Source organism: Streptosporangium sp. NPDC048886, from assembly GCF_055586905.1.
In genome coordinates this window covers 106,698-157,678 of record NZ_JBVJHH010000022.1, presented here as the reverse complement: position 1 = coordinate 157,678, position 50,981 = coordinate 106,698, and the positions used below count along the sequence as shown (strand labels likewise).

Sequence of the window (50,981 nt, the reverse complement as noted above, 5' to 3'; positions counted from 1 at the left end):
GGTCAGCAGCCATGCCAGGGTGGCGGCGTAGAGGGCGAAGGCGAAGCCGAACTTGAGCGGTTTGACCCACACCGACTCATCGAGCAGGGTCCGGGTGTCCACTGCGAGCCCGACGCCGGAGACGAGCACGAGGCCCAGCATGAGGAGCGCGCAGGTCATCAGCGGACGGTGCCAGGCACGCCAGGCAGTGAGGAAGGAAGTCATGAGGGCTCCGATCACGGCGACGAGCAGCCCTCGTTCGGGCGGCTCCGATGACGTCGCTTGTTTGCGAATGACTAAAAGCTAGTTTGCTTTCATTCATTCGTCAATCTAGAAATCAACGAAAGTCGCAAATATGCAGGTCAACGCCATAAAGTCTTGCAATGATAATGAAAGTGAATGCAAATTCAATCTCGATCTACTTGCAATGAGATGTCTGCGAACGCAATACCGACCACAGCCGCGGTCGACGCGCACGGGCGCGGCCCCCGCCGGCGGCGCGACCGGTATGTCATCGACGCCGACGCCTGGTTCCGCGGCTGGACGGCCGGCGCCCGCCAGAACGCGATGCCGGCCGACTCCGCCTGTCAAGGCGCCCAGACCCTCGGCGCGACCACCCCCGCCGGTAGCCGGATGCAAGGCATCGGCCACTTCTCCGAGCACGTCGGTCAGACCATGATCCAGGCGGCGGAGGAGTGGCGGCAGGCCTGTGCCGCCAAGCGCACCGCACACGGCCGGCCCGGCGCAGCGATACGCCGGAAGTCGCTCTCCTCGGAAACCGCCGCTGGTGACGGCCGTCGGAAGTGGTCACCTCTTCGACATTCGCTCAGGTCGCCTCTCGCGAAAGTCCCCTCAGAACCGGGGGCGGAGTGCGGCGGAACGAAAACGTACGCCAAGCCCGTTCCAGCAGGTCGAGCCTTTGTCCGGCGAGGCAGTAGGACTGGGTGCCGGCTTCGATGATGTTGCCGCCGAAGGCGAGCCGGTCGACGACGGCGGCGTAGGGGCGAGGTCGGTGAAGGTCTCGGTCCAGCCGCTGGCCTCGGGCGTTGCCGGGCGTCAGCGAGGGGTGGCCGCCGTCGGGGCGAAGGGTGCGCCGTGGCCGGGGACGATGAGGTCGGCGACGGCGAGCACGCGCTCTCGGCTGGCGCGCAGGATCTGGCGGTCGATGGTGACCGGGTCGTCGGCCGGGCCGTCGGCCCGCCACCACAGGTCGCCCGCGCAGGCCACGACGCCCTCGGCGGTGCCGGCCAGGAGGGTGATGTCCTCGGCGCTGTGGCCGGGGGTGGTGATCAGCTTGATCGACGGGGAGAACTCATAGCCCTCGGCGTCCTGGTCCGTCCACTCATGGCCCCGGTAGATCGCCTTGTGGTCGTGGACCCGCGCCTGGCCGAACAGGCCGACGTTGAGGATGTTGTCGGGGTGGTGGTGGCTGAGCACCACGTCGGTGATGTCGTCCGTCGTGAGGCCGAGGCCGGCGAGCGCGTCGGTGATCACTGACTGGCTCGCGACCATGCCGGGATCCACCACGATCCTGAGGTCGCCCTCGGTGACGTAGGACACGGTCGCGGCCACGCCGGGTCCCGTGGAGGTGGTGTAGCCGGTGGCGAGGATATGGACGGCGGCCGTGCGGCCGCGGGGTGCGTCGGTCATGGAAAGCAGTCTGACGGCGGCGCGTCCCTGGAAACAGTGGCCGGAAATCCTATTATCGTGGGTTTCGTGCCAATGTTTCGATCGGTCGCCGCCTATGCCCCACAGGGGGTCGCGGACGCCCCGCGGACCAGCGCTCCACGCCGAGCATGTGGCACCCGGTCGGCGTCACGTAGCCGAGGAGCGCGTACGGACAGTAGGAGTCACCTCACGGCCGCATGCCTTGGGGGAACCCGGTCCAGCGCAGATCGGCCGGGAGGTGGCTCATGTCGTTGAACATCACGACTGTGGGCGGCAGGCCGTTGCGGTACTCGATGACCGTCAGCGCGGTGTTGGCGCTGTTCAGTCCCAGCCACCGGGACGGCGGCGCGTCCAGGGCGTGCCGCACCAGCCACGCGATCTGGTAGGCGTGCGTCACCAGGACCTCGTGTGTGTCGGACTGGGTCCCTTCCGTGGTCGTGTCGGGCACCTTCGCGAACCGGGCAACCAGGGCCTCGGCGAGCCTCTGGCCCGAGGCCGCCTCGGCGTCGTCGTAACCGTCGAAGAAGCCGGCCCAGGACGGAGGCGTTTCGGCCGCGCTGGGAACGTAGGGCACGTGGTCGACGAGTTCGGCGGCCTCGATCACGGGCACGTCCGGCAGATGCCGGGCGAGTCCGTGCGCGCTTGCTACGGCGCGTGGTAGCGGAGAGTGCCACACGGCGTCGACCGGTACGCCGGCGAGCCGGTCGCCCAGCAGGCCCGCCTGCCGGTGCCCGATACCGGTGAGTTCCCCGAACGCGTCGGCCGCGCCGTGGCGTGCTAGGTAGAGGTGTCGCGTTGCCATTGGTGGTTGGGGGCGCGGTGTCCGTGCGGGCCCGCCCCCCATCTCCTTTCGATCCGTAGATGCGGGTTCGGCGGCGGGATGCTTGGGTGGGATCTGCTCTTGGCCCGACAGGGACCGAGGAGGCCGTGCGTGGCCGGGCGGCGCGATCATCGTCGGCGGACGGGGCCGGGTCCGTACCGTTGCGGCTGCCGGCGCTCTTGCTGCGTCGGCGGCGTGCGAGTCCGGGCAACGACTCCCGGCCAGGGACGGAAGTGATCGGTCACGCGTCTGTCGCCGTGACGGTGCCGGTGGTGCCGTCGACGGTGATGACGGTGTCGTCGTGGAGCCTGCTCGTCGCGTTCGGGACGCCGAGGACGGCGGGGATGGCGTGCTCGCGGGCGACGATCGCGGCGTGGGAGAGCACGCCTCCGGTTTCGGTGATGACGCCGGCGGCGATGCGCAGCAGCGGCGTCCAGGCGGGGTCGGTGAAGGGGCAGACGAGGATGTCGCCCGGGTGCACGCGCGCGAAGTCGCCGGGACCGCGGACGATTCTCGCGGTGCCGGTCACGGTCCCGTGGCTGCCTGGTGTCCCGGTGAGTGTGGCGGCCGGGGTGTCCGAGGCGCTGGAAGGCGCTGCCGGCGGTGGGGGTGCGGCGGTGACCGGCCGTGCTTGCAGAACCCAGGTGCGGCCGTCGGCGATCGCCCACTCGATGTCCTGCGCTCCACCGAGTGCGGCAGCAATCTCCTTGCCCAGCTCGGCGAGTTGCGTGGCGGTCGCGTCGTCGATCGCCGGTTGCTCCCGGGCACGGGCGGGCACGTCGCCGATGACGAGCCGCGTGCCGCGCCGGTCAAGGCGGGTCCGTTTGTCTGCGACGGTGCGGGTGACCGACCCGTCCTCGGCGACGCGGTAGGCGTCAGGGGTGACCATGCCCCCGACGACGCTGGGGCCGAGGCCCCAGGACGCCTCGATCTCGGTCGTGCCGTCCGGGTCCGCGGGTGTGAACATGACCCCGGACACCTCGGCGTCCAGATGGCGTTGGACGAGGACGGCCATCACAAGATCGTCGGAAGGCTGGTCGTCGCGGCCGTGGGCCCCCCGGTAGTCGATGGCACGTGGAGAGAACAGCGAGGCCCAGCAGGCGCGTACGGCATCGGCGACCTCGCTGACCCCGTGCACGGCGAGAAAGCTCTCGTGCTGACCGGCCGCCGATGTCTGAGCGGTGTCTTCGTTCGCTGCCGAGGACCTTACCGCCACGGGCGGATCGCCGAGCTCGTCGAGCGCGCGTCCCAGCGCGTCGATCACGGTGGCGTGGACCGGACGGGCCCCGATCACCTGCCGAGCCGCGTCGAGATCGTCCGACTCGCCGGCGAACCGCCCGGGGTCCAGGTCACGGACAGCCGCGAGGTAAGCGGCGAACGAGACGACGAAGCCGTCAGGGACCGGCAGACCCGCGCGGAGCAGCGTGCCGAGTGCGCCGGCCTTGCCCCCGCAGGTATCGGCGACGGCCTCCATGAGGGGTACGATCATCCATCCCTACCTTTCAACAGAATGTTGACGACGCTCCGTCGATTGTGGATCATGAGTTGCATGCCACGCAAGCAGGACATCGCTCACGCCATGCACGCCGACCACGCCCAGGCCCACCGTGAGCAGGACGCGCGTGAGCGTCTTCTGCGCCTGGGCGCGGACGCGCTCGACGCCCGTCCGTGGCGGCCCCCGCCCGTCCCGCCGTCGGCGGTCGACCTCGCGCAGTTCGCCGTCTGGCGCTGCGCCGACCTGGACCGGGAGGACATCCTGAGCGCGCTCGCTCTCCTGCCCGCCGCGCGCGCCGAGGTCGAAGGGCTCGAAACCGCCCTGCTGTTCACGGCCCGGAGCGCAGGACTGACCTGGGCGCAGATGGCGCACGCGATGGGATTCAACTCCCCGCAGGCGTGCCAGCAGCACTACACCCGCCTGGCGGCACGACAGGACGCCGACTCGTGACGCGGGACTCCTCGCCCGGCCTCCTGGTCCTGCACGCCGTGCGTGTCACCGGCTTCGCGGACACCCCGGTGATCGCTCGTCGCTACGGGCTCGACGCGGCCGAGACGGAAGAGGTGCTGCGCGACGCCGAGGCACGGGGATGGGTTGAGCACACCGCTTTCGCCGGCACCGGAGGCTGGTCGTTGACAGGATCGGGCCGAGCCGAGAACGAGCGCCGGCTCGCGGCCGAGCTCGCACGCGTCGGCGGTGCCGACGAGGTCCGTGACGTCTACCGCGAGTTCCTCCCGCTGAACGCTCTCCTGCTACGAGCCTGCACCGACTGGCAACTCCGGCCCACCGCCGGCGACCGGCTCGCCCTCAACGACCACTCCGATCCCGCCTGGGACGCCAGAGTCCTCTACGAGCTCGCCGGCATCGGCCGCGCACTCCCGCCACTCGCGGACCGGCTCGGGGACGTTCTCGCGCGGTTCCGCGGATACGACACGCGATTCACCACAGCCCTGGCGCGCGCCCAGGCCGGGGAGGGCGCCTGGGTCGACCGCACCGACGTCGACTCCTGCCATCGTGTCTGGTTCGAGCTCCACGAAGACCTCATCGCCACGCTCGGCCTCGACCGGCACGCCGAACCCTGACCCCACGCTCCGCCGTCCCGCATCCACGATGGCCCTCTGGTGCGCCCGCCAGGTGCACCACCGGCCACCTGCCGGGTGCACCACCGGCCACCTCACTCCGTAGGCGGGTCACCGAGCCGGCCCCGGTCGGCCCGCCGGCCCTCCTCCCACGCCCCGGGCGGTCTCGGGCGGGCCTGCACGGCACCGCGCACCGCCTTGGACCCCTTCGCCGTACGGGCGCCGGGTGGCATCCCGGGGCACGGCGAAGGTATCCGGTCACCACGCCGGCTGGCTAGAATCCCGCTGTGGATGGTTCGTCCGCGCCCGGCCGGGTGCGGACGTCGTAAGAGGGAACCCGGTGGAAATCCGGGGCTGCCCCGCAGCGGTGAGTGGGAACGACCGCCGTCATACGCACTGGGCCTGTGGTCTGGGAAGCGACGGCCAGTAGGTCACGCCTGATCCAGGTGTGGTGCCCGCGAGTCCGAAGACCTGCCTCCGCCCGTGCGCCGACCGGTGCACGGTGGTCCGCGGCCCCGTGGGAGGGCCTGGGACGCGCCCGCGGGACCTTCCTGCCGTGCGCCTCTTCCTCCTGCCCGGCCGCATCCTGGCAATAGCGAGGGAAGCTGCCATGACAACGACGATCCTCGGGTATCCGCGCGTCGGCGCGCACCGAGAGCTCAAATTCGTCACCGAGGAATACTGGGCCGGCCGGGTCGGCGCAGCGGAACTGCAGTCCACGGCCTCGACGCTGCGACGGGCGGTGTGGACCGAGCTGCGGGACGCCGGCCTGGGGACGATCCCGTCGAACACCTTCTCCCTCTACGACCACGTGCTGGACACCAGCGTCATGGTCGACGCGGTCCCTGACCGGTACCGGACGCTGTCCGGTCTGGAGCGGTACTTCGCGATGGCGCGCGGCGCCGCGGACATCCCGGCGTTGGAGATGACCAAGTGGTTCGACACCAACTACCACTACATCGTCCCCGAACTCGCGCTGGACGCCCGTTTCCGGCTCGCCGACGGCGCGCGAGCGAAGCCCGTGGCCGAGTACCTCGAAGCCAGGGCCCTGGGGATCGAGACCCGGCCGGTGCTGGTCGGCCCACTGACCTACCTTCTGCTGGCCAAGGCCGCGCCGGGCTCGCCTGAGGGGTTCGTGCCGCTGGATCTTCTGGACGCCCTGGTGGAGGTCTACGCCGAGCTGCTGGAACGGCTCGCGGGAGCCGGCGCGCAGTGGGTGCAGCTGGATGAGCCCGTACTGGCCGGGGATCTCGGCGCGCGGGAGGTCGAAGCACTCGAGCGGGCCTACGGCCGCCTGGGCGGGCTGGCCAGCCGCCCGAGGATCCTGCTGGCCACCTACTTCGGCACCGTCGCGACCGAGGCGTTGAAGGTGGTGGCCTCCAGTGCGGTCGAGGCGATCGGGCTGGACTTCGTCTCCCGTCCAGACACCCTGGACGTGGTGGCCTCGGTCGGCGGGCTGCCCCACAAGACCGTCGTCGCCGGCGTGATCGATGGCAGGAACGTGTGGCGGGCGGATCCGACGCGGGCGAAGTCGACCTACGCGGTGCTGCTCGGGCTGGCCGGACAGGTGCAGCTGAGCACGTCCTGCTCGCTGCTGCACGTGCCCGTCGACCTCGACAGCGAGTCGTCTCTGGAGCCGGCGGTCCGGGCGCGGCTGGCGTTCGCGCGTCAGAAGGTCGCCGAACTGGTGGCACTCGACGCCGAGGTCTGCTCCGATGCCCCGCAGGCGGCGCCGGTCCCCGCCGCGGGTGTCGACGCCGAGGTCCGGGCCAGGCTGGAGGTTCTCGGCGACACCCGGCGGGCCGATCGCAGGACCCGCTTCGCGGCTCAGCGGGCGGAGCTCGGCCTGCCCGACCTGGCCACGACCACGATCGGATCGTTCCCGCAGACCGCCCGGATCCGCAGGACCCGCGCCGACCACAAGGCCGGCCGGATCGGCGACGCCGCCTACACCGAGGCGATGCGCGCCGAGATCGGGCAGGTGATCCGGCTTCAGGAGGACCTCGGCCTGGACGTTCTCGTGCACGGCGAGCCCGAGCGCAACGACATGGTCCAGTACTTCGCCGAACAGCTGTCCGGCTACGCGGCCACAGACCACGGCTGGGTCCAGTCCTACGGGACACGCTGTGTCCGCCCCCCGATCCTGCACGGCGACGTCTCCCGCCCCGAGCCGATGACGGTGAAGTGGACGGCCTATGCGCAGTCCCTGACGGCCAAGCCGGTGAAGGGCATGCTGACCGGCCCGGTGACGATGCTCGCCTGGTCCTTCGTCCGCGACGACCAGCCGCTGCCGGAGACCGCACGCCAGGTCGCCCTGGCCCTCCGCGACGAGATCGCCGACCTGGAGGCGGCCGGGATCGGCATCATCCAGGTGGACGAGCCCGCGCTGCGGGAGCTCCTGCCGCTGCGCAGGGCTGACCAGGAGGCATACCTCGCCTGGGCGGTGGCGGCCTTCCGGCTCGCCACCTCGGGGGCGGCGGTCTCCACCCAGATCCACACGCACATGTGCTATTCGGAGTTCGGTGAGATCATCACCGCGATCGCCGACCTCGACGCCGACGTCACCAGCGTCGAGGCGGCCCGTTCGAGCATGGAGCTGGTCGCCGACCTGCGCGAGGCCGGATACGCCAACGGGATCGGGCCCGGCGTGTACGACATTCACTCGCCACGGGTCCCGACGGTGGGGGAGATGGAGGCCAACCTGCGCCGCGCCCTGAAGGCCGTCTCGGCTGACCGGCTCTGGGTCAACCCCGACTGCGGCCTGAAGACCCGTGGTTACGCCGAGACCGAGGCGGCCCTGGCCAACATGGTCGCGGCCGCGCGGAACGTCCGGGCCGCCGGCTGACCCGCCGGCGGCCGCCCCTTTCAGCGGGGCGGCCGCGGTGTCGGCGCCTCGGACCCCGGCGCCGTCTCCACCGCGGCGGCCGTCGACCTGTACGTCGACGGCCGCGTTCCGGTGGAGATGGTGGCCGCAGCGGCGGTAGAGGTCGGCCCACTCCTCCCGGGTGAGCTGCCGTCCGCTCGCCACGACCTCCGCCAGTTCCTCGAAGTAGGCCTCGCGCGGGGCGCCGGGGGCGAACAGGACCAGCATCGAGGCGGGCCCCTCCCGATTGTTGAACCCGTGGATCCCGCCCGGCGGGACGGAGAGCAAGTCGCCCGGCGCGGCGTTCACCAAGCGTTCGCCGTCGTAGAGCCCGACCGTGCCGGACAGGACGAGAACGACTCCGACATCGTCCTGTGGAAGTGCGCGCCCAGGCCGCTGGACTCCCTTCCCGTGTCCCGTCGGTAGAGCCCGTACTGCCCGCCGGTGGACTCGCCCGTGGCCAGGTAGTGCACGTTCGTTCGCCCACCGATCACCAGGTCAGGCGCGGAGCCGTCCTTCCGCGATCTGCCGCCGACCTCACCCTCGTCCCCGTGGAAGACACGACATGCCGACCTCCTCGTCACTTGCTCCTACCGGCTGCCGGGCCGCGTGTGCGCGACACTGACAGCGTTCTCGCCGTGGCCATGAAGCCCACCTCCCGAGCGGGCGTCGGACCCGTCAGGACTGCCGGAGCGCCGCTTCAACCGGCTCAAGCAGTTCCGCGCCCTGACCACCCGCTGCCTCAAACGCTACATCGCCCGCGAGCTCTACAAGATCATCATGGCGCCCTGCTGTACTTGACATCCATAGGGGCGTCAAGACCGCCGGTTCCTACACCGCCGTGATCACCGTCGCATCCATGCTGCTCCGGCTGTAACCCACGCCTTTGAAACAGGCCCCATGCGTAGGCGGCGCCCACGTCGTCATCCCGGTCACCGGGGCGAGGCGTGGGCGGTTCGGCCTGCTGGAGTGTCAACGCGTCGGCAGGGGCCCAGGCTCAGCGGCTCACCGTGGTCTCCCGCTCCATATACGACAGCTTCTCGGGATTGCGCAGGGCGTAGAGCCCGGTGATGAGGCCGTCGTCGATACGTACCGTCATGACGGTGTCGATGCCGCCGTCGAGCCGGACGATCAGTGCCGGGTGGCCGTTGACCTGTACCGGCTGTAGCGACGCCGCGGGAGTGATCCTGCCCAGCACGTGGGCCACCTGGCCGGCCCCCACGACGGGCGCCAGCGCGGCCTGTTTGACTCCGCCGCCGTCGGCCAGCAGGACGACGTCCGGGGCGAGCATGTCGAGCAGGCTTTGCAGGTCGCCCGTCTCGATCGCCCGTTGGAACGCCTCGAGCGCGTCGCGGGTCTGGGCCGGGGAAACGGCCCCGCGTGGTCGGCGCGCGGCGACGTGTGCCCGTGCCCGGTGGGCGATCTGGCGGACCGTGGCCGGGCTCTTGTCGACGGCTTCGGCGATCTCGTCGTAGGCCAGGTCGAACACCTCGCGCAGCACGAACACCGCCCGCTCGGTCGGCGTGAGCGTCTCCAGCACCAGCATCATCGCCATCGAGACGCTGTCGGCCAGCTCGACGTCCTCGGCCACGTCGGGCGTGGTGAGCAGTGGCTCGGGCAGCCAGGGGCCGACGTAGGACTCCTTGCGCCGGCCGAGGGTACGCAGCCGGCCCAACGCCTGCCGGGTGGTGATCCGGACCAGGTAGGCGCGCTGGTCCCGCACGGTGCTCAGGTCGACGCCCGCCCACCGCAGCCAGCTGTCCTGCAGGACGTCCTCGGCGTCGGCGGCCGAGCCGAGCATCTCATAGGCAACGGTGAACAACAGGTTGCGGTGGGCGACGAACGCCTCGGTGGCCGGGTCCACCACAGAGTCCACAGCCGAATCCGCAGCGGACTCCACCGCGGAGTCCGTGGCGGAGTTTTCAGCGGAGTCGGTGCGGTCGCTCCAGGCGAGCGGCCCGGCTGTGTCCGTCGGTCTCTCGCTGCGCCCGTTCATCGCCCGCTCCCACCTGTCGGCTCTCAACTGTGTCACACGCACAAGACACCGCTCTCACCCGCTGTGTGACACCCACGGCCGGTGACACACCTCACACCGCCGTGGATGTCACAACGATCAGGTCACCGGCATCTGATGTCCGTCAGCACGCCACCCGGACGATCCGCGCGGCGGACAACCCCACACGTGAGGACCACATCATGGAACCCCGTTTCAACCTGCTGGCCAACGAACTCGGCGCCAAGATCGCCAAGAAGATCTACAACGTCGCCCTGGCGATCCAGCACTCACCGCTGCCCCAGACCACCCAGGACCTGGTGATGCTGCGCGCCAGCCAGATCAACGGCTGCGGTTTCTGCGTCGACTACCACACCAAGGACGCCACCGCCGCCGGCGAGAGCGCGCTCCGGCTCCATCTGGTCGCCGCCTGGCGCGAGTCCACCGTGTTCACCGAGGCCGAGCAGGCCGCACTGGCACTGGCCGAGGAAGGCACCCGGCTCGCCGACACCCACCACGGCGTCCACGACGAGACCTGGGCCCAGGTACGCAAGCACTACAACGACGACCAGATCGTCGCCTTGGTCTCCCTGATCGCCATGATCAACGCCAACAACCGACTCAACGTGATCGTGCGCAACCCCGGCGGCTCCTACGAACCCGGTCAATTCGCCGGCATGGCCAACTGACCAACTGACCAACCCCCACCCCGACCCCGGTCCGGTCCGGAACCCACCTCACCCGGACCGGACCCGCACACCCCACCGGCCCGGCCAGTTCGAAAACGAAGATTCTTTTGTTCGGAAGGAACGTCATGAGCTCAGCGCTTGAAACCCTCCGCCGTGACTTCGGCGGCGACATCATCGAACCGGGCACAGCGGAGTACGCAACGGCCAGTCGCTCGATACTGGCCTCCGGTAGCCCGGCCTGTGTTCTGCGCCCCAAGAGCGTCGAGGACGTCCAGGCGGCTGTCAGATTCGCCGCCGGCGCAGGGCTTTCGCCGGCCGTACGGGGCGGCGGCCACAGCTTCGCGGGCTTCGGCACCAACGACGACGGCGTCGTGATCGACCTCGGCAAGCTCGCGAACGTCGAGGTCATCGACAAGGAACGTCACCTCGTACGGATCGGCGGCGGCGCCACCTGGGGTCAGGTCGCGGCCGCCCTGGCCCCGCACGGCCTGGCGATCTCCTCGGGCGACACCAGGAGCGTCGGGGTCGGTGGGCTGACATTGGCCGGTGGCATCGGCTGGAAGGTCAGGAAGTACGGCCTCGCGTTGGACAACGTGGTCACCGCAGAGGTGGTCACGGCCGACGGAGAGGTCGTGCAGGCAAGCACGGAGGAGAACCCCGAGCTGTTCTGGGCGATTCGCGGTGGCGGCGGCAACTTCGGGATCGTGACCGCCTTCGAGTTCGCGGCACATCCGACGACGGACGTCTTCTACGGCAGGATCGCCTTCCCGGCGTCGGAGGCGGCCACCGTGCTCCAGGGTTGGGCGGACTACCTCCGCACCGCCCCCGAAGAGCTCACCTCCGTCGCGGAGTTCGCCAACCCCTTCGCGGGCGGGCCCGAAGCGCCGGTCGAGATCCGCGTCGCCTTTGACGGCGACGACCCGGAGCTCGCGGCGCGGGCCATCGATCCGATCCGGCGGCTCGGCACGGTGATTGACGACGATGTCGCGCTGAAACCCTATGCGGACACGCTCGTGGACGGTGCCACCCCGCCGCCGGGCATCCAACTGGTCACCCGGAGCGCCTTCGTCGACATGGCATCGGTGCCCGAGGTCCTTCGGATCCTCACTGAGGCCGGGGCGGCAGGGGGGTCGCCGTTCATCGCCGTTCGCAGCGTCGGCGGTGCGGTGTCCCGAGTCCCCGACGATGCCACCGCCTACGCGCATCGCCAGGCGGAGTTGATGTTCGTGACCACCATCGTGGGTCCGCAGCCGCTCGTCGAGGCCGCGCGTCCTTCCCTGGAGGCGATCTGGGGGAGACTCGCACCTCACGTCAACGGCGCCTACGCCAACTTCCTCGCCTCCGCCGCCGAGGAGGATGTCGCCGCGATCTATCCAACGCAGACCTACGAGCGGCTCGCGGCGGTCAAGCGTCAGTACGACCCCGGCAATCTGTTCGCCCGCAACCACAACGTCCGGCCGCGGTCAAGCCTTGCGGACCGGTGAAGGGGATGGACGCCCGTGGGTTCGCGGCCGGCTCACGGGGCGGCTCCGGTGCGGAGCCCCTCCCCGGGGCTACTTCAGATCGGTGAGGAGGTCATCGAGGGCCTTGTTGAGGGCTTCAGAGTTGGCCGGGCCGAACCATGTGGTGCGGATCCGTTCGTTGCTCCCGTTCGGGGTCTCGTGGTCGGCTGCGCGCCGGCGCAGGGAGCGGGTTCCGTCGCCAAGGGAGCGGCCGACGCCCTGGAAGAGGCCGCGCACGTAGCGGTCCGCGTCACCGGCGTCGATGCCGTGGCCGGTGGCCCACGACGTGAGCGTGGCGAGGTACGAGTAGTGGGTGGTCAGCGTCCCCGTCAGCGCGGAGAAGACGTTGAAGGCCGCCTCGTCTTCGACCGGGAGCGCCCCGCCCAGATGCTCGAAGAAGGCGTTCACCGCCGGGTGCGACGGGCACGTCGCCGTGACGGAGCGACGTTCGCGTACGGCGGGCAGAGAGACGGCCCGTACCAGGGGGCGTCGGTGGCGAGTGTCTGGCGCAGGTCGTCGTTGCCGACGCCGGCCATCACGTTGACCACGATCTTGTCGTCGTCCACGCTCAGGCCGGCGAGTGCTCCGTGGCGCCGCGGTGCCCTCGGCCCGCCCCGTGACCCTCCGCGTGTTCCAGGGTGGAGCCGCGGCTCCGGTCGGTGCCGGTGGTCCGCGAACTGACCGGCCGCGCCGGCGTGCCTTGTCTGCTCTGCGCTGGGTCGGTGTTCCGTACGGTGTCCTCTGCGCCGTCGCCCATGCCCGGCAGACGCGTGCCGGGCAGAGTCTCCTCAGTTGACGATGCCGTGCAGCAGCACATCGATGAGGCTTTCGGTATCGATGTCCGGCCGTCCGTAGGCGCCCTGGTCGCCGGCCCAGGCGATCGCGGTGGCCAGTGTGATGAGGGTGTCGCGGGTGATGGGCGTGCGCAGGCGCCCCGCCTGCGTCACCCTGGTCACCAGCGCGTCGGCCGCGTCGACGGCGGCGGTGCAGTGCCGCCCCAACGCGCTGTCGGGCTCGGCGACGGCTCGTGCGATCTCCTCGGACAGGCCCCGGATCCGGCGGATGTGCGACACCAGCGCGCTGATCCACTGCCGCAGCGCGGCGACCGGGTCGGGCTCGGCGACCAGGTCGCCGGCCAGCCCGGTTACTTCCGCGAGGCTGTCGCCGACCACGGCGGCGATCAGGTCTTCACGACGTGGGAAGTGCCGGTAGAGGGTGGCCGGGCCGACTCCCGCGCTGCGGGCGATCTCGTTGAACGACACGTCGACCCCGCTGGTGGTGAACGCGGTGCGCGCGGCGGCCAGCAGGCGCGCCCGGCTGCGCCGTGCGTCCGCCCGCACGCCGCCGGGCGGCAGAGCGCCGACGTCATCCATCCCTGAACTCCTTGCATAAATGGAATGGCATTCCGTATATTCGGAGCGCCATTCCGGATTCTACTTGTAGGGCGGCCACCATGTCACTGCCAGTACGTTTGCCTGCCATCGGGCTCTGGGCCACGGGCCTGGATCTGAGCTCACCGGGTGAGAGCGCCGATCTCGTCGCCGAGTTGGAGGAACTGGGGCTCGGCGCCTTCTGGCTCAGCGAAGGGCTCGTCCATGACCCGTTCGTCGGCGCCACCCGGCTGCTGGCGGCGACCCGGTCGCTGGTGATCGGCACCGGCATCGCGGTGATCTACGGTCGCCACGCGCACTGGATGCGCAATTCGGCGCGGGCGGTGCTCGACACCCACCCCGACCGGTTTGTGTTCGGGCTGGGCACGTCCAACCCGCGGGTCGTCGAGGAGGTGCTCGGGCTGGACTTCCGGCGGCCGATCTCCACGCTGCGCGCCTATCTCGACGATCTCGACGCGCCGGACGGCCTGCGGTCGATGCTCGGCCTCCCCGATGCCGACCGGCTGCCCCGCCTGCTGGCGGCTCTCGGGCCACGGGCGATGGACCTCGCCCGGGATCGGGCCGACGGGGCGATCACCTACCTCGTCCCTCCGGAGCACACCGTCCAGGCCCGTGCGGCGCTCGGACCCGACCGTACGCTGGTCGTCGAGCAGGCCGTGGTCGTCGGTGCCGACCAGGACGACGCCCGCAGCCGGGCCCGCGCCCACGTCGCCGGCTACCTGGGCGTGCCGACCTATCGGGGCAGCTGGCAGCGGCTCGGCTTCACGGACGCCGACTTCGACGGCGGCGGCAGCGACAGGCTCATCGACGCCATGGTCGCCACGGGAGAAGATCAAGTGGCCGACCGGATCGCCGCCCACCTGGCCGCCGGAGCTGACCACGTCTGCCTTCAGGCGCTGCCCGCTCAGCCCTTCACCTTCCCGGCCCAGCAGTGGCGGACCCTCAGCGCCCTCGGGCAATCCGTGACGGCGTGATGCGCGGCGGTCCCCCGGGGGTGTGTTTCAAACGTGGTCACAGCCACTCGTTGATACAGGCGATGTGCAGGGTCGCCTCGTAGCGGACGGCGAGCTTGTCGTACCCGGTCGCGACGGCCCGGTTGCGCTTGAGTCGGTTGATCGCGCACTCCACGGCATGGCGTTCGCGGTAGCCGGTGCTGTCGAACTTGGGTGGCCGGCCGCCCCGCGGACCGCGGTTGAGCCGGTGGGCTTCTTCTCCGGGATCGTGCACTTGATGCCGCGCCTGCGCAGGTAGGCGCGGTTGGCGCACGAGGAGTAGGCCTTGTCCGCCCGGACCCGCTCCGGCCGGGTAGGCGGACGGCCTCTGCTCCCAACGGGGCCTAACGTTGGTCCATGTCCGAAATGCCATCACGGGTCGAACTGTGCCCGCTCACCCTCTCCGACCAGGACGAGTTCTGCTCGCTCGTGCGGGCCAGCACGGAGCTGCACCTGCCATGGATGCAGCTGCCCGCGACCGCGGAGGAGTTCCGGGTCTGGATGCGCCGCTTCGACGACGGCACCAACCTGGGCCTTCTGATCCGTGTCCGGGAGACCGGCGCAGCCGCCGGCATGGTCAACATCAACTCGATCATCCGGGGCCGCTACCAGGGCGCGTCCCTCGGCTACGCGGCCTTCGCCCCGTCCGCGGGGCAGGGTTACATGACCGACGGGCTCACCGTCACCCTGCAGCACGCCTTCACCGACCTGCGGCTCCACCGGCTGGAGGCCAACATTCAGCCGGCGAACAGGGCATCCCTGGCCCTGGCCCGGCGCCTGGGCTTCCGTTACGAAGGGCTGTCGCCCGCCTACCTCTACATCGACGGGGCCTGGCGCGACCATGAACGCTGGTCCGTCACCGCACCAAACCCCTGGAAACCCGATCCCTCCCTTCCAGAGGTATGAGCCACACGGCGCCGCTTGAGCCACACGTCCTATGCCCCCCGAGCCACGGCCCGGGGGTGCGTCCCGCACACACATGCCTCACATGTTCTCGGCGCCGGCTCTGATGGCTTCGCGGATACGGAAGTAGGTGCCGCAGCGGCAGATGTTGCGCAGGCCGTCGAGGTCGGCGTCGGTGATTTCGCGGCCTTCGGTGGCGACGCGGCGGACCAGCGCCACGGCGGCCATGATCTGGCCGCGCCGGCAGTAGCCACACTGGGCGACGTCGTGGTCGAGCCATGCCTGCTGCATGGGGTGTAGGGCCTCGCCGACCGTGGCCGGAAGCCCTTCGATGGTGGTGACTCCGTCGGAGAGCGAGGAGCTGTTCTCGCGACGGCTGCTCGGCTACGCCATGGCCGAACACCACGATGCCGCACTGACCGCCGCTTCGCCGCAGGGTCCCGCCTGCAAGGCTGTCCATGGATGAGCAGAGCGCCGCCGCCGTGACCGCTCTGGGGCACGGCGCGCTCTACGGCACCACCGGCAACGGGCACTGGTGCCGGCGGCCCGCCCCCAAGCTGGCCGGCAGACCGCTCCCGGCGTCGCCCCCGGGGCCGTCACCGCCTACGGCGGGCTGGTCGAGGAATCCGGCGACGGCCGGCTCATACACCTGGCGACCGGATAGATCGCCCTTCCCCGTCCTCGTCTTCGGCGAGCGCCTGCCGGCGATGGTCGCGCGGGCTCATGCCGTAGGCGGCGCGGTAGGCGCGGCTGAACTCCGCGGCGGTCCTGAACCCCCACCGGAGGCCGATCTCGCCGATTGGCTGGTCTCGCAGCCGCGGGTCGGCGAGGTCTGCGCGGCAGCGTTCCAGCCGACGCCGCCGGATCGTGGCGCTCACGGTCTCCGGCTGCCGCTGAAACAGCACGTGCAGGGTCCGTACGGAGATGTGGTGGTGCGCGGCGATGCCGGCCGGCCCCAGTTCGGGGTCGCCGAGACGGTGGTCGATGAAGGCGTCGATGCGCGCGGCCAGTGCCCGATGACGGCTCTCGGCCGGCAGTTGGCGGCCGGCACCGAGGCGGCCGGCGAGGAACGCGGCAGCCAGGTCGAGACTGATCGTGCCCAGCCGGGACAGCTCGGCCGGATCGCAGCCGGCGGCGTGCTCGCGCAGGCCGGTCAGATAGCGGGCCAGCATCGCCCCCGCGCCGGTCCGCGCCGAGAGCTTGCGCGCCAGCAGCCGCTCCACCTGGCCGCGGGGGAGCGGCAGTGCGTCCCGCGGCATGAACAGGAACGTCACCCGGGTGAGCCGGCCGAGGTCGACGAAGTCGGTGGCGAAGGGGTGGGAGGTGTCGAACAGCGCGATGTCGCCGGCCTCCAGGTAGGAGTCGTTGCGCCGCTGCTCCAGCCGTACCGGACTGCCGTGGACGAGGAAGAGCTGGTAGCTGTCGGGGTCGTGCCGCCTGATGTGGGCCGGCGTGCGCCGGGCCGTCATCGGCGACACCGTGAACTCGGCCACCCGCACGCCCGCAAGGTCGACGGAGCACGCCCGGCCGTGGAAGTCGTCAGCGTGCTCGGTGGACAGCGACGTGGGCACGATCTCGTGCCCGGACATGTGCGCCCACCACTCCAGGCGAGCCCTCCTCGGCACGAGGTCGGTGGACACGGAGACCACGGGGCCCGGTTCGGCCGTGCGGTGGATCCAGGAGGTCCCGTACGAGTGGTCGCACACTGCATCTACGCTCTGAGGCACCGTCCAAGGGTCCACAGGGCCGGTCCCGGCCGCAAGACCGACGGCACCCTCGACCACCCCGCACACCTCTCACGACGGCGCCGCGCTCCGGCGGCCGAGCGTACGAGCTCGGCAGCGCGTCCAGGAGAATCTGGCCCTGCCGCGCAGGACGCGGGCGTCTGTTCGGCGACCGCCGCCGAGCCGTACCCGCGCCGCGATGACCATCCCTCGCCGTTGTGCGCGCTCGGCGTCGTCCGGGCCGCCTCGCTCGTCGACTCGGCCGTCATGGAGGCCATCACCCTGGATGTCGGCGACAACTGGCGGTGGAACACCGCCTGGGGTTGGGACCTCCCCGTCATGGCCATGGCCGCCACCCGTCCGGGCCGCCCTGACCTGGCCGTCGACACCCTGCTCATGGAGACGCCCAGGAACCGTTTCCTGACCGTCCGCGGTCCGGGTCTGCCCGCCGGTGTCACTGACCTTCACGCCCCCGCTTCTCGCTGTGGTTGGTTTCAGGGGTTTCCTGTCGGTGATCCAGCCCACCGGGACAGGGCGTCGGTCAAGGAGGTGGCCTCTGATCCCGTCCAGCCGACGTGGCCGTCAGGGCGTACCAGTACGGCCTCGGCGCCCAGCTCGCGTGCGGTCACCCTGTAGCCGACCCGTGCCGACCACGGGGCGACGGCCGCACGCAGGCGGTCCGTGGCGGCGAGCACCACGGCTCGGCCGTCGCGCAGATCGAGGCCCGGCAGATGCCGCCCGAGCAGGGGGTGCGGCTCTCCCGGGAGGGGATAGCGGATGTCCAGCCCGGAGATCATGCCGGCGACCACCTTGTTGGCTTCCGGCACCGTCAGCAGTTCCTCGACGATGGCGCGCAGGGCCAGGTTCTCCTCCTCGGGCACCAGCAGGACGGCCTGGGCGCGGGTGTTGGCCAGCACTCGCGCGGCCACGGGGTGCCGCTCGGTGTGGTAGGTGTCCAGCAGCTCGTCCGAGGCCTGACCTTTGAGTTCGGCGGCCAGCTTCCAGCCCAGGTTGAAGGCGTCCTGCAAGCCGAGGTTGAGCCCCTGGCCGCCCATCGGTGAGTGGATGTGCGCGGCGTCTCCGGCGAGCAGCACCCTGCCGTGCCGGTAGTGCGTGACCTGTCGCGAGGCGTCGGTGAAACGGGAGGCCCAGCGGATCTCGCCGAGCCTCACCTCCGGTCCGAATGCGCCGGCCAGTGCCCTGCTCACCTCACCGGGCGTGATCGGTGCGTCCCTGGGCAGTTCATGCTGCTCGGGGCCGTAGAAGAGAAAGCGGTGCACGCCGTCGCCGAGCGGTGCCAGGTAGCCCTTGCCGGTGGCGGAGGGAGTCATGACCGGCAGGCTCCACGACGTGGGGGCCGGCCCGGTGAGGATGAGGTCCGCGACCGCCATCTTCAACCGGCCCTCCAGCCCGGGGAAGCCGGCTCCCAGCAGTTCGCGCACCGTGCTCCGTCCGCCGTCGCAGCCGACGAGGTAGCGGCCGTGCAGCCGTGCCGGACCGGCGGTGGCGGTGACGCCACGGTCGTCTTGGGTGAGCGCGGTCAGTCCGTGCCCGCGCAGCATCTTGATGCCCAGCTCCGCCACCCGGGCTTCGAGGAGCTCTTCGACACGCGCCTGCGGGATGCCGATCATGTATGGGTGGGCAGTGTCCCAGGCGCTGAAATCCAGCCGGAGCCCGGCGAAGTGCCCGCCGGGCACCTGCTGGATGGCCCGATCGGTGAGCGGGCCCAGCAGGCCACGCGCCTCGAACACCTCGGCCGTGCGGGGTTGCAGGCCGAGCGCTTTGGACTGGCCGCCACGAGCGGGCAACCGCTCCACCACGACCGCGGACACCCCTGCCAGGCCGAGCTCGGCGGCGAGCATGAGGCCGGTGGGGCCGGCCCCGACAATGATCACATCGACGTTCATGCCGGGATGGTAAAGCTCATGTCGGTTACCGAGAGGATAGCTACATGGCCCGGCCGTTGGCCGGGGTACGCGCCGGCCCGCTGGACGGCCTGCGCCCATCGCCAACAATCCTGCGCTCTGCGCTGACGACACGGGGCATCCGGCGTCGCAGGATTGCCTGCGCGTCACCTCATGAACAACTGTCACGTATGGCGTCTCACATGGAGATGAAGATCATGGGTCTCAGAAGGATGACGGTCGGCGCGGCCGTTGCGGCCGCGCTCGGCACCTCGGTGGTCCTCACCGCCACCACCGCCACGGCTTCCCGCCAGACGGTCGAAACGCCCGCCACGGTCTGCGGCCCGGGTTACACGGTCGAGCGCCAGGCCCCGTTCACCGGGGGCGTCGCCTACCTGCTCTACAACTCCAGCAAGCAGAACGCCTGCGCGGTGACGTTCAAGACCAAGGATGTGGGCGCGCGCACCTTGGTCTGGTCCGCGGTGGATGTCAAGGGGGCGGGTGTGGTGAAGAACGAGGAGATCACGCCCCTGCACACCGTGCCCGTCTACCATGCCGCACCGGCCAACTCCTGGGTGAAGTTCTCCGGCGGCACCAGGAGCGCCGACTCCGGCGGCGGGTACGAGCAGCTCAAGTGACAGCTCCGTCCCTGGACGCTCGGCGTCCGGGGACGCCCGTTGCGATCGCCCTCACTCCGCCGGTCCGCCACCGTCTGCATCGCCAGGCCACGCTGGAGCTCGTCCACGCCCACAACACCACCTCCGCAGACGCGGACCCCGACGACCATGCCGACGCAGCGGGCCAGGGACGGTGACGACCGGGCGTGAGGCCCGGAACCCGGATCGAGCCGGACGAGAGACGACACCAGTGTTACCGTTATAGTGGTTACATGGTGAGCGTCAGCACGGAGACTCCCGACCAGACCGAACGGCGTCTCCGGCGAGTGATCGCACAGTCCGAGTTCGTCGTGCACGACGGGACATGGTGCTTCGAGGAATCGTCCGAGCCCCCCGTCCTGACGCCGGAGGTCCTCGCGGTGGTCAGGGACGAGCAGGTGTGGAGCAGTCTGGTGCCGCTGAGGGAGGACCTGGCCGAGGGCGAGCACTTCGGAGTGTTCTCCTTCCACTTCCCCGGCGGCGCCGACAACAGCGGTTTCGTCGGCTGGCTCGCCACCCGCCTCAAGCGAGAGCTCGGCACCGGCGTCTTCGTCGTCTGCGGGAGCAACGCCGCCCGGGGCGGCGTCTTCGACCACTGGGGCTGCCCGGCGGAGCTGCTGCCCCAGGCGGTGAGGGTCATCGGCGATCTGCGATCCGGGACGTCGGCAACGAAGCCGTCGCCAGATGCACGCGATCGTGTTTTCGCAGGTCGGGAGGTTGAGCTGGCGGGACTGAACAGCGATTCTGTCCGGTATGGAAATCCGGCTCCAACACTGTGACCTGCGCGACCGTCCGGGGCGGACGGAGTGTCGGCGGACGGGCGGCGTACTGTCCGCTTTATGGGGTTTTTGAGGCGGTTGTGCAGTCCCGTCGCGTGATCATATAGGCCCGATTCGCCTCACGTGCCCGCGCGTAGGACCCCTCTCGGAACGCTCGAAACTCCCCGGACGCCTCCGCCCGCCGCCCTACGCTGGGTGCTCATGGATCTCCCCCTGGTCGGCGTGCTTACCGTCGCCATCCGCGGGACCTGTCCGGCCTGGTTGGTGGTATGTCGGTCCCGTTGCAGGCGGCGGCGCATGTGAGCGGATCTCAGATGGCGTTGTGCAGGCCGGCCGCCGCGTCCCGGAGGGCGGTGAGCAGCCCGTCGAGGGCGGGCTGGCCCAGCGAGGTCGCCCGTACGGCCGCGTGGATCGTCCTGACCGGCTCGGGATTGCGTATCTTGCGGACGACGACGGCCGGGTGGCGGTGACCCAGCCCCATCTCGGGGACCAGGCTCAGCCCGAGGCCCGCGGCGACGAAGCCCTGCGCGGTGGGGTAATCCTCGCTCTCCACCACGAAATCGGGGCTGAAGCCGGCCGCGGCGCAGCTGCCCACAACGGCGTCGAGGCAGGGGCCGGGCCGCTCGCTGCGTACCCATGGCTCCTCGGCCAGGTCGGTGAGATCGAGGAACCGCTTGGCCGCCAGCCGGTGGTTCTTCGGCAGGACGGCACGGTAGGGGTCGTCGAGCAGGTGGACGAGGCGGACGCCGTCGTGGCGGTGGTCGCGGGGAGCGACCACGATGGCCAGGTCGGCCCGGCCCTGCGCCACATCGGGGAGCGGGTCGTCCGGGTCGGTCATCTTCAGGTCGATCCGCACCCCCGGATGCCTCGTGCGGAGCCAGGAGAGCGCCGGCGCCATCAGGGGGGCGCCGGCGGTGGCGAAGTAGCGGATCGCCAGCCGTCCGGTACGCCCCGCGCGCAGGTCGGCCAGCGCCGTCTCGGCCTCGGCCAGTTGCCTGCCGATGACCGCCGCGTGCTCGGTGAGCAGCCGCCCGGCCGCCGTGGGCTGCACGCCCCGGCCGACGCGCTCCAGCAGCGCCGTCCCCGCCTCCTTCTCCAGCACGGCCACCTGCTGGCTGATCGCCGAAGGCGTGTAGCCGAGATAGGTGGCCGCGGCGGTCACCGAGCCGCTGGTGACCACCGCGCGGAGGATCTGCAGCCGGCGCACGTCAAGCATGTAGGAAAGCTTAAAGCATCCGTAGAACTTTGCACTTGTCCTGTCGAATCGGTGCCGTGCCTCCCGCTGCGCCCGCACCGTTGCCGGCTGGCTCGAGTACGGGCGAGCCCTCGGCCTGGCCGGCCTGTGCCCGGCGCCAAGCCCTCCGGGGTCGCAGCTCGCCGATCACAGTCCCACTGCCACATCAGGGCCGTCACCCGGTGAGGGCCCCTCGGAGGAACTCGAGGATCTCCGTCCGCGCGGCCTTGGCCTGCGGTGCCACGCCCGGCATGCTGAGGAAGGCGTGGCCTGCTTGGGGGTGTTCGGTGAGGCGCGCGGGCGTCCCGGCCGCCTGCAGTCGTTCGGCGTAGCGGCGGCCGTGATCGGCCAGCGGGTCGGCGGTCGGTACCACTACGAGTGCTGGGGGCAGTGCGCTCAGGTCGTCGGCGTACAGCGGTGACAGCGTACGGGGATCGGTTCCCGGTGGAACGGCGAGCCGGTGGAACAGCTGTAGCTGCGGCAGGGTGAGGGTCGGGCTGTCGGCGTACTGGGTGATCGAGGCATGGTCGAGCATCGTCTCGGTCACGTCGACGGCGGGGTTGACCAGCACCTGGGCCCGCAGGCGCAGGCCGGTCCGGCCGGCCCGGATCGCGGCCAGGGCGTTGATCAACGCGCCGCAGCTCTCGCCGAAGACGGCGGTCCGCGCCGGGTCGATGCCCCATTGTGCGGCGTGCTGGATTACGTGCCGGAGCACGTCCCAGCCGTCGTCGACGGCCGCCGGCAGCGGAGTGTCCGGGTCGAGGAGGCGGTGCTCGACCGAGACGACGACCGCGGGCAGTTGGGCGGCGAGGTGGCTGTTGACCCAGTCGCACTGCACCGCCGTGCCCACGAAGCCGCCTCCGTGCACGTGGAGCACGAACGGCAGGGCGTCGCGCCCGCCGTCGTGTCCGGGTGAGGGCCGGTACACCCGGACCGGGAGATCGCGGCCGGGCAGCGCCACCTGTTGCCACTGGATCGCGGCGCCGGGATCCGGATCCCCGGTGATCGCCCGCACCGCGCTGGACGCCCGAAAGCGGTTCTCCGCGTCGCGGTAGGCGACCAGTTCCGCAGTTGTCATCGTCAACCAGTCCGGCGCCGGCGGCCGCTTCGTGGCAGTGACCTCACTCAATGTCTTCTCCTTGGCCCAGTTGGTTTCGCTACCGCAGGTTTCGATACCAACGGTAGCGCAAAAAGGTGTCGTGTGGGCATGACTCGAGCGACCACATCCGCCAGACCGCCCGGTCGCCCGCGCTCCGGTGTCAGCGTCGTGGTCTTCGCCGCGACGCTGAGCACGGTCCACGAGCTCGGCTGTACGAGCGTCACCTCGCGGGTCGCCGCCGAGGTGAACAGGTATCGCGCTGATGAGGTCCGGGCGGAAGACCGACTCCTCCCGGTACTCCGGCAGCACGAGCGGGCCGAACACGATCAACAGCAGCATTACCGGGACGCCGAACCGGCTCGTTGTCCTTGGTGCTCGCCGAGCAGGGCCACCGGCCGGTCGGGGTGGATCTGGCCCCACTGATGATCGAGCAGGCCCGGCGCAAGCTCACGGCGGCCGGCTTCGACGCCGCGATGATGGTGGGCGACGCGAGCAACCCGCCCGCGCAGGCCGGGACGTCTTTCGAGGTGATCCTCTCCCGTCACCTGTTGTGGACCCTGCCCGATCCGCGGGAGGCGTTGCGCCGGTGGATCGGCCTGCTGCGTCCCGGCGGGCGTTTGATCCTCATCGAGGGGCGCTGGGCGACGGCCGAACCGGGTGAGGCCCAGTCCTATGAGGTGGGGTCGGAGCCGATGCCGTGGATGGGCGGGGTCGAGGCGGAGCGTCTCCTGGCGGCGCTGCGGCCGTTGGTCGAGACCGCCCGCGTCGAGCCGCTGCCTGATCCCACCCTGTGGGGGCGGACCATTCAGGACGAGAGATATGCCGTCGTCGCGGCTGTTGGGTTTCCGGAAGCTGCCGGGGAGGATCGGGGACGCTGTGGTGCCGCGTTTCCGGGAGTCGTTCCCGCGGTCTGCTTCCGGAATTGAGCAATCCCGGAAGCAGACGTGCGCGCCGGCGTGTCGCCTGAGGGCTTCCCCCTCCTGTTCCATCGACTTTCGTCGATTGATGACGAGTGAGGAGAAGGGGGCACTCCCAGCAGGAGTGCGATCTGGTCGATGTGCCGGGTGGCGGGGCCGGTGCCCTTCTTGCTGGAGGTCGCGATCTTGCAGATCGTTCCGTCCGGGGCGCCGATGACGCCGCCGTAGCCCCAAAACCCCGGTGACCACGGATGCGGCCACGGATCGACGGCACGGATCTCGCATGGTGGCCACTGTGGACGGGGTTCGGAGAGGATGCGGCAAACTGGGGCAGTGGTGACAGGAGTGGAGATCTCGCCTCGGGAAGCCGGGGTGCTCGAACTGGTCGGAGCCCATCTCAGCAACGCCGAGATCGCGGCACAGCTGTGCATCTCGGTGCGCACCGTGGAGAGTCACGTCTCCTCGCTGCTGCGCAAGCTGGAGGTGCCGGATCGGCGGGCGCTCGCCCAGCGCGCGCCCGAGCCGGTCGGCGCCGGCCCGTCGTATCCGGCGCAGGTTCTGCCGGCCCCGCTGACCTCGTTCATCGGCCGGGTGAGCGAGCGGGCCGAGCTGACCGAGATGATCAAGGCGCACCGTCAGGTGACCGCGGTCGGTCCCGGTGGAGTGGGCAAGACCCGGCTCGCGTTGGCGGTGGCCGCGGAGGCGGTCGGCGAGTACTCCGACGGGGTGTGGTTCGTCGACCTGGTCCCGGTCATCGATCCGGGCATGGTCGCGGCCGCGGTCGCCGGCGCGCTGGGCCTGGGCGAGCAGCCCGGCCGTGGGATGACCGAGTCGGTGATCGCCGCGCTGGCCGACCGCCATGTGCTGCTGGTGCTGGACAACTGCGAGCACCTGGTGGACGAGGTGGCGCTGTTTGTCGAGCGGCTGCTGGCGGCGTGCCCTCGGGTGACGGTGCTGGCGACCAGTCGGGCCCGGCTGATGGTGCCGTTCGAACGGGTGTATCCGCTCCCGCCGCTGTCGCTGCCCGTTGACGGTGAGTCGGACGCGGTCGCGTTGTTCATGGAGCGGGCGGCGGCGGTCGGCCGGCCGCTGGATCCTCCACTGCGCGACCAAGTGGCCTCGATCTGCGAGCGGCTGGATGGGATGCCGCTGGCGATCGAACTGGCCGCCGCCCGGTATCCCACGCTCGGGCTGGACGGCATCACCGCAGCCCTGTCCCACCCGCTCCGGATGCTGACCGGCGGCTCCCGTGCCGACGACCGGCACCGCTCGGTGCGGGGGGCGCTGGACTGGAGCCATGCTCTGCTGGAGCCGGCCGACCGGGCGCTGCTGCGCCGGGTGTCGGTGTTCGTGGCGCCGTTCACCGCTACGGCGGCGGCGGAGGTAGCCGGGGCCGAGGAAGGCATTGTCGTCGAGGGACTGGCCCGGCTGGCCGAACAGAGCCTGCTGGTGGTGACGGCGTCCGCGGGGGGGACCGAGTACCGGGCGTTGGAGACCATCCGCCAGTACGGGACCGAGCGGCTGGCCGAGGCCGGTGAGCTGGTCGACGTTCGATCCCGCCACGTTCGCTGGTGCCTGGCCAAGGCCGCCGAGCTGGCGGTGGCACGGGCGGACTGGCGGGCCCGGTTCGACGCGGTGGCCGACGATCTGCGCGCCGCCCTGGCGTGGGCGGCCGACCGGCCGGAACAGCGCACGGACGCGTACCGCCTCGCCCGGTGCCTGGCGGAGCTGACCTTCACCCGCAACCTCATCAGCGAGTCCCAGCAACGCTACGAGCAGGCGGCCGCGCTCGCCGACGACGCGGCCGACAGCGCGTCGATGCTCCGGCACGCCGCGGCCGTGGCCGGATGCCGGATGAGTGGTGATGACATGTACCGCTTCCACCGCGCGGCCGCGGACGCCGCCCGCCGAGCCGGCGACACCGCCGGCGCCGCCCGTGACCTGGCGACCACCGCTACCACCGCCTACCGGTTCTCCAGCAAGTTCGTACGGAAGCTGCCACAGGAAGAGGCGATCACGCTCATCACCCAGGCGCGGGAGCTGGCCGGCGACGACCCGGCCGCCCAGGCAGCGGTGGCGCTGGCCGAGGCCGGGTGGGCGCTCACCGACGCGATCGGTGCCGCGCAGGGCCTGGACGACGACGCGGTCCCGGTGACGATCGCGCGTGCCGAACGAGCGGTCGAACTCGCTCACCGCACGGGTGACCCGCTCACCGAGTCAGCCGCGCTCGATACGCTCACCGGCGCCCGGAGCTGGGCCGGTGACACGTTCGCCGCCGCCGACACGGCCCGGCGCCGGATCACGCTGCTCTCGTCCACACGGGACACCCCGGCCGGTACCCACGAGCTGATCGAGGCGCTTGCCGAGGCCGCCGAGGCCAGCCTCGGCACCGGCGACCTGCCGGGTGCCCGCCGGTGGGCACGGCAACTCGCGGATCATCCCTTGCTGGCGGAAGTCGGCCACCGTGCCACGGGCTGGCTCCTGGTGGCCGACGCGTTGGCGGGCAACATCGACGAGATACTCACCGGCAGCGTCCGGTTCCTCGACGCGTGGCAGCGGGCCGGCAGCCCCGCCAGGTCCATCCTCGGTCCGCCGGCGGCCGCAGTGGCGACGATCCACGGCCTACGCGAGGACCAGGACGCCTGGCGCGAATGGAGCGCGGTGCTGAATCAGCTCGACCCCTCACCGGGGAACACCTACGGCTACGGGGCGGTCTTCGACGCGATGCTTCTGCTCCACCGTGGGCAGGCACCGGAGGCGCTGGAGCGGATGGCGCCCGAGCCCGGCGAGGTGTGGAAATGGGTCACCTGGATCTGGCTTCACTGGTATGTGGCGCTGCGCGCCGAAGCCGCCGTGCTCGCCGGGAGCCCCGACGCTCGCGACCGTCTGGCCGAGGCTCGGACCGTCGTGGCCGGCAACCCGGTCGCCGGTGCCATTGTGAAGCGAGCCGAAGCCCTGCTCGACAACGACCGGGAGGCGCTGCTCGCCACAGCCGACGCCTTTGACGCCGCCGGCTGCCGGTACCAGTCGGCGCGGACCATGGTGCTCGCCGGCGGCGACCATGCCGAGCGCGGCGCGGCCGCGTTCGCCGACCTCGGCCTCGCCCCGCCGGGCCCGCCCCCGCCTGGCTGCTGAACCGGTCCGGGGGCAGCGGCGGATCGGCGGCCGCGGCCGGCTCTCCACCGCCGGACACCGCATCCGCGTCGGTATCGGCCACGCCGGAGCGACCGTGACCGTCGAAGCCGCAGCCCGAAGTAGCGCGGGTCGCCGCCGGCGTAGAGGGTCTGGAGGGGACAGCGAAGCGCACACCGTCGGCGGAGGCGGCCGGGCCGCCGCCCCAGGCCCGCACGACATCCGGCTCCTGCCGGATCTGAGGCCTCGGGTCGTCCCGTGTGGCGCGTCGGTGATCTTCCCCCGGGATCGGAGGTATCAGCAGGCTGCGTTCGTCGGCCGTCCGTAGACGCTGATGTGGCGCCAGCTGACGGCCGTGTACGGCTCGCGCTCCCAGCCTCCCCACCGTCCGCGCAGGCGAAGGCCCGCGATACGGGCCATGAGGTCGAACTCGGGTGGATGGGCCAGGCGGAGCCTGATGGGGCCGAAGAGGATGCCCTCGGTGCTGATGCGAACATGATTCTCGTCGAGAATCTGTGTGACGGGGTCGTAGCGGCAGACGTCCAGGCCGACATGGTCCACGCCGATGTGCTCGGCATCGACGTACTGACGGCCGGGGCGTGCAGGAGCGGTCGGTATCCGGCATTCGATGACGAACACCCCCTCGTCGGTCAGGTGCCGAGCGGCGTTCTCGAAGCAGCGGACCTGGTCGTCCTGGCTGAGGAGATTGCCGATCGTGTTGTACACCAGGTAGACCAGCCCGTAGGTGCGCCCGGTGGTGACGTGGGACATGTCGCCCATGGTGACTTCGATCTTGTCGCCGTCCGGCTTCTCGCGCATCCGGTCCACCATGTCCGGAGACAGCTCGATGCCGTCCACCCGCACGCCGGTTCTCCTCAGTGGCAGAGCGATGCGGCCGGTGCCCACCGCGAGCTCCAGCGCATCACGCCCGCCCGCGAGCCTGGCGAGGAACGCGACCGTCTGCTCCTCATCGCCTCGGGTGTCCTCGGCGTCGTAACGCTTGGACGCCTCGTACCCGAAGCTTGTCCGGGGGGCGAAGCCCTCCATGTCTTCTCCTTCCGTCTGTTGTGCCCGGCTGCATGACGCGGCATCGGTGGAGAACGCCGGCGCCGATCACGGCACGAGCGCCACCAACTCCGGCGGGCATCATCGGGGCCGCGAGCAGCGGCCGCGCCGCCGGCGCACCGCTCAGTCCACCGGTCCGCCGGCGACGTAGAGGACCTGTCCCGAGACGAACCCCGCCTCCGGGCTGACCAGGTAGGAAGCGGTATGCGCGATGTCCTCCGGCTGCCCGACGCGGCCCACGGGAATGGACTGCGCGGCCCGGCGCTGGAACTCCTCGAACTCCAGACCGAGCCGCCGGGCCGAGGCCCTGGTCATGTCGCTCACGACGAAGCCCGGCGCGATGGCGTTGGCGGTGACGCCGTGCCGGCCGAGTTGCAGGGCCAGCGACTTGGTGAAGCCGATCAGCCCCGCCTTCGCGCTGGCGTAGTCGACCCGGGCGGCGTCTCCCACTGCGGAGATGCTCGACATGGTGACGATGCGCCCCCACCCGGCCTCGATCATGTACGGGGCGACGGCGCGGGTGAGAAAGAACGGGCCGCGCAGATTGACTCCCAAGACCATGTCCCACTGCTCGGTGGTCATTTCCACCAGATCGGCGCGCGGGCCGACGCCGGCGTTGTTGACCAGCACCGTCGGCGGCCCCAACTCGGCGACGACCCTCGCGACGGCATCGCTGACCAGGCCGTCGTCGGCGACATCGGCCGCCACCGCCAGAGCCGTCCCGCCCCCGCTCCTGATCGCCTCGACGGTTCCGGCGCAGTCCGCCTCTTCCAGGTCGATGACCGCCACCGCCAGGCCGTCCCGCGCCAGCCGCTTGGCCACCGCGGCGCCGATGCCGCGGGCCGCCCCGGTCACGATCGCTGTCCTGTCGGCAGAGGTAGAGGTCGTATGTGTCACGTGGTGAAGTCCACGCCATCCAAGCCCGGCGGCCAAATGATGTAGCGTATGGCTTAATGATCAGCTTCGGGCTCGGTGTCGAGGACCTCGCGGACACCCGCTTCGCCCTGGCACCCTTGGACGAGACGGTGCTCAGCCTGCGCGTGCTGCGCGAGCCCGGCCTGTACGCCCTGCACATGCCGTGGCGCAGATCCGCGCTCGCCCGCCTCGATCCGCGCGACACCCGCCTGCTGACATCCCTCGTCGGGAGGAGACGGGCCCTGCCCGACTTCCTGACGCCGCCGCCCGCGACCTTCGCCCCCGCGTTCGAGGAACAGCTGTCGATCGCCCGGCGCACGCCTCCCGAGGTCGTCCGCAGGGATCTGCGAGCCGCCCTCGTCCCCGAGCCCGTCCCCGACGACGACGCGGCCATCAGGTTCCGCGACGCGGTCTGCGACGTGCTGCAACGCTACTGGCAGCTGACGATCGAGCCGCTGTGGCCGCAGATACGGCTGGTACTGGAGGCCGACATGACCTACCGGGCGCGCCAGCTGGCCGTGGGCGGCGCGCGCCTGCTGTTCGCCGACATGCACCCGAACCTGCGCTGGCACGACGGGGTGCTGTTCGTCGACCAGATGATCGGCCGCCACCACGTGGCGGTGTCCGGGCGGGGACTGCTGCTCATGCCGTCGGTGTTCGCCCACAAACCCGCCCCACCGGTCCACGCCGAGGAACCGCCGCGCCTGACCTATCCCAGCCGTGGGGTGGCCACCTTGTGGGCTGCGGCGCCGACCCCGGATGCCACCGCCCTGGTGGCGCTGCTCGGCGCGCCCCGAGCCGCGCTGCTCGACCTCCTCGGCGAGCCACTGCCGACGGTGGAACTCGCCCGCCGGCTGAGGGTGACCCCCAGCGCCGTCTCCCAGCATCTACGCGTGCTGTACGCCGCCGGCCTGGTCACCCGGACCCGCGACGGACGGCACGTCCTGTACCGCCGAAGCCACCTCGGCAACCAACTCGCAGCCCCGTCCAGGCCGGCTCCAGGACGCGGGTGAGGGCGTCGAGGTCGGGCAGCAGGTCGCGGGCCGCTTTGAGGAGCTCGGCGGTGACCATGGTGGGGCACCCGCCGGTGCGACCGCGGGCCTTGGCAGCGGCCAGGCCCTCGTGGGGTCCGGCCACACCGCCCGGGACCCTCAGCGGAAGGAGCGGCGGTAGGCGGCCGGGGTGGTGCGCAGGGCGGTGTGGAAGCGGCGGCGGAGGTTGACCGCCGAGGAGAGGCCGACGCGGGTGGCGATGGTCTCGACGGGCAGGTCGGTGTCCTCCAGCAGGGCGCGGGTGGCGGCCAGGCGGCGTTCCAGTAGCCAGCGGGCGGGTGGGACGCCGAGCTGGTCGGCGAACTGGCGGGTGAGGGTGCGGGGGGAGACGCCCGAGTAGGCGGCCATGTCCTCGACGGTGATCTGGTCGGGCAGGCGCGACAGGAGCCATTCGAGCAGGGGGGCCAGGGAGTCTGGCATGGGGCCGGCGGTGGGGAGGGGAGGGTACTGGCGCTGGCAGCCCTCGCGGTGCGGACCGGCGGCGAGCTGGCGGCCGATGCGCATGGCGTGGGCCGCGCCGTACTCCTGGAGAACCTGGTGAAGGCAGAGGTCGAGGGTTGCGGCCGAGGCTCCGGCGGTGGCGACGTCGCCGTGATCGACGTAGATGACGGTGTCGTCGGGGATGACGCGGGGGTGGCGGGCGGCGAGTTCGCCGGAGAGTTCCCAGTGGACGGAGGCGCGGCGGCCGTCCAGGAGGCCCAGGGCGGCGGGGATGAAGATCCCGGCGCAGACGGCGACGATGCGGGCGCCTCGGGCATGGGCTTGGGACACCGCGTGGAGCACGGCAGGCGAGGGGGTGAGGGTCCAGCCCGCGATGACCACGGTGTCGGCGTCGTCGAGGGCTTCGAGGCCGCTGTCCACCTGGATGGGGACGCCGAGGGTGGCGGGGAGGGAGCCGGGGTGTTCGGCGCACAGGCTGAAGCTGTAGTGCTGGGGGATGTCGGGGCCGTGGTAGCCGAAGACGGCTGAGGCGGAGGTGACCGGGTAGAGCTCCTGGTTGGGGGCGACCAGGGCGACCACGCGGTGCGGGCTGGGGGGCGTCGGGGGCGTTTCCGGGCAATCCAGGGGCATGGCGCAAATGTACCCAATGATGTCATCTGGGACACCGGTGCTCTGATCTGGAAAAATCCAGAATTGGGGCTCATGTGGACGAGAAACTTCACCCTCTACTTCGGGGCCCGCACGATCTCGCTGCTCGGTGACGCGATGATGCCCGTCGCCTCGGCACTGGCGATCGGGAAAGTCTATGGGATCGCGGGCGTCGGTTACGTACTCGCGCTCTGGACCGCGTCGGCTGTGCTGGTCATGTTGTTCGGCGGGGTTGTCGCCGACCGGATCGGCGCCCGGCGCTTGATGATCGGCGCGGACATGCTCAGGGTCGTCACCCAGGGGGTCGTGGCTGTCGCCTTCCTGGATGGCGCTCCGCCGTACGCCCTGTTGCTGGTGATGGCGTTCTTGTCGGGCACGGGCGCCGGGATGTTCGAACCGGGCGTCAACGGCATGGTCTCCCTGGTCGCCAAAGATCCGCAGCGGGCCAACGCGACGCTGAAGATCGCCGAGGCGGTCACCCATCTGGCGGGTCCCGCACTGGCTGGAGTCCTCATCGTCGTCGCCGGGCCGGTCTTCGTCTACACGGTGGACGCCGCGACGTTCCTGGTCAGCGGGGTGTGCCTGCTGCTGGTCCGGGTCACCGTACCCAGGCCGGAACCCTCCAACGTGCTGAGCGACCTGCGCAGGGGCTGGGAGGAGTTCAAGGCCAGGAGCTGGATGTGGTCGGTCATCCTGGTCTGGGTGTTCTGGGGCGTTCTGGTGGTCGGGCCGTACGTGCCGCTGTCGTCGCAGGTCATCGGGGCCGACTACGGCTGGGTGATGACGGCGCTCGGCCTCGGCACTGTACTGGGCGGGCTGGTGGCGATCAGGCTCAGGCCGCGCAGGCCGCTGGCGGCCGGGGCGGTGGCGCTGAGCGGGTACGTGGCGGTGCCGCTGACGGTCGCGCTCGGGCTGCCGCTGCCGCTGCTGATGGCCGGCCACCTGCTCGGGGGGTGCGCGTTGGCGTTCTGGTCGGTGATGTGGTCGACCAGCGTGCAGACGCAGGTCGCGCCGGACGTGGTGAACCGGGTCAACGCCTACCAGGTGGCCGGGTCGGTCGCGGGCATGGCAGTCGGGCAGGCGCTGGCCGGTCCGGTCACCGTGCTGGTCGAACCGCGCGCCTTCATGCTGGGGTCGGCCCTGGTGACGGTCGGCGTGGTGGCGGCGCTGCTGTTGATCAAGCCGGTCAGGCGGCTGGGCCGGGAACCTCAGGAGGCCGGAGGCCGGTCGATCCCGGTCTCGGCCGGCTTGTTGACGTAGTCGGTCATCGTCTGCGGGGAGACGAGCGCGGTGATCTCCAGCAGCTGCTGGTCGGTCGGCCCTGCTCGTGGGCGGTGCGTAGTCGCTCGCGGCGCTGTTGCTCAGCAGAGGTCGGATGCATGTGGCAGCGGTTTCGGCGGATGGGCTTCAGGCGTCTGGTCGCATGAGCGGTGATGCCTCGGAGTTATTAATCTACATTGTAAAGGCGTCCGGCTGTTTTCAAGATCATTTAATGTGGACCAAAGACTCCTCACCTACTACCGGGACCCGGGGCGCGCGGAGCCGAATGGGGGAGTCGGTGGTGCGGCGGGGAATGGGCTCAGCTCGCCTACCGGTAGCGGTCAACGGCCGCGGCGCGCAGCGCCGGGGCGGGCACCGAGCGCCGACCGTCCGGCACCAGCCGCTCGACTGTCCCCATGCCCGAGGTGACGAGCCACCGTCGATCAGGCCACCGTGTTGTCGTGCTGTCGGCGCACCATCTCGGCGATCCAGGTGGGCGCGAACGGAGACGTGCAGCCCGGGGACGTCGGGTAGTCCTTGAGTACCTCCAGGCGCTCACCGATGTCGATCGCACGGGGGCGGTGCTCGGCGTGCTCGATCCCGATCTGGGCCAGGCAGTTGTTCATCTCCCACTGCAGTCGGTCCTGGGCGTCCTTCATCTCCGCCTCGATGACGTCGAGCAGTCCTGCGAGGTCGAGGCCCTCGGGTCTCTTCGCCACCCGGTCGGCGGTCAGCGCCCAGCCGGCACCGGCGACCACCGGATCCGGGTCGGCGGACCAGGCCAGGCGCAGCTCTTCGGCGTGCGGGTTCTTCTTCACCACGTAGTTCACCAGCCAGTCGTGCACCTTGGGCGTGCGCGTCTGGCGCAGCATGGCGTCCAGCTCGTCGCGCCCGAACGCCTTCGGGCGGCAGACCAGGATCGCCAGCAGCCGCGCCGCGGTGTCGTCCGTCTCCCAGAGCCGGCGCGCGAGTTCCTGCTGCGTCTTCAGCCGCTTGGCGAGCATGCGCAGTTTGCCGAGGTTCACACCGTGATCGTCACCGTGCTTCTCGTTCACCTCGCGTATCTTCGGGTCCTCGAGTTCGGCCAGGTCGGCCATCACCTCGGCCACCGTCGCCCCGGTCGGCATCGTCTTGGCCACCTCAGTGTCCTGTCTCGTCGTGGGGGGCGTAGTGCTGGGTTGCGAACGCGACCGCCGCGGCGATGTCGTCGTCGCCGGTGCCCCAGGCGGCCTGGATCGCCTCTCCCCAGGCTTGGCTGCTGCGCACCGCGAACTCCTTGACGTCCGGTGCGTTCTCCCAGGTCGCCGGGTCGAGGCCCGCGCCGCGCAGGTGCAGGTCCAGGCCGAGGAGGGCGAGGTCCCAGCCGGTGCCGATGCCGATGGTGCCGCCGGGGCCGTAGGCGCGCAGCATCTCGTCGACGAACTCGGCGGGGGAAGCGTGCTCCAGCTCGAAGACGGTGTCGCCGTCCTCGCCCTTGGAGAGGCGGACCTCGACCTCGGTGGCCATGCCTTCTCCCATGGTCCAGGTCACCTTGAGCAGGTGCGGCTCCTCGCAGCGCAGGATCTCCCCGCCGGCGTTGCCCTCGAGTTGAAAGGTGCCGCCCAGGCGGAGATCACCGCTGACCGGTCCCAGCCACCGGCCGATCCGGTCGGGCTCGGTGCAGGCACTCCAGACGTCCTCGATCGCGGCGTCGTAGGTACGGCGCAGCAGCACCGAGCGTCCCGCACCCGTGCTGAGGGGCTGGTTGCCGATCTCCCGGTGGGCGGCGTTGACCTGGTCGATGACGTCGATCATGTGTCTTCCTTGCTTTTGGTGGGTGGTTTGCCGCCCCCCGACGGCCCGTCTCCGCGCCGTTCACTGCGTTCGCGCCTGCCCCGCGTGAGTTCGGTGCTCAGCGCGTCCAGGCGCTGGTTCCAAAACCGCCGGAAGTGCTCCAGCCAGACGTCGACCTCCTGTAGGGGCTGGGCGTCGACCGCGTAGAGGCGGCGTGTGCCCTCCGCCCGGACGGTCGCGAACCCCGACTCCCGTAGCACGCGGAGGTGCTGTGAGGTGGCCGGCTGGGAGATCCCGAACTCCTCGCGGATGCGGTCGCTCACTGCGCCGGCGGTCTGCTCGCCCTCGGCGAGCAGCTCCAGTATCCGGCGGCGAACGGGGTCGCCGAGTACGTCGAAGGCGTGCACGGATCCATAATTTCAGAAACAACTTATATAAGTCAAATATTAATCTCTGCTGCCGGCCGAGGCTGGGGACGCGGCGGACTCGGTTGCGGGCAAGTGTGGTCGTCGCCAGAGCCCCTGAGCCCGCGCGATCCCGCGGCCCTGCTCGACGAGCCCGGCACCCCGTCGGCAGCACGCCGTCCTCCACCTCCTCCTGGCATCGGCAACCGCCCTTTCCGCCGTGATCACTTTCGATGACGATCAGCCGGGGCGGCCCGCTCGGCAGGTCGACCAGGGTGGCGATCGGGTAGAAACGGCTGCGGTTGCGTGGCGCGCTGCCGGTCAAGCTCTTGAGGAGTTCCTCGGCCACCAGGCGCATGGTGGGCTTGCTGGTGAAGGCCGGCGTGAGCGCGGCGATGCGGCCGCGCGGCCCGCTCCCGGCGCGCGGCTCCTCCAGCACCGCCTGCACCGCGAATGTCTTACCGGTGCCGGCGCAGCCGTGGACGACGCCAGTGGCCAGGTGGTCGATCAGATCGCCGATGATCCGGCGGGCCGGCGCGAACTGGTCGGTCTCCAGCGTGGTGGCACCGGTCAGGTTGGTGAAGTGGGTCGGCAGCAGCTCACTTCTCAGGGTCCGGTGGTGGCGGGGGCGTGCGCCAGCTGGGCAGGCCGAGCAGGTCGGCGCGGGCCTTGCGGGCAATCGATGCGTGCCGGCATGGTGGCCTCCTGTGACCCGCTCATCCACCCGCACCAGACCGTAGCAGTTCAATTACATCCAGTTCGGACGTTTCGCGAATTCCATCCTTGATGCCCCTTCCAGATGAGGCTGGCGGGAGGGACACGTGCTGGCCTGCGGCCCGTCATGTTGATCCGAACGGTTTCGGCTGAAAGTTATTCAAGTCTTGTTGTCGGTGGACCGCGTGCGGACGGCTGGCGGGTCCGCTCAGGTGAGGAGTTTCGCGAGCTGGGCCATCTCGGTGGGTGGGTCGATCACCGGCTGGATGAGCAGTTCGTCGATGCCGGCCTGTTCCAGGGTGGTGATGCGGGCGCGGAGGTCGTTGCGGGTGCCGACCAAGGTGAGGGTGTTCATCAGTGAGGGCAGGACCAGGTCCCGGTCCTCCGGTGCGATGCGTCCGAGGTAGTTGGGGTAGAGCTTGGTGTGCCGGTCGGGTGCGGTGGCGGTGGTGCGGCGCCGGTCGAGGAGTCGCCGCACCGCCTCGCGTTCCTCGGGGCCGAGTTGCTCGGCGAAAGCGCGTGCGTCGGCGGCGGTGTCGGCGGCGAAGACCAGCAGCGACAGGACGATGTGGCCGGTTGCGTCCCTGGCCGCGTCGCCGTGGGGGTCCTCGTCCTCGCCGAGTATGTGCAGCGCGGTTACCACGTAGGAGTCCATGCGGGAGTCGGGGTCGCGTGGCGTGTCGTGAGCGGCGTGGCGGCGGACATCGTGCAGTGCTTGCCAGGCGGTGGGGTCCAGCAGGCCGAAGGAGATCAGGCCGGTGCCGCGGCGACCGGCGACGGCGGCCGCCTTCGGTCCTAGCAGCGCGGCCACGACGAACTCGATCGGGTCGGCCGTGTTCGCGTGCGCCTCAGTGTGCAGGAATCGGACGTCGCGGACTCGGTCACCTTCGTGGTACTCGATCGTGCGTCCGGCACACAGGTCCTGCAGTGCGGCGGTGAAGTTCTCCATCGTGGCTGCCGTGGTCGGCCGCATGCCCAGCGTGCGCCGGGCGGTGTTTCCGGTGCCGACCCCGCAGATGATCCGGCCTGGCGCCAGGGCGTTGAGGCTGGCGAACGCGCTCGCGGCGGCCGGGGCCGAGCGCAGCGCCGGTGAGGTCACGCCGACGCCGAGCCTGATTCGGCTGGTGGCCTTCGCACACAGTCCCAGGGCGACGAAGGGGTCGCCGTGAACCATCGGGGTGTCGTTGAGCCAGAAACTGTGCAGGCCCAACTCCTCAGCCTGTACGGCGAGGTCCTCCACACCGGGGTGTGCGGTGACCACGACGCCTGCACGCATCAAAACCTCCAAGGCGCAAAGAATCGAACGTACCCAGCCTGACACCAGACGGTGGCCATCAACACTTCAGGCGAACAGCAGCGCCACTTCCAGACTCAAAAAACAATGGCGCGCTCAAAGGATCAATGCATCACCGCTGTTCAGGATCTCAGCGTAGATCTCTGTCGGAGTGCGATAGCCATGGATCTTGCGGGGGCGGTTGTTGAGCTCGTTGGCGATGGCATCCAGGTCGTCCTGACTGAAGGCGCGCAGATCTGCCCCTTTGGGCAGGTATTGGCGCAGGAGCCGATTGGTGTTTTCATTGCTGCCCCGCTGCCAGGGGCTGCGCGGTTTGCAGAAGTAGACCGGCATTCCGGTCGCGCTGGTGAAGGCACGATGCTCGGCCATCTCCCGGCCGCGATCCCAGGCCAACGAGCGCCGCAGCCGGACCGGGATGGCCAAGACACTGCGAGTGAGATGGGGCCTGACCTGCTCAGCCTTGATGCCGTCCGGCAACGCGACCAAGGCCGTGTAACGGCTGGTGCGCTCGACCAGTGTGCCGATGGCAGACGGGCGCGTGCCCATGATGTAGGGGTCGGACCGGGACGCGGTTCCGGGATTTCTCCCGGACCGTTTCCCCGGCCCGCCCTCCGCACCGGACGAGCGCGTCTCCGCGCATCCGGCGCTCCACAGGTTCCCGTGTCAGGTGGCGGCCATAGCCGCCACGATGCCCGTCCATGGTGTGGGGATGTTGTTCGCGCGCCATCGGTAGCGAGTGACCTCGACCTGCGTGGTGTCGAACATGACGATCCCCTTCTCTGCCGGGCGGTTGCCTGGCCTGCCGGTCAGGAACTTCCGGTAGAGCTCCTCCCAGGTGATCCCGAGGTATCGTTTGCGTAGCCATGCCGTGACCCGTCGCCAGACGTAGGCGTCAAGGAAATGGAAGGTGGCTTTGGACACTCCGTGCCGGAAGTAAGTGCACCATCCCCGCAACACCGGATTGAGCTGGCGCAACAGGGCTTCGAGCGTCAGGTGCCGTGATCTGTTCGTGAGCACCCGCACCTTCGCCATGATCGAAAGCAGTGCCTTCTTCGATGGGTAGGTATAGACGTGCTTCTTGGTGGTTCCTGCTTTGGTGCGCCGCTGGATGTGGAACCCCAGGAACACGAACCCCTCATCCAGATGGACCACGCGGGTCTTGGACTCCGACAAGCGCAACCCGAGCGGGGCGAGCACGTCGGCGACCTCTTCCCAGAGTGCATCCGCATGGGCTTTGGAACCGCATACCATGATCGCGAAATCATCCGCGTAGCGGATGATCCGGTAGTAGGCACCGCCATCCTTGCGGTGCTTCTCTCGCTGCCATCTGGTGCCGTGATCGTCCTTGGCGCAGAAGTACTCATCCAGCACCGACAACGCGATGTTGGCGAGCAGCGGCGAGGCGATGCCACCTTGAGGCGTGCCGGACGCCGTTCCCTCGACCTGTCCCGCCTCGGACATAATGCCCGCCTTGAGGAAGGACTTGACCAGGGCCAGGACCCGTTTGTCTCCGATTCGCCGCCGCACTCGCTCAAGGATCGCGGTGTGTGACAATTCGTCGAAGCACGCCGTGATGTCGGCCTCGAACACCCAGTGATAGTTCCGGGAGCCGAAGGCGTGGATCTCGGCGATCGCGTCCTGGGCCCGACGCTTCGGGCGGAAGCCGTAGCTAACCGGCTTGAAGTCCGCCTCGAAGATCGGTTCCAGCACCAGCACAAGGGCGGCCTGCACGAGCCTGTCCATCGCGGACGGGATGCCCAGGCGCCTGAACTTCCCCGGCGAGCCGGTCTTGGGGATCATGCGTTCCCGGACCGGCAGCGGAGCGAACGTGCGGGCCTTGAGCTGCTCGCGCGTGTCGTTCAGAAACGCCGTGACGTCGGCCTCGCTGGCGATGAATGCCGGGATGACCCGGTCCACCCCCGGCGAGCGTGCGCCCTTGTTGCCACTCACCCTCTCCCACGCGACCGCGAGGAAGTCCGGGTGATGAATGAGGTTGTACAGATCATCGAACCGACGACCGGGATCTCCGGCCGCCCACTGGTGCAGCTTGGCCTGCATCCGTCGTACCCGTCGCTCCGCCCAGAACGGGTCGGGCCACGGCTCACCGGTATTCACCAGCGTCTCCGTCCCTTGCAGTACGTCGCGTGCATGAACCCGCTGGACCCCTTCGCCATGTGCACGGGCTTTCCCCGACTCGGACTACTACGGGTCCTCCGCCCCACCCTGCGGTCGTCGGCGGACAACGCGCCAACCCGCTGCGCCTGGCCTGGACGGCCGGACGCAGACGGGAACCCCGGGGTGGTTCCCACGTTCACCATGAACCGATCGTCGGGTGAGGTGGCCAGCTATGCCCCTGCGGTATCGCCACGGCTACGCCGCAGACCTTCACCGTGGCCTCCCTGCCGGCGACCTGAAACCGGCTCAGGAGTTCCCCACCCCCGTGATGAGAGGGGCGGGTGCGCACCGCGATCCAGCCCATATCCACCGGATTTGAGCTGGCGGGAAACTTAAGAGGCGTGACAGCGCTGGTTCCTCTCGTCCACCTTCCCGTCTCGCTTGCCGGACCCGGACCATCCGGTAGTGCTGGTCCGTCCCGTCGTTGTCGGGGCTGCTTGCCAGCCTCACCGGCGTTCCCCGGATCGGCCTGCCCCCAGCTTCGCTGGGCTGCTGCGACAGCACAGCGGCGGAGTCCTTCCACCTCCGCTCGGTTACATGGCGCCTCGTGGCGCTCGAGATCACCTTCCCAGTGACCGGCAACCGCCCGATCCTCGGCCTCGGCGGGACGGGCGGTGATCGGGACCATGTCCCGCAGGACCCCGCAGCCGGTGGCCCGGCGGGCGCCTCGAGGGCGGCGCATCGGACGCGCGGTGCGCAGACGCTGAGTGAGCGCTCGGTCGATGGCCTGCCGGCGGCGCGGATCATAAAGCGACAGGTAGATCGCCTCGTGGGAGACCTGCATGCCGGCCTCCTGCGGGTGGCGCCGCCGCAGCCAACCGAAGATCTGCTCCGGCGACCAGCACAGCGCGAGCTTGGCCTCGACCATCGCCCGAAGCGCAGGTTGCCGGGCCAGCTTGGCCGGTTTCGGCCGACGCGCCCGCCGATAGGCCTCAACCTCGGCCAAGGCGGCCCGGTAGCGCTCACGGCCACCGTTGCGGGCGATCTCCCGCGAGACCGTCGAAGATGCCCTTCCCAGCCGCTGGGCCAGCAGCCGAGCGGACTGTCCAGCGGCGATGCCCCGGGATATCTCTTCGCGATCAGCAGCCGTCAGATGGCGCACGGACCGTCGCTGCGGGGCCTGGTGCACGCCGCCGCTCTGGCAGAGAAAGCGCCGGACGTGACGCATCGGGGCGCCCAGTGCCCGGCCCATCAAGCTGAAGGACTCCCCATCGCGCCAGCGCCGCCAGATCTCGTCTTGCTGAGCGGGTGAAAACCCGTAGTCACGCACACACCTCCACGGCTACATGATCATCCATGGGTGGTGCGTTGACCCATTGAGGGTGCCTGCTAATCCCGACACCTCCGGAAGGCAGCTCCCTCTACTTTTACTTTGGGGCTGGGGCCGCCTTCGGAAGCTGAGGTCCGACCCTGGCGTCAGAGCACCATGGCGGATGCTGCCTCCAGCCTTCCGATGGTCAGTCGCTACCGGCCGTTCCGATCCTCACGGGCCTTTTCGGTTGCTCAGGCGAAATCAGTCGGCGGGCTTGCCGAACCAGCGGGAGAGGTGGTCGTCCAGGTCCTGCTGATCGTCGCCGATCCAGGCGACGTGGCCGTCGGGGCGTAGCAGGACGCTCGGAACATCCAGTACCGCAGTGGGATCCGCGAGGTGATCGACCCGGTCTGACCAGCCGCCGACGGTCAGGCGTTCGGTGCGGTCCAGCAGCAGGCCGCGGCCGCGATGCAGCAGATCGTAGAGGTGGCCCTGTTTGACGTCGATGTCGCGCAGGCGGCGGCCGAGCAGGTCGGGGCCTTCGCCGAAGTCGTAGCGGACGCCGATCGCGGTGATCTTCTCGATCAGATGGCGGTTCACCTCGTCGAGGTCCATCAGTTCGGTGAGCAGCCTGCGCACGGCCTGCGGGCCCGGTTCGGTGGACAGCAGTTCCATCTGGGCGCGGGTGTTGTCCAGCACGTCCTCGGCGACCGGATGGCGTTCGGCCTGGTAGGTGTCCAGCAGTGTTTCCGGCGCCCAGCCGCGGATCTGTGCGGCCAGTTTCCAGCCGAGGTTGAATGCGTCCTGAACGCCCAGGTTGAGGCCCTGTCCGCCGGTGGGTGGATGGATGTGTGCCGCATCGCCGGCCAGCAGCACCCGCCCGACCCGATAACGTTCGGCTAGCCGGGTGGCATCCCCGAAGCGGGACAACCAGCGCGGGGAGTGCACGCCGAAATCGGTTCCGGCGATGGTGCGCAGCTGTTGTCGGAAATCCTCGAGGGTGGGCGGTTCCGCGCGGTCGCTGACTCCCGCGGCGGGGACCACGACGCTGTAGACTCCTTCGCCGAAGGGCCGGAGCCAGAATGGCTGATGGGTCTGGTGGATTTCGGTCACCTTGGCGGTGATCTCCTCCTGCGGCACCCCCACTTCCATCTCGCCCATCAGCGTCTCGGTCCGCGAGGGCTCGCCGGGGAAGCCGACGCCGAGCAGTTTGCGCACCGTGCTGCGCCCGCCGTCACAGCCGACGAGATAGCGCGCACGCAGCCGTTCCCCGTCGGCCAGCTCGACGGTCACCCCCTCGTCGTCCTGCTCGAAACCGGCCACCGCACAACCGCGCCGGACCTGCGCACCCAGTTCGATCGCATGCTCTTCGAGAAGGCGTTCGATGACCGGCTGCGGGATGCCCAGCAGGTAGGCGTGCGCGGAATCCAGGCCCTTGGGTGCGGGTTTGGGAATGGCGGCGAAGAATCCGCCGGCCGGACGCTGTCTTCCGTGTTCGCGAATGCGATCCAGCAGTCCGCGCATCGCCATCAGCTCGAGACTGCGAATATGCAGACCGACTATGCGGACGAACGACTTGGGCTCGGTTTCCTTCTCCAGAACGAGTACCCGCACATCGTGCAGTCGCAGCTCGGCGGCCAGCATCGCACCAGTCGGCCCGCACCCGGCAATGATCACGTCGAACATGGGCACGCGATCGGCGCCGGAGGCCGGCGACCGGAGTCCGGAGACGTCGCCCACGGTGAAGTCGCGCTCGACCGCATCGTTCGACGACGGCTCGGCGGTGAACTGCGGAGAGTCCATAGGTGTTGCCTTTCGGGAGTGCCTTGTTGGCGAGGCGCTCCCGGCGACACCTACGTCAATCGCCGGCCGTGACGGAAAGGGGGAGCACCCACATCGATGCAGCGTTCATGGGTCTCACCTCCTCGGGCGGTGTCACGGTCAACTGCAAGCTACAAGCCCGAGCATCAGCCCGTCCAACCCTTTTCCAGCCACGTGATCACGACTTCAGACGGGCCCGTGCGGCTGCAGGTGAATCCGGCGTGGCGGTCCGGCTGGTCACGGTCGACGATCCGATCCTGGCCGCCCCTGAATGATCAAAGTTGGACACCACGCGGCCGATGCTGTTCCGGCAGCGCGGAATTTGTCCCAGCTACCTGGTCGGGGAGGCCCCGGCCGCAGAGAGAGAGATGGGCTTCCTCACCCGCACGCTCAGCGCGGCCGGCTACATCGTTCACCCCGAGGAGGAGCCCGACCGGGTGATCGCGGCACTCCCGGCTGTGTGAGGGGGTTAGCCGTCCACAGCGTGACGCAGTTCAGGACGAGGCCGAGCGCTCCGAGCTGGTTCTCCAGGCCGCGTTCGTAGCGGTGGTAGAGCTCGCCCTTCTTGCCGTGGCAGATCTTGCGGGCGGGGGAGTGGCGGTTCCCCTGGCGGTGACGTGCGTGGCGTGCTCCTGGTGACGCTGACGGCGGAAGGCCGCCATCAGCGTGACCGCCGCACCGACCCCGGCACCGTCCATGATCCGGCCTGGCTCGTCCTCCTGCACCGCGGCCAGGCGGGGCCCCGGTAGCAATGGCGGGCGCGCAGGCGGGCGGGGTCACGCCGGCGGCTGCGCGCCGCGCTGGACATCTGCGCCCGTCTCGGCATGCAGGTGTGGGCCGAGCGGGCGCGCGCCGAACTGCGGCTCGTCAGGCACGCTTCCAGGGCTGCAGTCCGCTCCGATCCGGCTGTCGTCGCGAGCACCAGGCGGGCAGAATGCGCACATGCGATGGGTATGGGTGGGTGCCTCGGCTGCTGCGGCGTGTGCGGTGGTGGCGGCCACTCTGTTCCTGAGTGATCTGGAGACGCTGTCGTGGATCGCGGGCGCCGGCTCGTTCATCATCGCGGTGCCCTCCCTGATCGCGGCACTGACCACCCACACCGACGCCCCCGGCCGGGACCGCCCCCAAACGTCCCCAGCCGCAGGAGAAGAAGACCCGGTGATCGTGGAGCTGACCACGCCCCGGACACGGATCGCCAAGCGGCTGGAGAGCGCGTACAAAGGCGCGCTCATCGGCGGGTCTCTCGCCGCCTTTCGCACACAGTGAAGATGACGCGGCAGCGCGGGGGCCCGCCGAGCGAGCGCACAGCCTCGAACCGGGGCCGTACGTGCACCTGAGCGCTGATCTTCTCGGAGAACACCTTGGCGCGCGGGATGTCGTGCCGGGCTCGGCCCGGCAGCGGGGGCAGCGGAAGGGTGCCCGTTCCCGAAGTGCGCCCGTTACCGAAACGGGCACTGAGCCGGCCGGCTCAGTGGTCCTGCTGGTGGTCGGGGATCAGAGCGAGGAGGCTTTCGTCAGTTGCGTCGCCGAACATCTCCTTAAGGTGCATGGCCGTCTCGTCGTCAGCCTGGCTCATGCGGGTGAACATGGCCTGCTCGTATTCGGCGAGGCCGGCCTCGATGTCGTCGAGGTGGGCGGCGTCGCCCACCAGGGTCACCCTGGGCGTCCGGTCCCACCGATGCCCGTCGGGCAGGGCGTAGTGCGGGCGCAGGACCGGCGGGGTGTCGGTGTCGCTGATCAGCGCGGTGAGCTCGGGCGCCCAGCCGTCGAACTCCGCCGCGACGCGAGTGGCGGCCGCGGGCGGATCGGAGAAGTCGATGCCGTCGAACCACTCCAGCGGCCTGGTGAGTTCCACATAGGCGTGCAGGGTGTCGCCGCGTTCGCGGTGAGCGGTGATCACCTTCCCCGGCGCAGGGGCGAACATCGAACCGCCGCCGACCGCCTTCGCGACGGCCGGGTGCCGCGTGTCGGCGTCGAACAGGTAGGTCTCGACGAATGACGTGCCGACGTACTCGGGCACCGCCTCCGTCAGCAGCGGGCGGACCCGCGACCAGGCGCCGTCCGCGCCGACCAACAGACTCGTGATGACGCTGCCGCCGTCGGCGAAGATCACCTCGTGGCGGCCGCTGCCGAGGCTCCGGGCGCCGATGACCTTGCGGCCCCACCGGACGGTGCCCTCCGGAAGCGCGTCCAGCAGCATCCGCCGCAGGTCCGCGCGCTGCGCCTCCGGACGGCCGCCCATGCCGTTGTCGGCTTTCTCGAACAGGACGGCGCCGTCCGGCCCCGGAGCACGTATCGCCTGGCGGCCCTCCAGAACGATGGCGCGGAACTCCTCCATCAGACCGGCCGCCTCAAGGGCGAGCTGCCCGTTGTAGTCGTGGATGTCGAGCATCCCACCCTGCGTCCGTGCCTCCGGTGAGGCCTCCGCCTCGTAGACCTCGGCCGGGATGCCGTGGACGTGCAGGACGCGGGCCAGAGTGAGTCCGCCGAGCCCGGCGCCGATGATCGTGACGGGGTTCATGACGGCTCCTTCGTGCAAGGGCCGGTGAGGCCGGCAGTTATGGTGTGATGTTCCATGTTGGAACACTATTCTAACTTGGTTTAGTGCTCCAAGGTGGCAGAATGCAGGACATGGCAACGCGAGCGCGCCGGACACAGCGGCGCAGACAGGTGCTCTCCCGCGAGCAGATCATCGATAGCGCCATCGAGCTGCTCGACGCGGGCGGCGAGGGCGGGCTGACCGTCCGGGCGCTGACCGAGCGCCTGGCCACCGGGTCTGGAGCGATCTACTACCACGTGGGCACCCGGGACGAGCTACTGGATACCGCGACCGAAACCGTCGTCGCCGCCGCCCTGGCCACCAAGCCTGCCCGGGCCCCGGCCACGCCCGACGACGAGATCCGAGTCGTCGCACTGGGCCTGTTCGACGCGGTCGCCGAACACCAGTGGCTCGCCACGCGGCTGGCCGTGCAGCTCACCCGAAACCCGTGGGGTCCGGTGACCGTGGGGATCTTCGAGAAGATCGGTCGGCAGGTGCGCGCCTTGGGCGTGCCGCAAGCCATCTGGTTCGTCGCGGCCTCAACGCTCGTGCACTACATCCTCGGCGCCGTCAGCCAGACCCGCATCGGCGGGAACACCTCAGGCGTCGAGGCCGACACGGACCGCGAGAAGTTCCTCGAGGCAGCGTCGACGGCGTGGCAGGAACTCGACCCCGCCGACTACCCGTTCATGCACGCCATCAGCGGCCAGATGCGCGAGCACGATGATCGCGAGCAGTTCCTCGCCGGCATCGCCCTCATCCTCGACGGCATTACCAACCTCCGCTAACCCCGCCGAACTCGATGGTCAGGGGGCGCGTCATGTCCGCCCAACCTTGACTTGGATTTTCGCCGTTTGCTACAGGGACCCCTACAGAACGAACGTCGTCGTCAACGCCGGCTGCGCCGCCACCTCCGGCAGCTGGTGTCCGCCGTCCGGCGGCACCACCTGGGGCGCCGCGGCTGACGTCGACATCGATCATAGGCGGGGACGGTGGTGAGGGCGTCCGGGGCCTGGCGCATCTCGGCGCCGACGCGTTGCCGGCGGCCGGGGTGGAGCGGAGCTCTGGGTGGTCTTGGGCAGATGCCGCAGGATGGACATCGTTCGCCAGCGAACACCGCATCAATCACACCAGATCAGAAGCTTCCACCATGTCGAACACGCTCGCCATCATTGCCGGCTTCGTCGTCGCCAAGCCTGGTCAGGAGCAGCGGCTCCGGGACGAACTGGATGCGATGATCGCACCCTCCCTGGCCGAGGAGGGGTGCCTGGGATACCGGCCCTATGCCGACCTGAACCCCTTATGTCGACCCGGACCGCTCCGACCGGATGATCCTCGTTGAGGAGTGGACCGACAGCGCCGCACTGGATCACCACTTCTCGCTGCCGCACTTCAAGCACATCGCCCAAGTCCTGGACGAGATCCTCGCCGAGCCGTTCACCCTGCGCCGTCCGACCGACATTCCGGGTCGAAGACCGGGGCAGGGTTGTTCCGCCCGCCGTACCCCGGTGATCGCCGGGGTGCGGCGCGTTCCACGCCGGATCAGCTGCCCAACCGCGGGCCTCCCGCACCGGAATGAGCCCGCGAGTCAGTCGATCAGCGCCTGGTCGCGGGCGCCGATCGAGCGGAGGACACCGTCGGGGACGACGAGGTCGGCGCGGGCGCGGGTGGTGGCGACGAGGTCGGCGTTGCGCTGGTCGGTTCCCAGCACCCAGGCCACGGCCGCGTCGTGGTCCTTGCCGAACCGCTCGTGGCGGGAGATGAGGCGGCGCACGCGCTCGTCCGAGTCGAGATCGCAGTACCAGACCTCGTGGAGCCGGGGCCGCACGCGTGCCCAGTCCCCCCGGTCGAGCAGCAGGTAGTTCCCTTCGGTGACGACGAGCCTGGCGACCCGGGGGACCGGGATGCTCCCGGCGATCGGCTGTTCCAGGTCGCGTTCGAACGCGGGCGCGTAGATCACATCGTCGTCGTCCTCTCGAAGCCGGCGGAGCAGGGCCGCGTATCCGGCGGCGTCGAAGGTGTCCGGGGCCCCCTTCCGGTCACGCCGCCCGAGCCGGTCAAGCTCGGCGTCTGCCAGGTGGAAGCCGTCCATCGGTAGGTGTGTCACCCATTCCAGTGGCGGCAGGCCCGCAGGAGGCGTCCGCCGTAGCAGGGCGACCAGGTTCTCGGTGAGTGTGCTCTTGCCCGCCCCGGGGCTTCCTGTGATGCCCAGCAGCGCGCGGCGTCCGTCCCGCACAAGGGAGCGGGCCCGGTCTGCCAGGTCGTCGAGGGTCGTCATCGGGATCGGCCCGTGTGGAGCTGGTTGGTGATGAAGGCGTGGGCGTGACGCGCCAGGTCCTCACCATCCGACCAGAGGTTGCGCCAGATGGCCAGGTCGTTGGAGAGACCTCGCATCACGACCGCCGAGGAGAAGGACTCGAAGGTGATCGGCCCCCGATATCCGACATCTCCCAGCGCGTGGAAGAACGAGGTGAAGTCCAGATGTCCCGAGCCGAGATAACCGCGGTGGTTCTCACCTATGTGAACGTAGCCGAGCCGGTCACCGACTTCATACACGGGGCGTACGAGATCGTCCTCCTCGATGTTCATGTGGTAGGTGTCGAGGTGGATGAGCACGTTGTCCTCGCCGATGTCATCGGCGAGGACGAGCGCGTCGCGTGCGGTGTTGATGACGTTGGTCTCGTAACGGTTGCAGATCTCGAGACCGAGCGTCATGCCGTGCTGCCGGGCCTCCTGGGCCAGCCGGCGTAGCACCGAGACGACGTTGCGGCGTCCGGCGGCGGTGAGCGGGTGGTCGTACTTGCCCAGGGCGCTGTAGAGCGCGCCGGTGAAATGCGTGCCGCCGAGCGCGCCGGTGACGGCCAGGGAGTCGTGCAGCAGCTTCTCGCCGCGCTCCACCACGGAGGGGTCGTCGCTGGAGACGTCGGCGTCGAAGGCGAGGCCGCGCGAGCACGCCACGCCTAGGCCCACCGCGCGCAGGGCGTCGCGTGCGGCGCCGACGTCGAGGTTCGCCGAGTCGTGTAGGGATATCTCGAGCAGGTCGAAACCGGTGTCCTTCGTCTTCTCGATCGCGTAGGCCATCGAGGAGGGGCTCGTGTCGCCGACCCACACCAGGGCGTGCACGCCGATCGGATTGGCCTTGGTATCAATGATCATGAGGTGGACGCTTTCTCGTGTTCCTGAAGTCGTGTTCACTGGCCGATGGCGCCGGTGACGAGGGCGACGATCTCCTCGCCGGTCGTCTCGGCCGTACGGCGGCCGCCGACGCAGCGGCCGGCGCGCATCACCCACACGTGGTCGCCAAGCTTCATGACCTGCGCGAAGTTGTGGCTGATGAGCAGGACGGCATGCCCCTCATCGCGCAGCCTGAGGATGAGCCCCTCGACGCGGGCGGTCTCCTGGACGCCCAGGGCCGCGGTGGGCTCGTCCATGATGACGAGCTTGGAGCTGAAGCCCGCCGCGCGACAGATGGCGACGGCCTGGCGCTGGCCGCCGGAGAGCCTCCGGACGCGTGACCGCACCGCAGGCACGTTGACCGCGAGCGTGGAGACCATCTCCCTCGCGCGGGACTGCATGGCGCGCCGGTCGAGGACGGCGACGGGGCCCAGCCGATGGACGATCTCGCGGTTGAGGAAGAGGTTCTGCCATACCGTGAGGTCCTCGACGAGCGCGAGGTTCTGGTGGACGGTCTCGATGCCGGCCTCGCGGGCGTCCTCGGGGGAGTGGAAGTCGATCTCATCGCCGTCGAAGATGATGCGCCCGCTCTGCGGCCGGTGGATCCCGGAGATGCAGCGCACCAGTGTGGACTTTCCCGCGCCGTTGTCGCCGACGAGGGCGGTGATCTCGCCCCGGCGCAGTGTCAGCGAGACCTCGACGAGAGCGCGGACGTTGCCGAAGGACAGGGAGACGTTCTCGCAGCGCAGCAGCGTGTCGCCGGACGGGGTGCCGGGCTCGGGTTGGGCGGTCATCGCTGGAACCTCGTCAGAAGTGCGGCCAGCACCACGACGATGCCGACGGCCAGGGGCTGGTAGAACTGCGAGACGCCGAGCAGGGTGAGGCCGTTGACCAGCGCGACCAGTAACAGGGCGCCGATGACCGGGCCGATGATGGTCCCCCGCCCGCCGAAGAGGCTGACGCCGCCGAGCACGACCGCGGCCACGGAGTTGAGCAGGAAGGAGGTGTTGGACGCGGGCTCGGCGGCACCGATGCGCGCGACCAGCAGGATCGCTCCGAGCCCGGCGAGCGTGCCGCTGATCGTGTATACGGCGGTCTTGATGCGCTGGGTGCTGATCCCCATGGCCGTCGCGGACTCCGGCGCCCCGCCGGTGGCCAGCAGGTGGGTGCCGAACCGGGTGTGGAAGAGCGTCACGTGCGCCACCAGCGCGACCACGACCGCGATGACGAACGACCAGCCGAAGATCCCGAGTCCGCCGGTCGACAGGCTCAGCAGGGCCGGGTCGATGATCGTCACGGGCTTGCCGTCGGACAGGATCAGCGCGAGCCCCGAAGCCGCCGACAGCATCCCGAGCGTCACGATGAAGTCCGTGATCCTGCCCCATGCGACGATCACGCCGTTGACCACGCCGGCCAGGGCCGCGGCGACGATCCCCAGCAAGCACGACAGCGGCAGTCCCCGCCCCGCCGAGTAGGCCTGGCCGAAGACGACCGCGCCCAGGGTCATGATGGAGGCGATCGACAGATCGATGCCCGCCGTGGCGATGACGAAGGTCTGACCCACCGCCAGAATGATGAGGATCGCGGCGGCGACCAGCATCGATGCGATGTTCCCGGCGCTCAGGAACGTCGGGTTCAACACCTGGAAGACGATCACGAGGACGACCAGCCCGACGAGGGCCGCCCACTCGGCCCAGAAGCCCACATCCTTCAGCCGGGCAGACCATGCCTCGCGGTCGCGTGCCGCGAGCGTTGCGTTTGCCATGTCCGTTCCCTTCGTCGTGGTGGCTGCGGCATGTCCGGCGGCCCGTCGACGACGGTGGTGGTCGCTACGGGATGAGGGTCTTGAACGGGTCGTCGTAGGTGCCGAACGGCTTGGGCGCCGATGACAGTGCCTTGTCGGCGCTGTCCTTGGTGACCATCTCGACCGGCGCCTTCACGCTGGCCGGGAGCGTCTTGCCTCCCGCGGCGGCCTGGCACGCCTCGATGCCCATCAGGCCCATCGCGTACGGGTACTGGGCGACGGTGCCGTCCAGCGTGCCGGCCTTGACCGCCTCGAGCGCGTCCTTGATGCCGTCGACGCTGATGACCTTCACCTTGCCGGTCTTGCCGGTGTTGGCCACGGCGCGTGCCACTCCCAGCCCCATGTCGTCGTTGGCGACGAAGAAACCCAGCAGGTTCGGGTTCGCCCGCATGACGTCGGTCGCGGCGGTGAGCGCGGTCTGGCGCTCCCAGTTGGCGGCGACGGTCTGGACGACCTTGAGGTTGGGGCCGATCCCTTGCTGGAATCCCTGGACTCTGGCCCCGCTGGTGACATCTCCGGCGATGCCGCCGATGACCGCGACGTCACCGCCCGCGGGCAGCAGTTCGGTCATCCGCCGCCCGGCCGTCTTTCCCGCCTCGACGTTGTCGGTGCCGATGTAGGTGGCCAGCTTGACGTTGGCGCTCTTGGCCGCGGTGGCGTCGACCGGGCTGTCGATGTTGACGATGGTCTTGTTCATCATGGAGAGCTTGGCGAGGCCCTGGATGAGGTTGGTGCCGGAGATCGGGTTGACCACGTAGCAGGAGAAGTCCTGCCCGGCGAGGCCGTTGAGCTTGTCGGCCTGGCCCGTGGTGTCGGTGATGGAGTTGGCCGCCTGGACCGTGACGGTCGCGCCGCTCGTACGGGCCTGATCGTCGATGCCCTGCTTCATCGTCTGGAAGAACGGGTTGTCCAGGCCCTTGATCACCGCCGCGATCTTCGGAGCGTCGCTCGCCGTACCGCTGCCCGCGGCCGCTTCGGCCCGGGTTCCCGGGCCGGTGAACCCGCTGGAACCGCAGGTTCCCAGCACGAGGCCCCCGGCCGCCATGACTGCGCTGACCGTCGCCGCTCGACGGCCTCTGGTGTTCGCGTGCATCGGATACCCCTTTCGGCGTCGATGGGACGACGGTATGGCCACTTATGAGACCCAACAACCTTTCTTTCGACTTTTTAAGTCGAAAGATTTTTGAATTACGCGTAACATCCGACATAGTTAAAGTGGTCGGGTGGACACAACGGCCCTCGTCGCTCCGCGGATGGGAATCAGCTCAGGTGAAATCCTCAGCCTGTTCCGCGACGCCTCCGACGGCCTCACGAAAGCCGAGGTCATGGGCCGTACCGGCCTGTCACGCACCACGGTCAACCAGCGCCTCGACGGGCTGCTCGCCGCCGGGCTGCTGGTGGCCGCGCCCCAGGACGCGCGCACCCGCGGCCGGCCCGCCGGCCGGTTCGTCGTCAACCGCGACCGCGGGGTCCTCCTGGTGGCCGACATCGGCGCCACCGGCCTGCGCACCGCCCTGTGCGACCTGGGTGGGGAAGTACGGATCGAGCGCGAGACACGCGCCGACGTCACGGCGGGCCCGCGGGCCATCCTCGGGATCGTCGACAAGCTGTTCACCGAGATTCTCAAGGACAGCCGCCACGAGCCCGGCGCCGTGCTCGGCGTTGGCATCGACGTCCCCGGCCCCGTCGACTTCGCGACCGGGCGGGTGGTCAGCCCGCCGATCATGACCGGCTGGGACCGCTTCGACATCCCCGGATGGTTCAGCTCCCACTATGACTGCCCGATCCTGGTCGACAAGGACGTCAACGCCATGGCCTTCGGCGAACAGCG

At 69.9% G+C, this 50,981-nt stretch carries 50 protein-coding genes, 3 pseudogenes and 1 riboswitch (1 of these 54 only partly in view); of the genes and pseudogenes, 21 read left to right on the top strand and 32 right to left on the bottom strand.

Annotated features, from left to right (window positions below; genetic code table 11):
- The 4 genes and pseudogenes from ACZ6R6_RS27085 to ACZ6R6_RS27070 form a co-directional block, all read right to left on the bottom strand.
- A pseudogene (locus tag ACZ6R6_RS27085) lies at positions 1-204 on the bottom strand (hypothetical protein); the annotation flags it as partial.
- Positions 205-1,035: 831 nt separating this feature from the next.
- Entirely contained in the window at positions 1,036-1,629 is a 594-nt protein-coding gene (locus ACZ6R6_RS27080) for an MBL fold metallo-hydrolase (protein WP_470097813.1), read from the bottom strand.
- A 205-nt stretch (positions 1,630-1,834) separates the two neighbouring features.
- Complete coding sequence (locus ACZ6R6_RS27075) at positions 1,835-2,449, bottom strand: histidine phosphatase family protein (protein ID WP_470097811.1); 615 nt, start codon at positions 2,447-2,449, stop codon at positions 1,835-1,837.
- A gap of 259 nt (positions 2,450-2,708) precedes the next feature.
- Positions 2,709-3,956, bottom strand: a complete 1,248-nt coding sequence (locus ACZ6R6_RS27070) for a PEP/pyruvate-binding domain-containing protein (protein WP_470097809.1) — start codon at positions 3,954-3,956, stop codon at positions 2,709-2,711.
- Between the two features lie 60 nt (positions 3,957-4,016).
- Here ACZ6R6_RS27070 and ACZ6R6_RS27065 point away from each other — a divergent pair, with 60 nt between their 5' ends.
- From ACZ6R6_RS27065 to metE, 3 genes are all read left to right on the top strand, one after another.
- On the top strand, positions 4,017-4,412 hold the full coding sequence (locus ACZ6R6_RS27065; RefSeq protein WP_470097807.1) for a DNA-binding protein: 396 nt from the start codon (positions 4,017-4,019) through the stop codon (positions 4,410-4,412).
- Complete coding sequence (locus ACZ6R6_RS27060; protein ID WP_470097805.1) at positions 4,409-5,044, top strand: transcriptional regulator; 636 nt, start codon at positions 4,409-4,411, stop codon at positions 5,042-5,044. Before ACZ6R6_RS27065 ends, ACZ6R6_RS27060 begins: the two co-directional genes overlap by 4 nt.
- 272 nt (positions 5,045-5,316) lie before the next feature.
- Positions 5,317-5,534, top strand: a riboswitch (cobalamin riboswitch).
- Between the two features lie 117 nt (positions 5,535-5,651).
- Positions 5,652-7,886 (top strand): 5-methyltetrahydropteroyltriglutamate--homocysteine S-methyltransferase, encoded by a 2,235-nt coding sequence (gene metE / locus ACZ6R6_RS27055; RefSeq protein WP_470097803.1) that lies wholly within the window; start codon positions 5,652-5,654, stop codon positions 7,884-7,886.
- Between the two features lie 1,015 nt (positions 7,887-8,901).
- Here the strand turns inward: metE and ACZ6R6_RS27050 are convergent.
- The gene (locus tag ACZ6R6_RS27050) at positions 8,902-9,780 is read right to left on the bottom strand and encodes an RNA polymerase sigma-70 factor (RefSeq protein ID WP_470097801.1); all 879 of its coding nucleotides are present in this window, start codon (positions 9,778-9,780) and stop codon (positions 8,902-8,904) included.
- 320 nt (positions 9,781-10,100) lie between these two features.
- Here ACZ6R6_RS27050 and ACZ6R6_RS27045 point away from each other — a divergent pair, with 320 nt between their 5' ends.
- Both ACZ6R6_RS27045 and ACZ6R6_RS27040 read left to right on the top strand, forming a co-directional pair.
- Entirely contained in the window at positions 10,101-10,586 is a 486-nt protein-coding gene (locus tag ACZ6R6_RS27045; protein WP_470097799.1) for a carboxymuconolactone decarboxylase family protein, read from the top strand.
- 125 nt (positions 10,587-10,711) lie between these two features.
- Positions 10,712-12,070: an FAD-binding oxidoreductase gene (locus ACZ6R6_RS27040; protein ID WP_470097797.1), complete on the top strand. Its 1,359-nt coding sequence runs from the start codon at positions 10,712-10,714 to the stop codon at positions 12,068-12,070.
- 69 nt (positions 12,071-12,139) lie between these two features.
- On the opposite strand, the gene ACZ6R6_RS27035 is transcribed toward ACZ6R6_RS27040, so the two are convergent.
- The 3 genes from ACZ6R6_RS27035 to ACZ6R6_RS27025 form a co-directional block, all read right to left on the bottom strand.
- Entirely contained in the window at positions 12,140-12,496 is a 357-nt protein-coding gene (locus ACZ6R6_RS27035) for a hypothetical protein (protein ID WP_470097795.1), read from the bottom strand.
- Complete coding sequence (locus ACZ6R6_RS27030) at positions 12,493-12,654, bottom strand: hypothetical protein (RefSeq protein ID WP_470097793.1); 162 nt, start codon at positions 12,652-12,654, stop codon at positions 12,493-12,495. The genes ACZ6R6_RS27035 and ACZ6R6_RS27030 overlap by 4 nt, the downstream gene beginning before the upstream one ends.
- Before the next feature lie 222 nt (positions 12,655-12,876).
- Positions 12,877-13,461, bottom strand: coding sequence for a TetR/AcrR family transcriptional regulator (locus ACZ6R6_RS27025; protein WP_470097791.1), 585 nt, complete (start codon positions 13,459-13,461; stop codon positions 12,877-12,879).
- A gap of 80 nt (positions 13,462-13,541) precedes the next feature.
- On the opposite strand from ACZ6R6_RS27025, the gene ACZ6R6_RS27020 reads away from it, so the two are divergent.
- A complete protein-coding gene (locus ACZ6R6_RS27020) occupies positions 13,542-14,453 on the top strand; it encodes a TIGR03620 family F420-dependent LLM class oxidoreductase (RefSeq protein WP_470097789.1) in 912 nt (303 codons plus the stop codon).
- A 37-nt stretch (positions 14,454-14,490) separates the two neighbouring features.
- Here ACZ6R6_RS27020 and ACZ6R6_RS27015 read toward each other — a convergent pair whose 3' ends face one another.
- A complete protein-coding gene (locus ACZ6R6_RS27015; protein WP_470097787.1) occupies positions 14,491-14,706 on the bottom strand; it encodes a hypothetical protein in 216 nt (71 codons plus the stop codon).
- Between the two features lie 122 nt (positions 14,707-14,828).
- Here ACZ6R6_RS27015 and ACZ6R6_RS27010 point away from each other — a divergent pair, with 122 nt between their 5' ends.
- Complete coding sequence (locus tag ACZ6R6_RS27010) at positions 14,829-15,377, top strand: GNAT family N-acetyltransferase (protein WP_470097785.1); 549 nt, start codon at positions 14,829-14,831, stop codon at positions 15,375-15,377.
- 78 nt (positions 15,378-15,455) lie between these two features.
- Here ACZ6R6_RS27010 and ACZ6R6_RS27005 read toward each other — a convergent pair whose 3' ends face one another.
- Positions 15,456-15,665 carry a 2Fe-2S iron-sulfur cluster-binding protein gene (locus ACZ6R6_RS27005; protein WP_470097783.1) on the bottom strand — a complete coding sequence of 70 codons (210 nt, stop codon included), beginning with the start codon at positions 15,663-15,665 and terminating at the stop codon, positions 15,456-15,458.
- Positions 15,666-15,705: 40 nt separating this feature from the next.
- Here ACZ6R6_RS27005 and ACZ6R6_RS27000 point away from each other — a divergent pair, with 40 nt between their 5' ends.
- A complete protein-coding gene (locus tag ACZ6R6_RS27000) occupies positions 15,706-15,840 on the top strand; it encodes a hypothetical protein (protein ID WP_470097781.1) in 135 nt (44 codons plus the stop codon).
- Between the two features lie 175 nt (positions 15,841-16,015).
- Here ACZ6R6_RS27000 and ACZ6R6_RS26995 read toward each other — a convergent pair whose 3' ends face one another.
- Both ACZ6R6_RS26995 and ACZ6R6_RS26990 read right to left on the bottom strand, forming a co-directional pair.
- Complete coding sequence (locus ACZ6R6_RS26995; RefSeq protein WP_470097779.1) at positions 16,016-17,080, bottom strand: AraC-like ligand-binding domain-containing protein; 1,065 nt, start codon at positions 17,078-17,080, stop codon at positions 16,016-16,018.
- Positions 17,081-17,592: 512 nt separating this feature from the next.
- On the bottom strand, positions 17,593-19,005 hold the full coding sequence (locus tag ACZ6R6_RS26990; protein WP_470097777.1) for an FAD-dependent monooxygenase: 1,413 nt from the start codon (positions 19,003-19,005) through the stop codon (positions 17,593-17,595).
- A 215-nt stretch (positions 19,006-19,220) separates the two neighbouring features.
- On the opposite strand from ACZ6R6_RS26990, the gene ACZ6R6_RS26985 reads away from it, so the two are divergent.
- Both ACZ6R6_RS26985 and ACZ6R6_RS26980 read left to right on the top strand, forming a co-directional pair.
- Entirely contained in the window at positions 19,221-19,640 is a 420-nt protein-coding gene (locus ACZ6R6_RS26985) for a hypothetical protein (RefSeq protein WP_470097775.1), read from the top strand.
- Positions 19,641-19,891: 251 nt separating this feature from the next.
- On the top strand, positions 19,892-20,437 hold the full coding sequence (locus tag ACZ6R6_RS26980; RefSeq protein WP_470097773.1) for a DUF6196 family protein: 546 nt from the start codon (positions 19,892-19,894) through the stop codon (positions 20,435-20,437).
- 310 nt (positions 20,438-20,747) lie between these two features.
- On the opposite strand, the gene ACZ6R6_RS26975 is transcribed toward ACZ6R6_RS26980, so the two are convergent.
- The gene (locus ACZ6R6_RS26975; RefSeq protein WP_470097772.1) at positions 20,748-21,653 is read right to left on the bottom strand and encodes a LysR family transcriptional regulator; all 906 of its coding nucleotides are present in this window, start codon (positions 21,651-21,653) and stop codon (positions 20,748-20,750) included.
- Between the two features lie 193 nt (positions 21,654-21,846).
- Positions 21,847-22,800, bottom strand: a complete 954-nt coding sequence (locus ACZ6R6_RS26970; RefSeq protein WP_470097770.1) for an alpha/beta hydrolase — start codon at positions 22,798-22,800, stop codon at positions 21,847-21,849.
- 332 nt (positions 22,801-23,132) lie between these two features.
- On the opposite strand from ACZ6R6_RS26970, the gene ACZ6R6_RS26965 reads away from it, so the two are divergent.
- Positions 23,133-23,696 carry a class I SAM-dependent methyltransferase gene (locus tag ACZ6R6_RS26965; protein WP_470097768.1) on the top strand — a complete coding sequence of 188 codons (564 nt, stop codon included), beginning with the start codon at positions 23,133-23,135 and terminating at the stop codon, positions 23,694-23,696.
- A gap of 324 nt (positions 23,697-24,020) precedes the next feature.
- The gene (locus ACZ6R6_RS26960) at positions 24,021-26,822 is read left to right on the top strand and encodes an ATP-binding protein (RefSeq protein WP_470097766.1); all 2,802 of its coding nucleotides are present in this window, start codon (positions 24,021-24,023) and stop codon (positions 26,820-26,822) included.
- A gap of 294 nt (positions 26,823-27,116) precedes the next feature.
- Here ACZ6R6_RS26960 and ACZ6R6_RS26955 read toward each other — a convergent pair whose 3' ends face one another.
- Together ACZ6R6_RS26955 and ACZ6R6_RS26950 are read right to left on the bottom strand one after the other, a co-directional pair.
- Positions 27,117-27,866 carry a class I SAM-dependent DNA methyltransferase gene (locus tag ACZ6R6_RS26955; protein WP_470097764.1) on the bottom strand — a complete coding sequence of 250 codons (750 nt, stop codon included), beginning with the start codon at positions 27,864-27,866 and terminating at the stop codon, positions 27,117-27,119.
- Between the two features lie 141 nt (positions 27,867-28,007).
- A complete protein-coding gene (locus ACZ6R6_RS26950) occupies positions 28,008-28,781 on the bottom strand; it encodes an SDR family NAD(P)-dependent oxidoreductase (RefSeq protein ID WP_470097762.1) in 774 nt (257 codons plus the stop codon).
- Positions 28,782-28,837: 56 nt separating this feature from the next.
- On the opposite strand from ACZ6R6_RS26950, the gene ACZ6R6_RS26945 reads away from it, so the two are divergent.
- Positions 28,838-29,812: an ArsR/SmtB family transcription factor gene (locus tag ACZ6R6_RS26945; protein WP_470097760.1), complete on the top strand. Its 975-nt coding sequence runs from the start codon at positions 28,838-28,840 to the stop codon at positions 29,810-29,812.
- Between the two features lie 138 nt (positions 29,813-29,950).
- Here ACZ6R6_RS26945 and ACZ6R6_RS26940 read toward each other — a convergent pair whose 3' ends face one another.
- On the bottom strand, positions 29,951-30,922 hold the full coding sequence (locus ACZ6R6_RS26940) for a GlxA family transcriptional regulator (RefSeq protein ID WP_470097758.1): 972 nt from the start codon (positions 30,920-30,922) through the stop codon (positions 29,951-29,953).
- A 72-nt stretch (positions 30,923-30,994) separates the two neighbouring features.
- On the opposite strand from ACZ6R6_RS26940, the gene ACZ6R6_RS26935 reads away from it, so the two are divergent.
- Positions 30,995-32,200, top strand: a complete 1,206-nt coding sequence (locus tag ACZ6R6_RS26935) for an MFS transporter (RefSeq protein WP_470097756.1) — start codon at positions 30,995-30,997, stop codon at positions 32,198-32,200.
- A gap of 443 nt (positions 32,201-32,643) precedes the next feature.
- Here ACZ6R6_RS26935 and ACZ6R6_RS26930 read toward each other — a convergent pair whose 3' ends face one another.
- The 3 genes from ACZ6R6_RS26930 to ACZ6R6_RS26920 are packed head-to-tail and all read right to left on the bottom strand — an operon-like array spanning position 32,644 to position 34,380.
- Positions 32,644-33,327, bottom strand: coding sequence for a DNA alkylation repair protein (locus ACZ6R6_RS26930; RefSeq protein ID WP_470097833.1), 684 nt, complete (start codon positions 33,325-33,327; stop codon positions 32,644-32,646).
- 13 nt (positions 33,328-33,340) lie between these two features.
- Positions 33,341-33,994 carry an SRPBCC domain-containing protein gene (locus tag ACZ6R6_RS26925; RefSeq protein ID WP_470097754.1) on the bottom strand — a complete coding sequence of 218 codons (654 nt, stop codon included), beginning with the start codon at positions 33,992-33,994 and terminating at the stop codon, positions 33,341-33,343.
- A complete protein-coding gene (locus ACZ6R6_RS26920) occupies positions 33,991-34,380 on the bottom strand; it encodes an ArsR/SmtB family transcription factor (RefSeq protein ID WP_470097752.1) in 390 nt (129 codons plus the stop codon). Before ACZ6R6_RS26920 ends, ACZ6R6_RS26925 begins: the two co-directional genes overlap by 4 nt.
- 217 nt (positions 34,381-34,597) lie before the next feature.
- On the opposite strand from ACZ6R6_RS26920, the gene ACZ6R6_RS26915 reads away from it, so the two are divergent.
- The gene (locus ACZ6R6_RS26915; RefSeq protein ID WP_470097750.1) at positions 34,598-35,164 is read left to right on the top strand and encodes a hypothetical protein; all 567 of its coding nucleotides are present in this window, start codon (positions 34,598-34,600) and stop codon (positions 35,162-35,164) included.
- Between the two features lie 135 nt (positions 35,165-35,299).
- Here ACZ6R6_RS26915 and ACZ6R6_RS26910 read toward each other — a convergent pair whose 3' ends face one another.
- The 5 genes and pseudogenes from ACZ6R6_RS26910 to rox all read right to left on the bottom strand — a co-directional run bounded on the left by ACZ6R6_RS26910 (position 35,300) and on the right by rox (position 41,498).
- Positions 35,300-36,367: an LLM class flavin-dependent oxidoreductase gene (locus ACZ6R6_RS26910; RefSeq protein WP_470097748.1), complete on the bottom strand. Its 1,068-nt coding sequence runs from the start codon at positions 36,365-36,367 to the stop codon at positions 35,300-35,302.
- A gap of 114 nt (positions 36,368-36,481) precedes the next feature.
- A pseudogene (locus ACZ6R6_RS26905) lies at positions 36,482-36,934 on the bottom strand (IS30 family transposase); the annotation flags it as partial.
- Between the two features lie 114 nt (positions 36,935-37,048).
- Complete coding sequence (gene ltrA / locus ACZ6R6_RS26900; RefSeq protein WP_470097746.1) at positions 37,049-38,443, bottom strand: group II intron reverse transcriptase/maturase; 1,395 nt, start codon at positions 38,441-38,443, stop codon at positions 37,049-37,051.
- A gap of 253 nt (positions 38,444-38,696) precedes the next feature.
- Positions 38,697-39,830, bottom strand: coding sequence for an IS30 family transposase (locus ACZ6R6_RS26895; protein ID WP_470097744.1), 1,134 nt, complete (start codon positions 39,828-39,830; stop codon positions 38,697-38,699).
- A gap of 243 nt (positions 39,831-40,073) precedes the next feature.
- Entirely contained in the window at positions 40,074-41,498 is a 1,425-nt protein-coding gene (gene rox, locus ACZ6R6_RS26890) for a rifampin monooxygenase (protein ID WP_470097831.1), read from the bottom strand.
- A 416-nt stretch (positions 41,499-41,914) separates the two neighbouring features.
- Here rox and ACZ6R6_RS26885 point away from each other — a divergent pair, with 416 nt between their 5' ends.
- The gene (locus tag ACZ6R6_RS26885) at positions 41,915-42,097 is read left to right on the top strand and encodes a hypothetical protein (RefSeq protein ID WP_470097837.1); all 183 of its coding nucleotides are present in this window, start codon (positions 41,915-41,917) and stop codon (positions 42,095-42,097) included.
- Here the strand turns inward: ACZ6R6_RS26885 and ACZ6R6_RS26880 are convergent.
- A pseudogene (locus ACZ6R6_RS26880) lies at positions 42,024-42,233 on the bottom strand (Tn3 family transposase); the annotation flags it as partial. The gene ACZ6R6_RS26885 and the pseudogene ACZ6R6_RS26880 sit on opposite strands and share 74 nt — an antisense overlap.
- 17 nt (positions 42,234-42,250) lie before the next feature.
- Between ACZ6R6_RS26880 and ACZ6R6_RS26875 the strand changes: the two are divergent.
- Together ACZ6R6_RS26875 and ACZ6R6_RS26870 are read left to right on the top strand one after the other, a co-directional pair.
- Positions 42,251-42,382, top strand: coding sequence for a hypothetical protein (locus tag ACZ6R6_RS26875; protein WP_470097835.1), 132 nt, complete (start codon positions 42,251-42,253; stop codon positions 42,380-42,382).
- Between the two features lie 193 nt (positions 42,383-42,575).
- On the top strand, positions 42,576-42,899 hold the full coding sequence (locus ACZ6R6_RS26870) for a hypothetical protein (RefSeq protein WP_470097742.1): 324 nt from the start codon (positions 42,576-42,578) through the stop codon (positions 42,897-42,899).
- Positions 42,900-43,101: 202 nt separating this feature from the next.
- Here ACZ6R6_RS26870 and ACZ6R6_RS26865 read toward each other — a convergent pair whose 3' ends face one another.
- Positions 43,102-44,154, bottom strand: a complete 1,053-nt coding sequence (locus ACZ6R6_RS26865) for an FAD-dependent oxidoreductase (protein ID WP_470097740.1) — start codon at positions 44,152-44,154, stop codon at positions 43,102-43,104.
- A gap of 101 nt (positions 44,155-44,255) precedes the next feature.
- Here ACZ6R6_RS26865 and ACZ6R6_RS26860 point away from each other — a divergent pair, with 101 nt between their 5' ends.
- Both ACZ6R6_RS26860 and ACZ6R6_RS26855 read left to right on the top strand, forming a co-directional pair.
- Positions 44,256-44,960, top strand: coding sequence for a TetR/AcrR family transcriptional regulator C-terminal domain-containing protein (locus tag ACZ6R6_RS26860; protein ID WP_470097738.1), 705 nt, complete (start codon positions 44,256-44,258; stop codon positions 44,958-44,960).
- A 362-nt stretch (positions 44,961-45,322) separates the two neighbouring features.
- A complete protein-coding gene (locus ACZ6R6_RS26855; protein ID WP_470097736.1) occupies positions 45,323-45,514 on the top strand; it encodes a putative quinol monooxygenase in 192 nt (63 codons plus the stop codon).
- 246 nt (positions 45,515-45,760) lie between these two features.
- On the opposite strand, the gene ACZ6R6_RS26850 is transcribed toward ACZ6R6_RS26855, so the two are convergent.
- The 5 genes from ACZ6R6_RS26850 to ACZ6R6_RS26830 form a co-directional block, all read right to left on the bottom strand.
- Positions 45,761-46,450 (bottom strand): nucleoside/nucleotide kinase family protein, encoded by a 690-nt coding sequence (locus ACZ6R6_RS26850; RefSeq protein WP_470097734.1) that lies wholly within the window; start codon positions 46,448-46,450, stop codon positions 45,761-45,763.
- Positions 46,447-47,328, bottom strand: a complete 882-nt coding sequence (locus tag ACZ6R6_RS26845) for a sugar phosphate isomerase/epimerase family protein (protein ID WP_470097732.1) — start codon at positions 47,326-47,328, stop codon at positions 46,447-46,449. Before ACZ6R6_RS26845 ends, ACZ6R6_RS26850 begins: the two co-directional genes overlap by 4 nt.
- Positions 47,329-47,363: 35 nt before the next feature.
- Positions 47,364-48,140, bottom strand: coding sequence for an ATP-binding cassette domain-containing protein (locus tag ACZ6R6_RS26840; RefSeq protein WP_470097730.1), 777 nt, complete (start codon positions 48,138-48,140; stop codon positions 47,364-47,366).
- The gene (locus ACZ6R6_RS26835; RefSeq protein WP_470097728.1) at positions 48,137-49,111 is read right to left on the bottom strand and encodes an ABC transporter permease; all 975 of its coding nucleotides are present in this window, start codon (positions 49,109-49,111) and stop codon (positions 48,137-48,139) included. The genes ACZ6R6_RS26840 and ACZ6R6_RS26835 overlap by 4 nt, the downstream gene beginning before the upstream one ends.
- A gap of 64 nt (positions 49,112-49,175) precedes the next feature.
- Positions 49,176-50,243 (bottom strand): sugar ABC transporter substrate-binding protein, encoded by a 1,068-nt coding sequence (locus ACZ6R6_RS26830; protein WP_470097726.1) that lies wholly within the window; start codon positions 50,241-50,243, stop codon positions 49,176-49,178.
- A 130-nt stretch (positions 50,244-50,373) separates the two neighbouring features.
- Between ACZ6R6_RS26830 and ACZ6R6_RS26825 the strand changes: the two genes are divergently transcribed.
- On the top strand, positions 50,374-50,981 hold the 5' portion of the coding sequence (locus ACZ6R6_RS26825) for an ROK family protein (RefSeq protein WP_470097724.1). Its footprint extends 601 nt past the window's final position; 608 of the gene's 1,209 nt are visible here — the first part of the coding sequence; its start codon is at positions 50,374-50,376; its stop codon lies off the right edge, out of view.

What these genes read in the sequence shown, in the direction of transcription:
- ACZ6R6_RS27080 (WP_470097813.1), bottom strand. Translation starts at nt 1,629, where the DNA reads ATGACCGACGCACCCCGCGGCCGCACGGCCGCCGTCCATATCCTCGCC.
- ACZ6R6_RS27075 (WP_470097811.1), bottom strand. Translation starts at nt 2,449, where the DNA reads ATGGCAACGCGACACCTCTACCTAGCACGCCACGGCGCGGCCGACGCG.
- ACZ6R6_RS27070 (WP_470097809.1), bottom strand. Translation starts at nt 3,956, where the DNA reads ATGATCGTACCCCTCATGGAGGCCGTCGCCGATACCTGCGGGGGCAAG.
- ACZ6R6_RS27065 (WP_470097807.1), top strand. Translation starts at nt 4,017, where the DNA reads ATGCCACGCAAGCAGGACATCGCTCACGCCATGCACGCCGACCACGCC.
- metE (WP_470097803.1), top strand. Translation starts at nt 5,652, where the DNA reads ATGACAACGACGATCCTCGGGTATCCGCGCGTCGGCGCGCACCGAGAG.
- ACZ6R6_RS27045 (WP_470097799.1), top strand. Translation starts at nt 10,101, where the DNA reads ATGGAACCCCGTTTCAACCTGCTGGCCAACGAACTCGGCGCCAAGATC.
- ACZ6R6_RS27040 (WP_470097797.1), top strand. Translation starts at nt 10,712, where the DNA reads ATGAGCTCAGCGCTTGAAACCCTCCGCCGTGACTTCGGCGGCGACATC.
- ACZ6R6_RS27025 (WP_470097791.1), bottom strand. Translation starts at nt 13,461, where the DNA reads ATGGATGACGTCGGCGCTCTGCCGCCCGGCGGCGTGCGGGCGGACGCA.
- ACZ6R6_RS27020 (WP_470097789.1), top strand. Translation starts at nt 13,542, where the DNA reads ATGTCACTGCCAGTACGTTTGCCTGCCATCGGGCTCTGGGCCACGGGC.
- ACZ6R6_RS27010 (WP_470097785.1), top strand. Translation starts at nt 14,829, where the DNA reads ATGTCCGAAATGCCATCACGGGTCGAACTGTGCCCGCTCACCCTCTCC.
- ACZ6R6_RS27005 (WP_470097783.1), bottom strand. Translation starts at nt 15,665, where the DNA reads ATGCAGCAGGCATGGCTCGACCACGACGTCGCCCAGTGTGGCTACTGC.
- ACZ6R6_RS27000 (WP_470097781.1), top strand. Translation starts at nt 15,706, where the DNA reads ATGGTGGTGACTCCGTCGGAGAGCGAGGAGCTGTTCTCGCGACGGCTG.
- ACZ6R6_RS26990 (WP_470097777.1), bottom strand. Translation starts at nt 19,005, where the DNA reads ATGAACGTCGATGTGATCATTGTCGGGGCCGGCCCCACCGGCCTCATG.
- ACZ6R6_RS26985 (WP_470097775.1), top strand. Translation starts at nt 19,221, where the DNA reads ATGGGTCTCAGAAGGATGACGGTCGGCGCGGCCGTTGCGGCCGCGCTC.
- ACZ6R6_RS26980 (WP_470097773.1), top strand. Translation starts at nt 19,892, where the DNA reads ATGGTGAGCGTCAGCACGGAGACTCCCGACCAGACCGAACGGCGTCTC.
- ACZ6R6_RS26975 (WP_470097772.1), bottom strand. Translation starts at nt 21,653, where the DNA reads ATGCTTGACGTGCGCCGGCTGCAGATCCTCCGCGCGGTGGTCACCAGC.
- ACZ6R6_RS26955 (WP_470097764.1), bottom strand. Translation starts at nt 27,866, where the DNA reads ATGGAGGGCTTCGCCCCCCGGACAAGCTTCGGGTACGAGGCGTCCAAG.
- ACZ6R6_RS26945 (WP_470097760.1), top strand. Translation starts at nt 28,838, where the DNA reads ATGATCAGCTTCGGGCTCGGTGTCGAGGACCTCGCGGACACCCGCTTC.
- ACZ6R6_RS26940 (WP_470097758.1), bottom strand. Translation starts at nt 30,922, where the DNA reads ATGCCCCTGGATTGCCCGGAAACGCCCCCGACGCCCCCCAGCCCGCAC.
- ACZ6R6_RS26935 (WP_470097756.1), top strand. Translation starts at nt 30,995, where the DNA reads ATGTGGACGAGAAACTTCACCCTCTACTTCGGGGCCCGCACGATCTCG.
- ACZ6R6_RS26930 (WP_470097833.1), bottom strand. Translation starts at nt 33,327, where the DNA reads ATGCCGACCGGGGCGACGGTGGCCGAGGTGATGGCCGACCTGGCCGAA.
- ACZ6R6_RS26925 (WP_470097754.1), bottom strand. Translation starts at nt 33,994, where the DNA reads ATGATCGACGTCATCGACCAGGTCAACGCCGCCCACCGGGAGATCGGC.
- ACZ6R6_RS26910 (WP_470097748.1), bottom strand. Translation starts at nt 36,367, where the DNA reads ATGCGTGCAGGCGTCGTGGTCACCGCACACCCCGGTGTGGAGGACCTC.
- ltrA (WP_470097746.1), bottom strand. Translation starts at nt 38,443, where the DNA reads ATGCAGGCCAAGCTGCACCAGTGGGCGGCCGGAGATCCCGGTCGTCGG.
- rox (WP_470097831.1), bottom strand. Translation starts at nt 41,498, where the DNA reads ATGTTCGACGTGATCATTGCCGGGTGCGGGCCGACTGGTGCGATGCTG.
- ACZ6R6_RS26870 (WP_470097742.1), top strand. Translation starts at nt 42,576, where the DNA reads ATGCGATGGGTATGGGTGGGTGCCTCGGCTGCTGCGGCGTGTGCGGTG.
- ACZ6R6_RS26865 (WP_470097740.1), bottom strand. Translation starts at nt 44,154, where the DNA reads ATGAACCCCGTCACGATCATCGGCGCCGGGCTCGGCGGACTCACTCTG.
- ACZ6R6_RS26860 (WP_470097738.1), top strand. Translation starts at nt 44,256, where the DNA reads ATGCAGGACATGGCAACGCGAGCGCGCCGGACACAGCGGCGCAGACAG.
- ACZ6R6_RS26855 (WP_470097736.1), top strand. Translation starts at nt 45,323, where the DNA reads ATGTCGAACACGCTCGCCATCATTGCCGGCTTCGTCGTCGCCAAGCCT.
- ACZ6R6_RS26850 (WP_470097734.1), bottom strand. Translation starts at nt 46,450, where the DNA reads ATGACGACCCTCGACGACCTGGCAGACCGGGCCCGCTCCCTTGTGCGG.
- ACZ6R6_RS26845 (WP_470097732.1), bottom strand. Translation starts at nt 47,328, where the DNA reads ATGATCATTGATACCAAGGCCAATCCGATCGGCGTGCACGCCCTGGTG.
- ACZ6R6_RS26840 (WP_470097730.1), bottom strand. Translation starts at nt 48,140, where the DNA reads ATGACCGCCCAACCCGAGCCCGGCACCCCGTCCGGCGACACGCTGCTG.
- ACZ6R6_RS26835 (WP_470097728.1), bottom strand. Translation starts at nt 49,111, where the DNA reads ATGGCAAACGCAACGCTCGCGGCACGCGACCGCGAGGCATGGTCTGCC.
- ACZ6R6_RS26830 (WP_470097726.1), bottom strand. Translation starts at nt 50,243, where the DNA reads ATGCACGCGAACACCAGAGGCCGTCGAGCGGCGACGGTCAGCGCAGTC.